A 56133-nucleotide genomic window follows, 5' to 3' on the forward strand; every position below is an offset into this window, starting at 1 on the left:
TGATCGTGCACGCCGAGGATCCGCACCACCTCGACGCCGCCCCCGTCGTCCCCGGCCCGAAGTACGCCGACTTCCTCGCCTCCCGTCCGCGCGACGCCGAGAACACCGCGATCGGCAATCTGATCGCCCAGGCCAAGCGCCTCGACGCCCGCGTGCACGTCCTGCACCTGTCCTCCTCCGACGCGCTGCCGCTGATCGCCGAGGCCAAGGCCGCCGGCGTCCGGATCACCGTCGAGTCCTGCCCGCACTACCTCACCCTCACCGCCGAGGAAGTGCCGGACGGCGCCAGCGAGTTCAAGTGCTGCCCGCCCATCCGCGAGGCCGCCAACCAGGACCTGCTGTGGGACGCCCTGGCCGACGGCACCATCGACTGCATCGTCTCGGACCACTCGCCCTCCACGGCGGACCTGAAGACGGACGACTTCTCCACCGCCTGGGGCGGCATCTCCTCCCTCCAGCTGGGCCTCCCCGCGATCTGGACCGAGGCGCGCCGCCGCGGCCGGTCGCTGGAGGACGTCGTGCGCTGGATGTCGAGCGCCCCCGCCGCCCTCGCCGGACTGGACCGCAAGGGCGCCATCGAGGTCGGCCGCGACGCCGACTTCGCCGTCCTGGCCCCCGAAGAGACCTTCACCGTGGACCCGGCCGAACTGCACCACCGCAACAGGGTCACGGCGTACGCGGGCAAGACCCTGCACGGCGTCGTGAAGTCCACCTGGCTGCGCGGCCGCCAGATCGCCGACCACGGCACCCCGACCGAGCCCACGGGCCTCCTCCTTGAAAGGCAGAACTGACAGTGGCACAGCGTTCGACCGAACTGGCTTCCTTCACCGGTAACGCGAACCCGTACGGAGGCGGCGACCCGTACGCGGACTACCGCACCGCGGACTTCCCCTTCACCCAGTACGCGAACCTCGCCGCCCGTGAGCTGGGCGCCGGTGTCATCGCCGCCAACGACGAGTTCTTCGCCGAGCGCGAGAACCTCCTCATCGCCGAGGCCCCGCACTTCGACCCCGAGCACTTCGGCCACAAGGGCAAGGTCATGGACGGCTGGGAGACCCGCCGCCGCCGCGGCGTGTCCGCCGAGCAGCCCTGGCCGACCGCCGAGGACCACGACTACGCCCTGATCCGCCTCGGCGCCCCCGGCGTCATCCGCGGCATCGTCGTCGACACCGCCCACTTCCGCGGCAACATGCCGCAGGCCGTCTCGGTCCAGGCCGCCTCGGTGGCGGGCTCCCCGACCGCCGAGGAACTGCTGTCCGACGACGTCAAGTGGACGACCCTCGTCGAGCGCACCACGGTCGGCGGCCACGCGGCCAACGGCTTCGCGGTCGACGTGGAGCAGCGCTTCACCCACCTGCGCCTCAACCAGCACCCGGACGGCGGCGTCGCCCGCATCCGCGTCTACGGCGAGGTCCGCCCCGACCCGGCGTGGCTCGCGGTGCTCGGCACCTTCGACGTGGTCGCCCTGGAGAACGGCGGCTCGGTCGAGGACGCGTCCAACCGCTTCTACTCGCCGCCGACCAACACCATCAACCCGGGTCGCTCCCGCAAGATGGACGACGGCTGGGAGACCGCCCGTCGCCGCGACAACGGCAACGACTGGATCCGCTACCAGCTCGTCGCCGAGTCCGAGATCCGCGCCGTCGAGATCGACACCGCCTACCTCAAGGGCAACTCGGCCGGCTGGGCCTCGCTGTCCGTCAAGACCGGCGAGGAGGGCGAGTGGACGGAGTTCCTGCCGCGCACCCGCCTGCAGCCCGACACCAACCACCGGTTCGTCCTGGACGCCCCGGCCGTCGGCACCCACGTGCGCATCGACATCTTCCCGGACGGCGGCTTCTCCCGCCTGCGCCTGTTCGGCTCGCTGACGGAGGCCGGCGCGTCCGCGCACGCCGCCCGTCACCAGGAGCTGGGCGGCTGAGGCAGCCCCCGACCGCCCCGGGGGCCGACACCCCCGGGGCACGGACACACCCCCGCGGGGCGCACCACGCGCGGTGCGCCCCGCAGGCGTTCCTCCCGCTACACGGCGTGCCCGCCGTCGACCGAGAGCTCCGCGCCCGTGACGAAGCCGGCCTCCGGCCCGGCGAGGAAGGACACCAGCGCGGCCACCTCCGCGGGGGTGCCGAAGCGGCCGAGCGCCGTCAGGGCCCGCTGCGCGTCCGCGTGCGGCCCGTCGGCCGGGTTCATGTCGGTGTCGACCGGACCGGGGAGGACCAGGTTCGCCGTGATCCCGCGCCCGCCCAGCTCCCGGGCCAGGGCCCGGGTCAGACCGGCCAGCGCCGCCTTGCTCATCGTGTAGAGGGTCCCGCCGGGCCCCGCGACGCGCAGCGCCATGCAGCTGCCGATGGTGACGATCCGTCCGCCGGGGCCCAGGTGCGCGGCCGCCGCCCGGGTGGTCAGGAACACCCCCCGCACGTTGACGTCGAGCACCCGGTCCACGTCGCGCGGGTCGAGTTCCTCCAGCGGGCCGAGCACGCCGATCCCCGCGTTGTTGACCAGGACGTCGAGCCGGCCCAGGGTCCGTACGGTCTCCTCGACGCAGGCCGCGGCCCGCGCGGGGTCGCCCGCGTCGGCGCGTACGGCCAGGCCCCTGCGGCCGAGGGCCTCGATCCTCCCGACGACCTCGGTCGCCGCCTCCTCGCCGTGCGTGTAGGTGAGGGCGACGTCGAGGCCGTCCTCGGCCAGGCGCAGGGCCGTCGCCGCCCCGATGCCCCGGCTCCCTCCGGTCACCAGGGCCACTGTCCGGTCGTTCATGTTTCCTCCCCGAATCCACCAACAAGTCGTTGCGTCTTCAATGAAACGGGGGCGGGGAGGGCCGCGCCGGCGGGAATCGGACGGGGCGTTCACGCGCGCCGCGCCGATGAGTACCGGGCGGCCCGGGAGTCTGAACCGGTGCACGGGGTAATCGGAACGCAACGATCCAAGGAGCGCTGAGCCATGGGAAAGCTGACCCTGACCACCTTCCTGACCCTCGACGGCGTCGTACAGGCCCCCGGCGGGCCGCAGGAGGACACCGACGGCGGGTTCGCGTACGGAGGCTGGTTGACCCCCTTCGCCGACGAGGGCATGGGGGAGTTCATGACCGAGGTCTTCGACCGGGCCGGGGCCTTCCTCCTGGGCCGCCGGACCTACGAGATCTTCGCCGGGTACTGGCCGGCGCAGACCGACCCCGCCGACCCGATCGCGAGCCGGCTGAACGCGCTGCCGAAGTACGTGGCCTCCACCACCCTCAAGGAACCCGCCTGGGCCGGCACCACCGTCATCGACGGGGAACAGCTCCAGGCGGAGGTGGTCCGGGCCAAGGACGCCACCGACGGCGAGCTCCAGGTGCACGGCAGCGCGTCGCTCGCGCAGTGGCTGCTGGCGCGGGACCTGGTCGAGGAACTGAACCTGCTGACCTTCCCCGTCTTCCTCGGCGCGGGCCGCCGGCTGTTCCCCGTCGGCGGTCTGCCGACGGCCTGCGAGCTGACGCACTCCCGCACCACGGGGCGCGGCGCGGCCATCCACACCTACCGGCCCGCGGGCCGCGCCACCTTCGGCACGATCGGCGCGTAGCCGACCGGGCCGAAGGCGGCGGGCGGGAAGCCGACGGGGCGGCCGGAAAGCCGGTGGGGGCGGCCGGAAAGGGGTCGACCGGGAAGATCGACTCGGCTACGGTGGGCCCGCACCCGTGCGAGCCACCGTCGTCTCCACCCCCTTCTCGTGGCCGGAGCCGCCCCGGTGTCCACCCTCGCCGTCACCGCCCCCGCGCACGCCCCCCGCCGAGCCTGGCTCGCGGACCTGCCCGTCCTGCTCGTCGCCGTCGTCTGGGGCGCCAGCTACCTCGCCGCCAAGGGCATCACCACCACCCACACGGTGATCGCCGTCCTCGTCCTGCGCTTCGCCCTGGTCCTGCCCGTCCTCGTCGTCGTCGGCCGCCGCCGCCTGCGCGCGCTCACCCCCGCCCAGGTGCGCGGCGCGGGCGCGCTGGGCCTCGTACTCGGCGGGATCTTCCTGCTGGAGACCTACGGGGTCGTGCACACCTCGGCCACCAACGCCGGGCTGATCATCAGCCTGACCATGATCTTCACCCCGCTCGCCGAGTCCGCCGTCCGGCGCACCGCGCCCCGCCCCGCCTTCCTCGGCGCCGCCGCCCTCTCCGTCGCGGGGGTGGTGCTGCTCACCCAGGGCGCCGGCTTCACCGCGCCCGGCACGGGCGACCTGCTGATCCTCGGCGCGGCCCTCGCCCGCACCCTGCACGTGCTCCTGATGGCCCGGATCAAGGCCGTCCAGGACGCCGACGCGCTCTCCTTGACCACCGTCCAGTTCGGCGGCGCCGTGCTGGTCTTCGCGCTCCTCGCGGCCCTGCCCGGCACCGGGGCCACCCCCTGGCGGGCGGCGGCGGACTTCGGCCCCGCCGAGTGGGCCGGGCTCGCCTTCCTCACCCTCTTCTGCACCCTGTTCGCCTTCTTCGTGCAGATGTGGGCCGTACGCCGCACCTCGCCCTCCCGCGTCAGCCTGCTGCTGGGCACCGAACCCCTGTGGGCGGCCGCCGCCGCCATCGCCATCGGCGGGGAGCGCCTGGGCGCCCTCGGCCTCGCGGGGGCCGCGCTCGTCCTCGTCGGCACGGCCTGGGGCCGCCGCGCCGCGGCCTGACCACAGGCCCCGGGTCGCGGGCATCCGGCGCCGCGCCGCCGCCCGGTCGTCCGATTGGCCGACAATCGGCTGCTGCCCGCCCGAGCGCCGGGCCTACGGTGACCCCCATGGCCCGCACCGCCCCCTCAGAGGTCCGGCAGCTCCGCCGGGCGCACGGGGCGCCGCTCCCGCCGCGAGAGCTCGCACGCCTCCGCCACCCGGAACGCGGCCAGCGCCTCCCGGCCGTCGCAGGGGTTGGGCCCCTCGCCGCGCACCAGCCGGACGAAGGCCGCCAGCTCGGCCTCGTAGGCGGGCCCGAACCGCTCCAGGAAACCGGACCACGGCTTGCTCGCCGGGGGAGGGCCGTGCGGTTCGGTGGAGGCGATCGGCGTACGGTCGTCGAGCCCGGAGGAGACCTGGTCGAGCTCCCCGGACAGCTCCATGCGCACGTCGTACCCCGCGCCGTTGCACCGGGTCGCGGTGCTGGAGACCAGCGTCCCGTCGTCCAGCGTGAGCAGGGCCGCCGCCGTGTGCACGTCCCCGCTGTCCCGGAACGCAGCGAGGCCCCCGTCCGCGCCGGTCGCGTACACCTCGTCCACCTCCCGCCCGGTAACCCATCGGACCATGTCGAAGTCGTGCACCAGACAGTCGCGGTACAGGCCGCCCGAGGTCGCCAGGTACGCGGCGGGCGGCGGCGTCGGATCGGACGTCGTGGTCCGTACGGTGTGCAGCCGGCCCAGCGCCCCGGAGCGGACCAGCTCCCGCGCGGTGGCGTACCCGGCGTCGAACCGCCGCATGAAGCCGAGCTGGAGCGTCCCCCCGACGGCGGCCACCTCGCGCAGCACCGCCAGGGTGCGGGCCAGGTCGGGGGCCACGGGCTTCTCGCAGAACACCGGCAACCCGCCGCGCACCGCCCGGACGACCAGCTCCGCGTGCGCCGCGGTCGCGGTGGCGATGACCACCGCGTCCACGCCCCAGGTGAACACCTGGTCGACGGAGGGCGCGGCGGTGGCACCGAGCCGGTCCGCGAGCCGTGCGGCCCGCCCCGGGTCGGCGTCGGCCAGCAGCAGGGAACCGGCGTCGGGGTGGCGGGCCAGGGCGGCCGCGTGGAACGAGCCGATCCGGCCGGTTCCCACGATCCCGATGCGCATGCACTCAACGTGACCCCGTACGGGGGACCTGTCAATCCGCCCGCGCCCGCCCCGATGGCCCCTCATGGTCCACTGTGGCGGATACTGGGCGGCTGGAACCGGAATGACCGATTGATGACGCAGTGATGACGCACGAGGGAAGGGCACGGGGACGTGGCTAGGGTTCGGACAGGGGTACGCGTCGTGGGCGCGGTGCTCGCGGCGGTACTGGGAGCCTCCCTCGCGGGTTGCAGCAGCACGGGCGGCAAGCGCGCCGAGGAGCGGGCGCGGACCGCCGAGGCGGGCCGACCCGCGGTGTCCACGCCGCGCTGGACCTTCGCGATGGTCACCCACGCGGGCGATGGCGACACCTTCTGGGACATCGTGCAGAAGGGCGCCAAGGAGGCCGCGGCGAAGGACAACATCAACTTCGTCTACTCCCACGACGACCAGGCGCAGCAGCAGGCGCAATTCGTGCAGAACGCGATCGACCAGAAGGTCGACGGGCTCATCGTCAGCCTCGCCAAGCCCGACGCCCTCAAGGACGTCATCGGCAAGGCCGTGAAGGCCGGCATCCCGGTGGTCACCGTCAACTCCGGATCGGCCCAGTCGGCCGAGTACGGCGCCCTGACCCACATCGGCCAGGACGAGGAGATCGCCGGCGAGGCCGTCGGCACCGAGCTCAACAAGCGCGGCCGCAAGAAGGCCGTGTGCGTCCTGCACGAGCAGGGCAACGTGGGCCACGAGCAGCGGTGCGCCGGGGCGAAGAAGACCTTCGCCGGCTCGATGGAGAACCTCTACGTCGAGGGCACCAACATGCCCTCCGTACAGGCGTCCATCCAGGCCAAGCTCCAGGCCGACCCCTCCGTCGACGCGATCGTCACCCTCGGCGCCCCCTTCGCCCCCACCGCCGTCAAGGCGAAGGGCGCGGCCGGCAGCTCCGCGGAGGTGGACACCTTCGACCTGAACGAGTCCGTCGCCCGCGACCTGAAGTCCGGGGCGCTGGGCTTCGCCGTGGACCAGCAGCCCTACCTCCAGGGGTACGAGGCCGTGGACCTGCTGTGGCTCAACCGCTACAACGCGGACGTCCTCGGCGGCGGCCGGCCGGTGCTGACCGGCCCGCAGATCGTCACCGGGACCGAGGCGGGCAAGCTGGAGGAGTACATCAAGCGGGGCACCCGATGAGCGCCGCCTCCGCCCCCGCCGACGAACGCCTCGCCCCGGCCTCGCTCGTCCGCAGACTGCTGGGCCGCCCCGAGCTGGGCGCGGTCGTCGGGGCCGTCGCCGTCTTCGTCTTCTTCTCCTTCGCCGCCGACAGCTTCCTGCGGGCCTCCAGCCTGAGCACGATCCTCTACTCCGCCTCCACGATCGGGATCATGGCGGCCCCCGTCGCGATGCTCATGATCGGCGGCGAGTTCGACCTCTCCGCCGGCGTCATGGTCACCACGTCGGCGCTGGTCAGCTCGATGTTCAGCTACCAGATGACCGCGAACGTCTGGGTGGGCGTCGGGGTGTCGCTGCTGGTCACCCTGGCCATCGGCTTCTTCAACGGCTTCATGCTGACCCGCACCCGACTGCCCAGCTTCATCATCACGCTCGGCACCTTCCTGATGCTGACCGGACTGAACCTCGGCTTCACCAAGCTGATCAGCGGATCGGTCTCCACCAAGAGCATCGCCGACATGGAGGGCTTCGCCTCCGCCCGCGCCCTGTTCGCCTCGCAGTGGAACGTCGGCTCGGTCACCCTCAAGGTCACCATCCTGTGGTGGTTGGCCCTGGTCGCCGTCGCCACCTGGATCCTGCTCCGCACCCGCGCCGGAAACTGGATCTTCGCGGTGGGCGGCGGCGCCGACGCGGCCCGCGCCACCGGCGTCCCGGTCGTCAAGACCCGCATCGGCCTCTACATGGGCGTCGCCCTGTGCGCCTGGATCTCCGGGCAGCACATCCTCTTCTCCTTCGACGTCGTCCAGTCCGGGGAGGGCGTCGGCAACGAGTTCCTCTACATCATCGCCGCCGTGATCGGCGGCTGTCTGATGACCGGCGGCTACGGCTCCGCGATCGGCTCGGCCGTCGGCGCCTTCATCTTCGGCATGACCAGCAACGGCATCGTCTACGCCCAGTGGAACCCGGACTGGTTCAAGTTCTTCCTCGGCGGGATGCTGCTGCTGGCCACCCTGCTGAACGCGTGGGTGCGCAAGCGGGCGGAGGCCAAGTGATGACCGAGACCGACACCGGGAAGGGCGCCGGCGCCGCGCCCGGCACCACCCTCGTGAAGCTGACCGACGTCAGCAAGCACTACGGCAACATCCGCGCCCTCCAGGGGGTCTCCCTGGAGGTCTCCGCGGGCGAGATCACCTGCGTGCTCGGCGACAACGGCGCCGGCAAGTCCACCCTCATCAAGATCATCGCCGGGCTGCACCAGCACGACGCGGGCACCTTCGAGATCGAGGGCGAGGAGACCGTGCTCGCCAACCCGCGCGCCGCCCTCGACCGCGGCATCGCCACCGTCTACCAGGACCTCGCCGTCGTCCCCCTCATGCCCGTCTGGCGCAACTTCTTCCTCGGCTCCGAGCCGACGAAGGGTCGCGGCCCCTTCCGCCGCCTCGACGTGGACCTCATGCGCGAGACCACCCGCGCCGAGCTGCTGCGCATGGGCATCGACCTGCGCGACGTCGACCAGCCCATCGGCACCCTGTCCGGCGGCGAGCGCCAGTGCGTGGCCATCGCCCGCGCCGTGTACTTCGGCGCCAAGGTCCTCGTCCTGGACGAGCCCACCGCCGCCCTCGGCGTCAAACAGTCCGGCGTGGTCCTCAAATACGTGGCCGCCGCACGCGACGCCGGTCTGGGCGTGGTCCTCATCACGCACAACCCGCACCACGCGCACCTGGTCGGGGACCGTTTCGTCCTCCTCAAGCGCGGCACCATGGCGGGCAGCCACACCCGGGACTCGATCACCCTCGACGAACTCACCCGGCAGATGGCGGGCGGCTCGGAACTGGACGAGCTGAGCCACGAGCTGGAGCGGGTGGCAGAATCGGGAACGGACACCCCCACCGGCGCGGCCGCGGCCGCACCCACCTCCGACAGGGACGACACGACTCGATGAGCACGTACCGGGACTTCACGCTCGCCCACCGGGGGGCGGCGCGAGGCACCGTCCTGCGGACCGTCGGGACCCGCGAACGCCGCTCGCTGCTGACCGCCCCACGCGTCCCCACGGTCGGCATCGACATCGGCGGCACCAAGGTCATGGCCGGGGTCGTCGACGCCGACGGGGTCATCCTGGAGAAGATCCGCACCGAGACCCCCGACAAGTCCAAGAGCCCCAAGGTCGTCGAGGACACCATCGTCGAGCTGGTCCTCGACCTCTCCGACCGGCACGACGTCCACGCCGTGGGCATCGGCGCCGCCGGCTGGGTCGACGCCGACCGCTCCCGGGTGCTGTTCGCCCCGCACCTCGCCTGGCGCGACGAGCCGCTGCGCGACGCCCTCCAGTCCCGCCTCGCCGTCCCCGTCATGGTCGACAACGACGCCAACACCGCCGCCTGGGCGGAGTGGCGCTTCGGCGCCGGCCGCGGCGAGGACCACCTCGTCATGATCACCCTGGGCACCGGCATCGGCGGGGCCATCCTGGAGGGCGGCCAGGTCAAGCGCGGCCGCTACGGGGTCGCCGGCGAGTTCGGGCACATGCAGGTCGTACCCGGCGGGCACCGCTGTCCCTGCGGCAACCGCGGCTGCTGGGAGCAGTACAGCTCCGGCAACGCCCTGGTCCGCGAGGCCCGCGAGCTCGCCGCCGCCGACTCCCCGGTCGCGTACAACATCATCGCCCGGGTCGGCGGCAACGTCCACGAGATCACCGGCCCGCTCATCACCGAGCTGGCCCGCGAGGGCGACGCCATGTGCGTCGAGCTCCTCCAGGACATCGGCCAGTGGCTCGGCGTCGGCATCGCCAACCTCGCCGCCGCCCTCGACCCCTCCTGCTTCGTCATCGGCGGTGGCGTCAGCGCCGCCGACGACCTCTTGATCGGCCCCGCCCGGGACGCCTTCCGCCGCCACCTCACCGGCCGCGGCTACCGCCCCGAGGCCCGCATCGCCAAGGCCCAGCTCGGCCCCGAGGCCGGCATGGTCGGCGCCGCCGACCTCGCCCGCCTCGTCGCCCGCCGCTTCCGCCGCGCCACGCGCCGACGCGTCGAGCGGTACGAGCGCTACGCGCAGCTCGGCCGGCGCGGCACCACCGCCCCCGAGGACCAGGAACAGCAGTGACCCCGCCCTCCCTGCCCCACCAGGCCTCCGCCCCTGAGGCGGACGGCCCGCCGTCGACCCCCGCCGAGGACCGCCGGCACGTCGTCCGCCGCCGCTGGATCACCGCGATCATCATCCTGCTCCTCGTCGGGGTCCCGGCCGGCTACCTGGCCGTCTCCGCGCAGCAGAGCCGCGAGAGCGGCCGTGACAAGGCCGCCAAGATCGGCGCCGTCAAGGTGCGCGGCGGATGGCCGTCCAAGGTGCAGCGCAGCGTCTACGAGGTCCCGATCCCGATGATGGCCTCGCTGGTCGGGTACCTGGAGACCAACAACTGGCACACCAGCCGGCTGTACGTGCAGTTCGGCGTGACCCCGACCGAGCTCGACACCTTCCTCGCCGACATCGGCACCAGCCGGGAGGCGCTGACCCCCGGCGTGTCCGTGTCCGCCCACGACGCCAAGGTCGCCGGCTGGAGCTGGAGCCCCAAGCACCAGTGGGTCGGCACCACCCTGGAACAGAAGGAACCCCGTCCCACCCGGGACGTCACCGTCGACCTCACCAACCCGGCCAACCCCCGCGTCTACGTCGTGTCCACCGCCATTCCCTAGACGGCTCCGGGCCCCGCCTACCCTGGGCCCATGAAGCTCACCAAACGGCTGCACTCCTGCGTCCAGTTGGAGAAGGACGGGCACACGCTCGTCATCGACCCGGGCGCCTTCAGCGAAGCGGACGCGGGTCTCGGCGCGGACGTCCTGCTCGTCACGCACGAACACCCGGACCACTTCGAGGAGGGCCGGCTGCGCGCCGCCCTCGACGCCAACCCGGCGGCCGGGCTGTGGACCCTGCGCAGCGTCGCCGAACGCCTCGCCGGCGCCTACCCGGGCCGCGTCCACACCGTGGGACACGGCGACGCCTTCACCGCCGCGGGCTTCGAGGTCCGGGTGTACGGCGAACTGCACGCGGTGATCCACCCGGACATCCCCCGCGTCACCAACGTCGGCTACCTCGTCGAGGGCTCCCTCTTCCACCCGGGAGACGCCCTGACCGTGCCGGACGCCCCGGTGGACACGCTGATGCTGCCCGTGCACGCCCCCTGGAACAAGATCGCCGAAGTGATCGACTACGTCCGCGAGGTCAAGCCCCGACAGGCGATCGACATCCACGACGCCTACCTGGCGGACCTCGCCCGACCCATCTACGACAACGCCCTCGGCGGCCTCGGCGGTGCCCCGCACCACCGCCTCGGGGCGGGCGAGAGCGCCGCGGTCTGACTGTCGGTGCCGGGCGGTAGGTTGGTGGACATGCGTATCGCCACGTTCAACGTCAACTCGATCACCGCCCGGCTGCCGCGCCTGCTCGCCTGGCTGGAGAGCTCCGGCACGGACGTCCTGTGCGTCCAGGAGACCAAGTGCTCGGCGGAGCAGTTCCCGACCGAGCAGCTGCGCGAGCTGGGCTACGAGTCGGCCGTCAACGCCACCGGCCGGTGGAACGGCGTCGCCCTGCTCTCCCGCGTCGGCCTGGAGGACGTGGTCCTCGGCCTGCCCGACGGCCCGGACTACGAGGGCGTGCAGGAACCCCGCGCGATCTCCGCCACCTGCGGCGGGGTGCGCGTCTGGTCGGTGTACGTGCCCAACGGCCGGGAGGTGGAGCACGACCACTACGGCTACAAGCTCCAGTGGTTCGGCGCGCTGACCACCGCCATCGCCCAGGACGCGGCGGGCTCCCGCCCCTTCGCGGTCCTCGGCGACTTCAACGTGGCCCCGACCGACGAGGACGTGTACGACCCGGCGGTCTTCGAGGGCCTCACGCACGTCACCCCCGCCGAGCGCACCGCCCTGGAGGCGCTGCGCGGCGCCGGCCTGTCGGACGTCATGCCGAGGGCCCTCAAGTACGACCGCCCGTACACCTTCTGGGACTACCGGATGCTCGCCTTCCCGAAGAACAAGGGCATGCGCATCGACCTCGTCTACGGCAACGAGCCCTTCACCAAGGCCGTCAAGGACGCCTACGTCGACCGCGAGGAGCGCAAGGGCAAGGGCGCGTCCGACCACGCCCCCGTCGTCGTCGACCTGGACCTCTAGGCCTGTCGTCAAGCTCCTGTCGTCGCCCGCGGGGCAGGCGGGAGTTCGATGACGGGCCCTGGACCCCCGCCCCCGGATCCCCCTCGAAGCAGGCGCGCCCTGTGGCCGGCGGGGGATCCTGGTGCCAGGCTGGTCGGTATGAACATCCCCTTCCTGGCCCACTGGCTGAACCGGCACGAGACGGAACGGGGTGCGGGGCTCGCCGGCGCCCTCGCGAACGACCCCGAGGGTGTCGCCGAGCTGTTCTCCGAGTGCGAGATGCTACGGGCCCAGGCGAGGGCGGCCGGGCTCGAACTCGACCAGACCCCGGCCTCGTTGGAGGCCCTCGACCAGCTGATGCCGCGCTGGCGACGGGATCCGGAGGCCGTGCCCTGGCTCGGCAACGACGCCGGTTTCTACCTCGGGACCGTGATCGTGCGCACCATCCCGGGAGCGGTCTGGCAGGTGTGGCCCAACGGCCAACCGGTGATCCGGCTGGAGTCGGGGCGGGAACTGAACGTGGTCGAGTCGGGGGTGTCCTGGGCGATGACCGGTTCCCCCGAACTCAGCCAGGCCTACGCGGAGGCCTCCGAGGGCTGAGCCGTAAATCGGCTTTATGTCCCGATCGGGCGTGTCGGGACGAAGCCCTCCCGGCGGCTGGATAGTTTGCGCTGACCTCGACACACCGACAAGTGGGCAGGGCAGCGTATGGCCGTCGATCCGTTGATCGAGCTGCGGGACGTCAACAAGCACTACGGGACCTTGCACGTCCTCCAGGACATCAACCTCACCGTCGGCCGCGGGGAGGTGGTGGTGATCATCGGCCCCTCCGGCTCCGGGAAGTCGACCCTGTGCCGGACGATCAACCGCCTGGAGACCATCGAGTCGGGGACGATCCTCCTCGACGGCCGCCCCCTGCCCGCCGAGGGCAAGGAACTGGCCCGGCTGCGCGCCGAGGTCGGCATGGTCTTCCAGTCCTTCAACCTCTTCGCCCACAAGACCGTCCTGGCGAACGTCTCCCTCGCCCAGGTCAAGGTCAGGAAGCGCGGGAAGGACGAGGCGGACAAGCGCTCCCGCGAACTCCTGGAACGCGTCGGCCTCGCGAACCAGGCCGAGAAGTACCCCGCCCAACTCTCCGGCGGCCAGCAACAGCGCGTGGCCATCGCCCGCGCCCTCGCCATGAGCCCCAAGGCCCTGCTCTTCGACGAGCCCACCTCCGCCCTCGACCCCGAGATGATCAACGAGGTGCTGGAGGTCATGCAGCAGCTCGCGGCCGAGGGCATGACCATGGTCGTGGTCACCCACGAGATGGGCTTCGCCCGCTCCGCCGCCAACCGCGTCGTCTTCATGGCGGACGGCCGGATCGTCGAGGACCGCGCCCCGGAGGCCTTCTTCACCGCTCCGGAGAGCGAACGCGCCCGGGACTTCCTCTCCAAGATCCTCAAGCACTGAGGGGCGGCCCGAGATGAAGCGCACCCGCGTCCTGACGACCGTCCTGCTGCCGCTGCTGACCGCCGTCCTCCTGGTGGGCTGCGGCCGGCCCGGCAGCCCGCCCGTCAAGGGTCCGCAGCCCGAGGACCTGCCCGTCTACCAGGTGGCCACCGACTTCCGGCTGCCCGACTCCCGCACCTGGGAGCGGGCCAGGAAGCGCGGCCGGCTCGTCGTCGGCGTCAAGGAGGACCAGCCGTACCTGGGCGAGAAGGACCCGGCCGCCGGCCGCTACTCCGGCTTCGATGTCGAGATCGCCAAGATGATGGCCGCCTCGCTCGGCTTCGCGCCCGAGCAGATCGAGTTCAAGACGATCGCCTCCGCCAACCGCGAGACGGCCCTCCAGAACGGCCAGATCGACTACTACGTCGGCACCTACACGATCAACGACAACCGCAAGAAGCAGGTCGGCTTCGCCGGCCCCTACTTCATGGCCGGCCAGTCCCTCCTGGTGCGCCGCGACGAGAAGGACATCAAGGGCCCCGACGACCTCGCGGGCAAGAAGGTCTGCTCCGCCGCCGGATCCACGCCCTACCAGCGACTCCAGCGCGAGTACCCCAAGGCCGTCCTCGTCGCCTACGACACCTACTCGATCTGCGTCGACAACCTGCTGACCTACCAGGTCGACGCCGTCTCCACCGACGACTCCATCCTCCTCGGCTACGCGGCCAAGGTCCCCGAGGAACTCAAGGTCGTCGGCACCCCCTTCTCCAAGGAGCCCTACGGCATCGGAGTCCCCCGCGGCGACGACGCCCTGCGCTTCGCCCTCGACGACGCGCTGGAGGCACACGAGAAGAACGGGGACTGGAAGAAGGCCTACGAGGCCACGCTCGGCCTCTCCGGCGTGCCCGCCCCGACCCCACCGCCCATCGACCGCTACCCGACGAGCTGAGGGGAGAACGCACCGCCATGGACGTACTCACCGAGAACTTCTCCCTCTACGGCAAGGGCTTCCTCGGCACCGTCGAGCTGACCGTCTACGCCTCCCTGCTGGCCCTGGCCCTCGGCTTCCTGATGGCCTCCTTCCGGGTCGCGCCCGTCGGCTCCTTCCGGGTGTTCGGCACGGTGTGGGTGACCGTGCTGCGCAACACCCCGCTGACCCTGCTCTTCTTCGCCGTCCTGCTGGGCCTGCCGCGCTTCGGCCTGGTCCTGCCGTTCGAGGTCTTCGCCGTCCTCGCGCTCGGCTGCTACACCTCGGCCTTCATCTGCGAGGCCCTGCGCTCGGGCATCAACACGGTGCCCAAGGGACAGGGCGAGGCGGCCCGCAGCCTCGGCATGTCCTTCGGGCAGACGCTGGGCACGGTGGTGCTGCCGCAGGCCTTCCGCTCCGTCATCCCGCCCATCGGGTCCACCCTGATCGCCCTCGCCAAGAACTCGGCGATCGCGGGCGCCTTCAGCGTCAACGAGCTGCTCGGCACCTACAAGACCCTCAACGAGCTGGGCTACAGCATCATCTGGACCTTCGTCTGGATCGCGGTGGGCTACCTGATCATCACCCTGTCCATCAGCGCGCTCTTCAACGTGCTGGAGAAGCGCTACGGAGTCGCCCGATGACCGCGCACGCGCTCCACGGGGACGTCGAGTCCACCGCCCTCTACGACATCCCCGGCCCTCAGGCCCGGCGCCGCCACCTGCTCTACGGGATCCTCTCCACGGTCGTGATCCTCGCGCTGCTGGCGTGGATCCTCTACCTGCTGTTCGACACGAACCAGTTCACCGCGGCCAAGTGGTCGCCCTTCACCTACGAGGGCATCCAGGAGCTGATCCTGCGGGGGCTCGGCAACACCCTCAAGGCCTTCGCGTACGCCTCGGTGTTCTCGCTGGCGCTGGGCGCGGTCCTCGCGACGGGACGGCTGTCGGTGCACCGGCCGGTGCGCTGGGTCGCGACCCTGTTCGTGGAGTTCTTCCGGGCCATGCCGGTGCTGGTCATGATCTTCTTCATCTTCGTGGCGCTGAAGGTCCAGCCGCTGCCCGCCCTGGTGGCGGGGCTGACGCTCTACAACGGCTCGGTGCTGGCGGAGGTCTTCCGCACGGGGATCAACTCCGTGGAGAAGGGGCAGCGGGAGGCGGCGTACGCCCTCGGGATGCGCAAGACGCAGGTGATGACCTTCGTGCTGGCCCCGCAGGCGGTCCGGGCGATGCTGCCCACGATCATCAGCCAGCTGGTGGTGGCGTTGAAGGACACCTCGCTGGGCTACCTGATCACCTACGAGGAGTTCCTGCACGCGGGCAAGCTGATCGCCTCGAACCTGGACTACGACCTCCCCTTCATCCCCGTGGTGATGATCATCTCCCCGATCTACATCGGCATGTGCATGCTGCTGTCCTGGTTCGCGACCTGGGTGGCCCGCCGCGAGCGCCGCAGCCTGAAGACGCGGGCCGTGGACGTGGCGGACGCCGAGCCGGGAACGGTGTTGCCGGGCCGGTGAGGGCGCCGGGGCGCCGCCCCCGCCCCGGCGGGGGCGGGGGCGGAGCGGGTCACCGCTCGCGCAGCGGTACCGAGACGTAGGAGGGATCGGTGTTCGGCGAGGAGAAGGTCAGCCGGGCGCCGAGGGGGTTGTGCTCGATGTAGAGCGGGTCGACGGTGTCGACGACCAGGGCGAGGCGGTGGCCGGCGGGGACGTCGTAGGCGGTGGAGAAGAGGTCGAGGTCCACGCCGAAGGCCCGGCCGGGGGTCTTGCCGTGGAAGGTGAGGGGGGCGTGGGTGACCAGCTTGCCGATGCCGAGCGGGCCGACGTCGTAGAGGTAGGCGACGAAGGTGCCGTCGCCCCGGGTCGGCGTGACGGTGGTGTGCAGGCGGACGGTGCCGCGCACGCGGCGCTCGCGCTCGGCGCGGTCGGACTGCCAGACGGCGGCGAAGGTGCGGGGCAGCAGCGGGACGGAGGCGACCGGGGGCGCCTTGACGAACTGGTCGAGGACGCTGGAGAGGAAGACGATCCCGCCGTTCGCGCCGGAGTCGACCCCGGTCAGGACGTGCTCGCTGTCGGAGAGCGGGACGCGTTCCTCGCCGCCGGACCCGACGTCCTTCCAGGAGGCGTAGCCCTCGTACCCGCCGGTGCTGCGGGACTTGATCTGGACCGGGGCCTCGTCGTCGATGCCGTTGCGCTCGCCCTTGAGGTGGCGGTCGAACCAGCGGTGGGCGTTGGTCCAGGTGTCGTTGGGCAGGCCGAACAGGCCGCCGGCCTCGGCGGTGGCGTGGTCGCCGGGGCGGAACTCCAGCCGCTTGGGGCCGGTCAGCTTCTCGAAGAACGTCGCGTACTGGTTGGGCGGGAAGATGGTGTCCCCCCAGGCGTTGCCCAGCATGATCGCGGCGCCGTTGGCGTTGATCCGGTCCACCTGCCGGTCGGGGGAGCGCTTGGCGCCCCACGCGAGCATCGCCTCCTCCTTCTCCAGCCGGGAGCCGAGGAAGTCGCCGAGGACCTCGCGCAGTTCGGGCCCCGGGCGGCCGGTGAGGTATCCGGCGACGCCGAGGACCCCGGCGGCCTGGAGGTGTTGGGTGCGGCCGGAGTAGATGGACTCGATCAGGTCGGCCCAGCCGCTCAGCGCGACGACGGCCTTGACGCGCGGGTCGTGCGCGGAGGCCTGGAGGCTGATGCCCGCGCCGTACGAGACGCCGCCGAGCCCGATCCGGTCCGCGTCGGCCGGGGTGTGCGCCAGGGCCCAGTCGATGACGGCGGAGACGTCGGCGACGTCGGCCGGACCGGCCGTCTCGATCTCGCCGCCGGAGAGCCAGAACCCCCGGGAGGTGTAACCGACCACCACGTAGCCGGAGTCGGCGAGCTTCCTGGCCTGGGCGACGTACTCGATCTGGGGCATGCCCCAGCTGGTGGGGAGCACGATCAGCGGGTAGCGGCCGCCGGAGACCGCGTTCGCCGGGGTGAAGACGTTCCCCTTGAGGGTGATGCCGCCGGATCCGGGGATGTCGTGGAAGCGCAGCTGCGGCGCGGCCGCGGGGGCGGACGCGCCGTCGGCGGGGGCCGCCTGGGCCTGGTGGGGGGCCAGGCCCAGGGCGGCCGCCGCGAACAGTGCCGTCACGGCTGCTGCGGTGGGGGTGCGGAGTGCCATCGATCGCTCCTCGCGTGCGCCGTCGTCGAAGTGACCCGACGGTAACGGGAGCGACTTACCCGGGGTAACCCGCTAGTAAGTTACGTGGTGGTAACAATTGAACGATAGTCAGTTCGGCGCGGTCGAACGGTTCGGCGGCCCGGGACCCCGAGTCGCCGACCCGTTCGACCGGGCGCGCGGCTCAGCCGTTCTGCGCGCCGCCGCCGGCCAGCGCGCTCTTGGCCTTCCACTGGTCGAAGGTCATGTTCCACTCGCCGTAACCGTTGCCGACGTCGGCGTTGCCCTTGGAGCCGTTGCCGACCACCTCGAAGGGGTCACCGACCTGGACGGACTCGTAGAAGGACTTCGCGTTGGCGTCGCTCATGCCCACGCAGCCGGAGCTGCTGTTGGTGTTGCCGAAGGCCGCGTTGTTCCACGGGGCCGCGTGCGCGTACATGCCCGACCAGGTCAGCCGCATCGAGTAGTCGACCATCTTGTCGTAGGCGTCGCCCAGGCCCACCGTCTGGGAATCCATCCGGATGGTGCCCTCCTTGGACATGAGCACCATCTTCCCGGACCAGGAGGCCTTCTTGCCGCCCGGCGTGCCGGCCGAGATCGGGATCGTCCGCACCACCTGGCCGTCCTCGGAGACCGACATCTTCTTCGTGTCGAGGCTGACCTCCATCCGGCGGTCCTTGCCGATCTTGAACTCGGTGTTGTAGTCCCGGGCGAACATGCCGCCGCCCGGACCGGAGTCCACGCCGTTCAGCTTCATGTCGACCTTCACGTCGGTACCGGACTTCCAGTACTCCTTCGGCCGCCAGTCGACCCGGTCCTTGCCGGAGTAGTCCTTGATCCAACCCCAGGAGCCCTCGGTGTTGTTCGAGGTGGTGACCTTCAGCTGCTTCTCGACCTCGGCCTTGTTCTTCACCGGGTTGTCGAAGACGAGCGACACGGGCATCGCCACGCCGACCGTGCTGCCCTTGGCGACGTTGATGGAGACCTTGTTGACCTTGTCCGCCGCCGAGGTCTTGAACTGCGCGTTCGCACTCTGGCTGTCGGTGCTCTGCGCCTCCACCTTGTATTCGGTGGCGGGCGAGGCGTTGCGCTCGGAGGTCCAGGTCTTTCCGTCGGCGGATATCAGGCCCGGCAGTTCCCCGCCCTTGCCGTCCGTCACCTTCACCTGGGCGAACTTTCCGTCCGCGATGGTCACCTTCACGGGCTCGCCGGCCTTCACCGACTCGCCCGTCAGGTTCACCGATATCGCCATCGGCTGCTTCTGCTTCGCGTCCGCCTTGCCGTCACCGGAGGCGGCGCCGCCGGAGCCGCCGCCACAGGCGGTCAGCGCGGCGGCGAGCAGGGCGGTGCCCACCACCACGGTGTGGCGGCCCCGCCCCGGGAGTACCTGACGGCGCGACGGTGCGGTACGGCGTGTGCGGCTCAACGAAAACCCCTCCGAAGTAAAGATCGTCCGTAAGCAAGGAGTGGACCGGTCGGCTTTCGGTTGCGCATTCCCTGAAAAATGTCGGCCATGTCGTTGTGACGTGGACCGCAGACGGGGCAATCGGGCCCGGATAAAGGACCTTCGACCCTGGTGACGTACCGGAATGGGACGGCTTCGGGACCGAATCGTCAATTCCGCTACGGGACCCGCCGGCGCTGCGGCGGCAAATTCAGGCCGACCGGGTGGATTTGGCCGGCGCCGTGCCCGCCACCGGTGCGGGGTACCCTCCACAACCGGCCCCGACCCGCGGGCCCCGCACGGCTCGAAACCCCTGGAGAGACAGATGGACGCCGCCACCACCACGGTCGACGGGCGGCCCCCGGGCCCGGCCCCGACCGACACGGCCCCGCGCGCGGGCGGATCCGTCCTGCGCAGCGGCGCCCTGATGGCGGCCGGCTCCATCGTCTCCCGCGTCACCGGGTTCGTCCGCTCCGCCGTCGTCCTCGCGGCCCTCGGCATCGGCGTCCTCGGCGACGGCTACGCCGTCGCCAACACCGTCCCGAACATCATCTACATGCTCCTGGTCGGCGGCGCCCTCAACGCCGTCTTCGTCCCCGAGCTGGTCCGCGCCGCCAGGGAACACCGCGACGGCGGCGCCGCGTACACCGACCGGCTCCTCACCGCCTGCCTCGTGGCCCTCCTCGCGCTCACCACCCTCGCGGTCCTCGCCGCGCCGCTGCTCATCGAGACGTACACCCCCTCGTACACGGGCGAACACAAGAGCACCACCATCGCCCTCGCCCGCTACTGCCTGCCGCAGATCCTCTTCTACGGACTGTTCACCGTCCTCGGTCAGGTCCTCGGCGCCCGCGGCCGCTTCGGCGCGATGATGTGGACCCCGGTCCTGAACAACCTCGTCGTCATCGGGGTCTTCGCCCTCTTCCTCGCCCTCGCCCACGAGGCCCCGGACGGCCTCACCGCCGCACAGACCCGCCTCCTCGGCCTCGGCACCACCGCCGGCATCGTCGTCCAGGCACTCGCCCTCCTCCCCTCACTGCGCGCCGCCCGCTTCCGCTGGCGCCCCCGCTTCGACTGGCGCGGCAGCGGCCTGGCCCGCCCCCTGCGCAACGCCGGCTGGCTGATCCTGCTCGTCCTCACCAACCAGATCGCCTACTGGGTCGTCACCCGCCTGTCCACCACCGTCGGCGAGGCCGCCGGCTCCTACGGCTACGCGGCCTACAGCAGCGCCTACCAACTGTGGATCGTCCCCCAGGGCATCATCACCGTCTCCCTGGTGACCGCCCTCATGCCCCGGATGAGCGCAGCGGCCGCGGACGGCGACCTCGCCGCCGTCCGCGAGGACACCTCCTACGCGCTGCGCTCCAGCGCCGCCGTCGTGCTCCCCGCCGCGACCGTCTTCGCCGCCCTCGCCCCCTGGGTCATGGACTGCGTCGCCGGATACGGGCGCAACGGCCCCGCCGAGATCGCCGGCATGGCGGGCATGCTGCTCGCCTTCGCCCCCGGCCTCGTCGGCTTCTCCGCCCAGTACGTGCTCTCGCGCGGCTTCTACGCCCTGTCCGACACCCGGACCCCCTTCTTCCTCAACCTCGTCATCGTCGCCGTCAACGCCGGACTCTCCTACGCCGCCTACCTGCTGCTGCCGGCCCGCTGGGCCGTCACCGGCATGGCCGCCGCCACCGCCGTCGCCTTCACGGCGGGCGCCGCCGTCACCGCGTACGCCCTCTCCCGCCGCCTCGGCCCGCGCCCGCCGGCCCGCCGCGCACCGCGCGCCACCGCCCTCGGCACCCACCTGCGCCTGCTGGTGGCCTGCCTGCCCGCGGGCGCCGCCGGACACTTCGCCGCACGGGCCGCCGAGGGGCTCGGCGCGTTCGCGGCCGCCGGAACGGGAACCGCGGTGATCGCCCTCGTCGTCCTCCTCCTCGCCGGGCCGCTGCGCCTGACCGAGATCACCGCCCTGCGGGACTCGCTGCGCCGCAAGATCGGCCGCAAGCGGGAGGAAACCGTATGAAACACCTGGGGATACTGACCGGATGCCACGCGTACTGCTGATCGAGGACGACCCCTCCGTCCGGGAGGGGGTGGGCCTCGGCCTGCGTCGACGCGGTCACGAGGTGTGCGCCGCCGAGACCGGCGAGGAAGGGCTCGCCCTCATCGGCGGCTTCCACCCCGAGCTGGTCCTGCTCGACCTCATGCTGCCCGGGATCAACGGGGTCCAGGTCTGCCGCCGGATACGCGAGACCAGCGAGGTGCCGATCATCATGCTCACCGCCCGCGGCGACGACGTGGACATCGTCGTCGGCCTGGAGGCCGGCGCCGACGACTACATCGTCAAACCCGCCCGCACCGAGGTCATCGAAGCCCGCGTCAGGGCCGTGCTGCGCCGCCTCGGCGACCCGGCGGGCCGACCCGAACCCGAACACCACGGCGCGCTCGTCGTCGACCGGGCCGCCCTGACCGTCGCCAAGAACGGCGAACGCGTCCCCCTCGCCCCCAGCGAGATCAAACTCCTGCTGCACCTGTGCGCCTCGCCCGCGCAGGTCTTCTCCCGGCAACAACTCCTCGAATACGTGTGGGAGCACAGCTACCACGCCGACGCCCGCCTGGTGGACGCCTGCGTGCGCCGGCTCCGCAACAAGATCGAGGACCCCGACGGCGGCCCCCGCTACATCCAGACCGTACGGGGCTTCGGCTACCGCTTCGGACCGCTGTAGGGACGGGCGTGCGAAACCTCGCCCCGCTCGGCCTGCGCACCCGACTGATCGCGGCCTTCCTGCTGGTCGCCGCGATCAGCGCGGTCGGCACGGCCGCCCTCACCTACCAGCAGGCCCGCACCGCCATCCTCAAACAGAGCCAGGACACCGCCGTCAGCACCCTGCGCGACCAGCTGGAGAACCAGGCCCTCGCCCTCCCGCCGGACCGACAGCAGCTGCAACGGATGGTCAACGAGATCGGCAAGCGGGGCAAACCCCACCCCTGGACCGTGTACGCCGAGTACGGGACCCTGCGCGTCTCCACCGCCGCCGTCCCCGACCTGCCGGACGCCGTCACCGACACCCTCCGCCGGCAGATCACCGCCCACCCCCACGGCGCCTTCCAACGCGTCGAGGACTCCCGGGGCGAGCCCCACCTCGCCATCGGCATGCCCGCCGTCCTCGGCCGCGACCAACTGCGCGAACCGACCGGCCTGGTCCTGTACGCCGTCATGCCGCTGCACCCCGAACAGCAGACCGTCGACGCGATGGTCCAGGCCGCCCGGCAGGGTGCCGTGCCCGGCCTCGCCATCGCCGTGGTCCCCGCCCTGCTCGCCGCCCGCAGCGTCCTGCGGCCCGTACGGGACATGCGCCGCGCCGCCGAACGCCTCGGCCGGGGCCGCCTCGACACCCGCATCGAGGTCAGGGGCTCCGACGAACTCGCCGGACTGGCCCGCACCTTCAACGAGACCGCCGGAGCCCTGGAGGAATCGGTGGCCGAACTGCGCGAGGCCGAGGCGCGGGCCCGCCGTTTCGCCTCGGACGTCTCCCACGAACTGCGCACCCCGCTCGCCGGGATGCTCGCCGTCACCGAGGTCCTCGACGAGGACGCCGACGAACTCGGCCCCGACACGGCCAAGGCCCTGCGGCTGATCAGCTCCGAGACCGGGAAGCTGGCCGTGCTCGTCGAGGACCTCATGGAGATCTCCCGCTTCGACGCCCGCGCCGCCGAACTCCACCCCGACGACGTGGACCTCGCCGAAGCCGTCGGCAAGACCCTCGAACGCCGCCACTGGGACGACGGCCGGGTGAGCACCGAACTGCCGCCGGGCCTGCGGGCCCGACTCGACCCCCGCCGCTTCGACGTGGTCCTCGCCAACCTCGTCGGCAACGCCCTGCGACACGGTGGCGCCCCCGTGCGGATCTCGGTGTCCACCGCCTCCCGCCCCGAGGGGCGGCGCCTGCTCCTGGAGGTCGCCGACAGCGGCCCCGGCATCGCCGAGGCCGTGCTCCCGCACGTCTTCGAGCGGTTCTTCAAGGCCGACGCCGCCCGCACCCGCTCCGCCGGAAGCGGCCTCGGCCTCGCCATCACCCTGGAGAACGTCCGGCTGCACGGCGGCACCCTGAGCGCCGCCAACGCTCCCGCCGGGGGAGCGGTGTTCACCGTGGACCTGCCCCTGGAGGTCACGACATGACCCGCACCCCGCACCCGCACCCGCACCCGCGCCGGTGCCCGCTCGCGAGCCCGGCCCGCGCCCTGCCGGCCGCTGTGGCGGTGACCGCGTCCGCGCTGCTGCTCACCGGCTGCGGGATCAAGCCCACCGGCGTGGTCGAGAGCGGGGCCGCGGCACGGGTGGCCGTCACCGCGCCCCGTTCCGTCCCGATCGCCTACTTCGTCGACCCCGACGGGCGGCTCGTCCCCGTACCCGTCCTGTCCGCCACCCCCTCGGCCCCGCCGGCGCCCTCCGTCCCGCCGGTCTCCTCGGCCACGCCCACCCCCTTCCCTTCCCCCACCCCCGCTCCCGCCACCCCGGCCACCCGGGGCGTCGTCCACCTCCTCCAGGGCCCCGGCCCGACCCGGCGACAGGCCGGACTGGGCACCCGCCTGCCCGACCTCGACCCCCCGCGGATCCCCGAGGTCGTCGTCGTCCCCGTCGGGCCGGAGCGGATCGAGGTCCGGGTCCCCTTCGCCGTGGACGCGCTGGAGCCCCTCGCCCGCGACCAGTTGCTGTGCACCGCCCTGTCCTCCTACGCCTCCGGCTACGAGGCCGTGCTGCGCGGCACCGACACGGACCTGGACCCGGCCGGCTGCGACGTCCGCTACTGAGGCCCCCACGCCGACGCCGACGACCCGCCCGGCACACGGCCCTTGCGCGGACGCCGGCCCGCCGCCACCGTGTGGACCATGGAACGCGCAGCCGAAGCACCCGCGCCCGACGTCTTCGACCCCCGCCTCTACGCCCGGGGCGTCCCGCACGAGCGCTACCGGCTGCTGCGCGCCCACCACCCGGTGGCCCGGCAGGCCGAGCCGGAGATCGACGGCTGGCCCGCCGGCCCCGGCTTCTGGGCCGTCACCCGCCACGCCGACGTCGTACGCGTCCTGCGCGACCACGCCGCGTACTCCTCCCTGCTCGGCGCCACCCAGATCCGCGACCCCGACCCGGCCGACCTGCCCTTCCTGCGGCGCACCATGCTCAACCAGGATCCCCCCGGGCACGGCCGGCTGCGCCGGCTCGTCTCGCGGGCCTTCACCCCCGCCCGCGTCGAGGCCTTCGAGTCCCGGGTCCGCGCCCGGGCCCGCAGGCTCCTGACCGCAGCCCGCGAGGGAGCCGTGGACGGGACCGCCGACGTGGTCACCGCCGTCACCGACGAGTACGCCCTGTTGAACCTCACCGACCTGCTGGGCATCCCGCCCGCCGACCGCGGCCTGCTGCTGGAGTGGACCGTACGGATCATCGGCTACCAGGACCCCGAGGACGCGCCCGCGCCGCTCCTCGGCCCCGACGGCAAGCCGCTCAACCCCCGCTCCCCGGCCCTGCTCGGCGAGATGTTCGCGTACGCCCGCGAACTGGCCGCCCACAAGCGGGAGCGGCCCGGCGAGGACGTCATGACCTCCCTGGCGCACGCCGGACTCGACGACGCCGAACTGGAGATGTTCTTCTTCCTGCTCACCGTCGCGGGCAACGACACCGTCCGCGGCGCCGCCCCCGGCGGACTCCTCGCCCTCGCCGGCGCCCCGGACGCCTACCGGCGCCTGGCCGCCGGGGAGGTGGCGGTGGAGCGGGCGGTCGAGGAACTGCTGCGCGTCCACCCGCCGGTGCTCAGCTTCCGCCGCACGGCCGCGGTCGACACCGTGCTGGCCGGCCGGTCGATCCGGGCGGGCGACAAGGTGGTCGTCTTCCACGCCTCCGCCAACCACGACGAGCGCGTGTTCGCGGACCCGGGCCGGCTCGACCTCGACCGGACGCCCAACCCGCACGTCTCCTTCGGCGACGGCCCGCACGTCTGCCTCGGCGCGCACTTCGCCCGCCTCCAGCTGCGGGTCCTCCACGAGGAGTGGCGGGCGGCCATGCCGGCGCCCGAACTCGCGGGAGAGCCGCGCCGGTTGGTGTCCAACTTCATCAACGGGATCACCCGGCTTCCGCTGCGGGTGTCCGGGCGTCCCGGGTGACGTCGGCCACCAGTTCCGTCACGTCGGGGCCGTAGGCGTCGGAGTTGACCACCTTCAACACCACGCAGAACGGCTCGTCGCGGTACCTGCGGGCCAGCCGCACGTGGTGCCTGGCCAGGTACCGGGTCGCGGCCTGGTTGCTGATCGCGGTCTGACCCGAGATCAGGAACACCGGCCGCGAGCCCCGTTCGGCCGTCAGCCGCGCCAGCAGGACGTGGTCGACCTGCCCCTTCTCCCATCGGTACGCCTGCCCGCCGATCCGGATGGCCCCGCGGTCCGGATGCCCCGACGCGAGCCCGACGTCGGTCCGCACGCCCGGCAGCATGGAGGCCAGGTGGGCGGCCGTACGGGAGTTGGCGGCCGGGCCGCCCACGCAGAACTCGGCGCGTTCGCCAAAGCCCTGGCGGACCTCGTCCTGGGTGACGATCTGCACGTTCGCCCCGCAGTCCCTGATCAGGGACGAGACCTCCAGCAGGGCGAAGGCGTCGTTGCGGTGCACGGAGGACTCGGTGCCGCCCATCTGCCGCCCGACCACGAACAGGCAGTCGGAGCCCGTCGGCAGTCCGAAGAACGCCTGCTTGCGACGCAGGGCCCGGCGCCACAGGTAGGTCCGGGCGAACCAGCCGATGCCGCCGCTCAGTCCGGTGGCTATCAGCCCGAGCACGATGTTGCGCACGTCGTCGTCCATGCGGCGGATGGTAGCCGCCCCCGCGCGCCCATGACGGGGGGCGTCCGGTGAAGTTACAGTGCGGGGCCTGGCTCTGACCGGCCGTCGACTGGGAGGTTCGGGATGCGTCGTCCCGCCGCACGTCCATTAGCGCTCGTCGCCCTCGCCGGGGCGCTCGTCTCCACGGGGGCCGCGGCCCCGCCCACCACGACCCCACCGCCCAAGGTCCCGGTCGCCACCGGTTACGGCGGGGCCGTCGCGAGCGTCGACGCCGACGCCTCCGCGGTCGGGATCGAGGTCCTGCGTTCGGGTGGCAACGCCGTGGACGCCGCCGTCGCCACCGCCGCCGCGCTCGGGGTGACCGAGCCCTACTCGGCGGGCATCGGCGGAGGCGGCTACCTCGTCTACTACGACGCCAGGACCCGCCGCGTCCACACCGTCGACGGCCGCGAGACCGCCCCCGCCTCGGCCGACGCCGGGCTGTTCCAGGAGAACGGCGTCCCCATCCCCTTCGCCGAGGGCCAGACCAGCGGTCGCGGTGTCGGCGTCCCCGGCACCCCCGCCACCTGGCGCACCGCCCTCGACGCCTGGGGCACCCGACCGCTGGCCCGGCTCCTGCGGCCCGCCGAGAAACTGGCCCGCGACGGGTTCACCGTGGACGGCACGTTCCGGGCGCAGACCGAGGCCAACCAGGACCGCTTCAAGGACTTCCCGGACACCCGGAAGCTGTTCCTGCCGGGCGGACGACTGCCCGTCGTCGGCTCCACCTTCAAGAACCCGGACCTGGCCGACACCTACGCCGAACTGGCCCGCAAGGGGGCCGGCGCCCTCTACCGGGGCCCGATCGCCGAGGACATCGTCAACGCCGTCCGCAAGCCCCCCGTCGACCCCGCCGCCACCCGCGTCGTCCGCTCCGGCGACCTCACCACCGCGGACCTGCGCTCCTACGCGACCAAGCGGCAGGACCCGACCCGCGTCACCTACCGGGGCCTGGACGTCTACAGCATGGCGCCCTCCTCCTCCGGCGGCACCACCGTCGGCGAGGCCCTCAACATCCTGGAGCGCACCGACGTCTCGAAGCTCTCCGAGACCCAGTACCTGCACCGCTTCATCGAGGCCTCCCGGATCTCCTTCGCCGACCGGGGCCGCTGGGTCGGCGACCCGGCCGCCGAGTCCGTGCCGACCCGCGAACTGCTCTCGCAGCACTACGCCGACACGCGCGGCTGCCTGATCCGGCCCGACCGGGCCCTGACCAGCCCGCTCGCCCCCGGCGACCCCCGCCGCCCCGTGCCCTGCGGGAGCACCGGCGAGGCGGCCCCGACCACCTACGAGGGGGAGAACACCACCCACCTGACGGTCGCCGACCGCTGGGGCAACGTCGTCTCCTACACCCTGACGATCGAGTCCACGGGCGGCAGCGCCATCACCGTCCCGGGACGCGGCTTCCTGCTCAACAACGAGCTGACCGACTTCTCCTTCGCCCCGGCCGCCCCCGGCGTCCCGGACCCGAACCTGCCCGGCCCGGGCAAGCGCCCGCGCTCCTCCATGTCCCCGACCATCGTCCTGGAGCACGGCCGCCCGGTCCTGGCCGTCGGCTCCCCGGGCGGAGCCACCATCATCACCACCGTGCTCCAGACCCTCCTGGGCCACCTGGACCGGGGGCTGCCCCTGGTCGACGCCATCGCGGCGCCGCGCGCCAGCCAGCGCAACCAGACCACCACCGAGCTGGAGCCGGGGCTGTGGAACAGCCCGCTGCGCGCCGAACTGGAGGCCCTGGGACAGGGCTTCCGGCAGAATCCGGAGATCGGCGCCGCGACCGGGGTGCAGCGGCTTCCGGACGGTCGCTGGCTGGCCGCCGCCGAGACCAGCCGCCGGGGCGGGGGCTCGGCGATGGTGGTCCACCCGCACGGCCGGCCCTGAGCGCGGCCCTCACAGGGCGGTGAGGATCCTCGGGCCGTCGGCGGTGATCGCCACCGTGTGCTCCGCGTGCGCGGCGCGGGAGCCGTCGACGGTGCGCAGGGTCCAGCCGTCCGCGTCGCAGGTGTAGTCGTCCGTACCGCCCGCGGTCAGCATCGGCTCGATCGCCAGGACCATGCCGGGGCGCAGCCGCATGCCGCGCCCCGGCGGGCCCTCGTTGGGCACGCCCGGATCCTCGTGCATGCGGCGGCCGATGCCGTGGCCGCCGAAGCCCTCCGGGATGCCGTAGCCGGCGGCGCGGCCCACGGTGCCGATGGCGTGGGCGATGTCGCCGATCCGGTTGCCGGGGACGGCGGCGGCGATCCCGGCCGCGAGGGCCGCCTCGGTGGTCGCGATCAGCCGCAGGTCGGCGGGGCGGGCCCGGCCGACGGTGAAGCTGACGGCGGCGTCCCCGACCCAGCCGCCGAGTTCGGCCCCGCAGTCGATGCTGACCAGGTCGCCGTCGCGCAGCCGGTGGGGGCCGGGGACGCCGTGCACGATCGCGTCGTTGACCGAGGCGCAGATCACGGCGGGGAAGGGCACCGGGGCGAAGCGGGGCCGGTACCCGAGGAAGGGCGAGCCCGCTCCGGCCTCGCGCAGCACGCCGCGGGCCACCTCGTCCAGCTCCCGCAGGGAGGTTCCGGGGCGCGCGTGGTCGCGTACGGAGGCCAGGGCATGGGCCACCACCCGGCCCGCCGCCCGCATCGCGTCGATCGATTCGTCCGTCTTGAGTTCCACCATGCCAATAACTATACCGGTATAACTTTACCGGGATAGTTATTGGCCGCCGGGGTAGGATGGCGGCATGGTCCGAACCCCCCTTACCCCCGAAGAACGCGAGCGCGGCGAGCGGCTCGGCGCCCTGCTGCGCGAGGCGCGCGCGGGCCGCAGCATGGTCGAGGTCGCCGCCGGCGCGGGGCTGTCCGCCGAGACCCTCCGCAAGATCGAGACCGGCCGGGCGCCCACGCCCGCCTTCTTCACCGTCGCCGCCCTCGCCGAGGTCCTCGGCCTGTCCCTCGACGACGTGATGCGCCGCTGCGCCCTCGTGCCCGTCTGAGGCCTCTTCGAGGTCGGGCTCGCGCGGGCCGAGGTCGCCGGGCGCGCCGGCGTCAGCCCCCGCAGCCGATGGGCCCCGGGGGCTCCCGGGGCGGGGCGGCGAAGGAACGGCACCCGCAGGGCGTGGCCGCCGTCACCCTCGACCGGGCCGGCCCGTCCGGGTCGGACCCGGGACCCCGGCACGCACCCCCGTCGTGCCGGTCCCTGACGTGCCCGCAGGTGTGGCAGGCGCGCCTGCCCTCGGCCATCGGGTCCAGGGCGAGCAGCAGCGCGAAGAGCACGAGCGGCCCGAGCGCGAAAGCGGCGAGGAACCAGTCGCCGCCCGACACGGCCTCAGCCCCCGCGGGTGACGTCGAACGGGCCCGATCGCCGCTCCCACCGGGACCCGGTCCCGCGCCGGCGCCGCCCCAGGGGTGCCCCGCGGTCCCCGCACGGCGGCGCGGGGGCGTCCTCGCCGTGCCCGTCCTCGCCGTCCCCGTCCGAGCCGTGCGCCGTCGCTCCGGCCATGTGCCCCGCCTCCGATGAGGCCCCCGGCCATCCGGCGGGGGCCGCGCCTCGACCATCGAACACCGCGTACTCCGAACGCTTCGAACACCGGTCACGGTACCGGTCCCGGACGCGGCCCGGCAGGCCCGTCCCCCGGGGTGTGTCGGGCGGCCGATCGGCCCAACCGGCGTTGTGGACGGCCCCGGTTGGGGCAGGGGTGAGGCGTGTCGGACATCCACGCAGTGAAACGGATCGGTCTCCTCGCGCTCGGCGCCCTCCTCGCGGGCGGCCTCCTCGCCGCGGCCTGTGCCGTCCCCGACGACCGCCCCCGATCCGGCGCCGGCGGCTGCGCCGCCGCCCCGCCGGAGGGGGCCGCGCCGGGCTGTCGACCCGTCGGCGCGGGCGTGTGAGGAGGCCGCGCCCGCCGGTGGCGCGCTCAGGGGCGGGGCAGCGCCTCGGCCACGAGGATCTGGGAGGGGTCGATCGCGCTCCGTCCGTCCTCGACGTCCCACAGCGTGTTCTGCAACAGCCGGCCCAGGGTCCAGCCGGTCGCCCGCCGGCGGTCCAGGCCGAGGGCCTCCGTCATCAGATCGAAACGACGGCGCACCGTCCGGCGGGCGTCCCCGCCGGAGCGGAGCGCCCCCAGGCCGCTGTCCAGCGCCGGCCACAGGTCGAAGCCCGGGTCTCCGAGGAGGGGTTCGGGGTCGATCGCCAACCACGGTTCGCGCGCGGCGGCCAGCACGTTGTCGTGGTGCAGGTCCCAGTGCAGCATCCGGTCGCCGGGCTCGTCTACCAGCTCGCCGACCGCCGACGCCCAGTCGCGCAGCCGCCGCCGCTCCGCGGGGTCCGCCAGCGCGGAGGCCGCCGCCGGCGCCGACGCCACCATGGCGCGGGCGATGTCACCGAGGCCGCGCAGGCCCTCGGGCGCGGGCGCGCGGTGCAACCGGCCCAGGATCGCCGTCACCGTGCCCGTGGCGGCGTCGTCGTCCTCGACGGACGCCAGGGTGCGCGAGCCGTCCAGGCGTTCCAGCAGCACGGCGTCGCTCGCCGGGTCGTGGTCCAGCAGCCGCACGATGCCCGCGCCGTCCCACGCCCGCAGCCCCAGCAGCGCGGCGGTCGTCTCCTCGCGGGGCATCTGGAGCTTCAGGACGGCGCGGGTGTCGTCCGCGCGGCGCACCGGAACCACCAGGGCGGCCTCGCCGTGCGCGGTGTCCCCGTCGCGCGTCAGGCCCCACCGGTCGAGGAGTTCCGCCGCCAGCGCCGGCAACCCGGCGATCCAGGCCCGCTGCGCCCCACCACCGTTCCCCGCGTACGACGCGACCAGGGCGTCCGGTACCTCGATGCCCTGCGACGGACGCGACGGACTCATGGGGGTGCCCTTCGGTGGGTGGCCTTCCCGGCGCGACCATCGTAGGGCGACTTCGACGCGCCTTCGCCGTCAAGCTTTGAGACTCCCGTAGCCCGCCCGTAACACGGATGGGATGCAATGCGGGGATGGAGACGCCGACTGCACGGGTGATCGGGCAACTCACGGAGTACCTGCGGGAGTTGACGCGCAGGCTGGATCCGGGGGCGGGTTGGTACGGGGAGTTCCTGCGGCGGGACCCGGACGGGATGCGGGCCTGTCTGGAGGGGGCCGCGATACCACCCTGGGACGTCTTGGAGTCACTGCTCGGGGACCTGGTGGGGGAGCCGGACGCGATCGCCCGGGAGGCCGCGTACGCCGCCGGGCTGCGGGCCGCCGCCGTCGCCGCCTGGGACGCCACGCCCGGCGGCGCCGCGGAACTGCGCACCCTGCTGCACGCCGCCGCCGCGCAGCGGGCCGCCTGCGCGGCGGCGCTGCGCGGGCTGACCGACCGACCGGCCGACCCGGGCGACCCCGCGCGGGCCGCCGCCCTGGCCTCGGAACTGGCCTGGACCCGCGACGACGCGGCCCGCGCCACCGCCCGCCACGAGGACCTCGCGGCCCGGCTCCGGGCGCTGGCCGAGCCGTTGGCCGGCGTGCCGAGGCAGCGGGAGGGGGCCGTCGGACGGGCCGAGGGGCGGTGGCTGCGCGCGGGGCGCCGGGCCGGAGGCGCCCGGTACGCGGGCGCGGCGCCGCCCGAGGCCGCGACCCCCACGCCGCAGCAACCCCCCGCCGCGCCCCTGCCCGCCCCGAGGGGCGCCCGCTTCGCACCCCCGCCCCACGCCCCCGCCCCGCAGGACCCCGACGCCCACGCCTCCGGCCCGGTGCCACAGGCCCCCACCCCGCAGGACCCCGACGCCCACGCCTCCGGCCCGGTGCCACAGGCCCCCGCCCCGCAGGACCGGGCCCCGTACGCCGCCGCCGTACCGGGCCCCGACGCCCACGCCGACGCCCGGTACGGCGCGGCCCCGCGAGACCACGCCCCGTACGGTCCCGCCCCGCGGGGTCCCGTCTCCCGCGCCGACGCGCCGTACGGTCCCGGCTCCGGTCCCGGCGGCGCGCCGTACGGTCCTGACGCGCACGGGCCCGCCCCCCACGTGCCCCGGCCCTACGCCCCCGCACCGCAGGGCCCCGCGCCCGCCGGGGCCGTGTCCGTTCCCGTACGGGCCCGGCGGGACTTCGTCGCCGAACTCCTCGCGCTGCGGGCGCGGGGGAGGACCGGGGAGGCGCACGCGCTGCTCTGCGAGGGCGCGGCCTGGCCCGCCGACCGGCTGCCCGGCCTCGCGGACGACCTCGCCCGCGCCGGGCTCGCCGCCGACTGGGGCACCCTCCTGTGGGAGGCGGCCTCGCTGCCGCCCGTGCGGCTCGCCGAGGCCGCCGCCGCCCTGGGCCGGGCCGGCCGGACCGCCGACGGCGACCGGCTGCTGCGCCAAGGCGTGGCCCGCCCCGGCGCGGAGGTCGCCGAAGCGGCGCTCGCCCTCGGGGCCGCCGGGCACGAGCGGGAGGCCCACGCCCTGCTCGCCGCCTTCGTGCGGCTGCGCACCGCCGAGGAGGCAGCCGCGCTGGCCCGCCACGACCCGCGCTGGTTCGCGCCCCGGCTGCTGCGCGCCGCCCGCGAGCTGTCGGGGACCCGGCACCGCGATCTGACGCACGCGCTGCGGGTGGCGGGCGTCGCCGGAGCCTGAAGCGCCCGTCTGCTGATCGCAAACGACCGCGTGGCGACGTAACTTGATCGACTACTCCAACCGCGCAACGTGGTCTTGCCCCGCGCTGTGACGAGGCCTACCTTCGACTCCCTACGGACACCGTCTACGTGCGTAGAAGTCGGCGTTCCCGTCGCGAGGAGCAGCTCATGGCCCAAGTCGTCCGCGCCGCACTCGTCCAGGCCACCTGGACCGGAGACACCGAGTCGATGATCGCCAAGCACGAGGAGCACGCCCGCCGCGCGGCGGCGCAGGGTGCGAAGGTCATCGGCTTCCAGGAGGTGTTCAACGCCCCCTACTTCTGCCAGGTCCAGGAGCCCGAGCACTACCGCTGGGCCGAACCCGTCCCCGACGGCCCCACCGTCCGCCGGATGCAGGAGCTGGCCCGCGAGACCGGCATGGTCATCGTCGTCCCCGTCTTCGAGGTCGAGGACGAGGGGTTCTACTACAACACCGCAGCCGTCATCGACGCCGACGGAAGCTACCTCGGCAAGTACCGCAAGCACCACATCCCGCAGGTCAAGGGCTTCTGGGAGAAGTTCTACTTCCGCCCCGGCAACCTCGGCTGGCCCGTCTTCGACACCGCCGTCGGCCGCGTCGGCGTCTACATCTGCTACGACCGGCACTTCCCCGAGGGCTGGCGCCAACTCGGCCTCGCCGGGGCCCAGCTGGTCTACAACCCGTCCGCGACCTCCCGGGGCCTGTCCGCCTACCTGTGGCAGCTGGAACAGCCCGCCTCCGCCGTCGCCAACGAGTACTTCATCGCCGCCATCAACCGCGTCGGCCGCGAGGAGTACGGCGACAACGACTTCTACGGCACCAGCTACTTCGTCGACCCCCGAGGCCGCTTCGTCGGAGACGTCGCCAGCGACAAGGAGGAGGAACTCCTCGTCAGGGACCTCGACTTCGACCTGATCAAGGAGGTCCGCGACCAGTGGGCCTTCTACCGCGACCGCCGCCCCGACGCCTACGGAGGGCTCGTACAGCCGTGACCAACCCCATCCCCCTGCACAGTCGCCACCGCTCCGTGCTCCCCGACTGGCTCGCGCTCTACTACGACCGCCCCATCGAGCTCACCCACGGCGAGGGACGCCACGTCTGGGACGCCGACGGCAACCGCTACCTCGACTTCTTCGGCGGCATCCTCACCACGATGACCGCCCACGCCCTGCCGGAGGTCACCAAGGCTGTCTCCGAACAGGCCGGCCGGATCATCCACTCCTCCACCCTCTACCTCAACCGGCCGATGATCGAGCTGGCCGAACGGGTCGCCGCGCTCTCCGGCATCCCCGACGCCCGAGTCTTCTTCACCACCTCCGGCACCGAGGCCAACGACACCGCCCTGTTGCTCGCGACGACGTACCGCCGGTCCAACCAGATCCTCGCGATGCGCAACAGCTACCACGGCCGGTCCTTCTCCACCGTCTCCATCACCGGCAACCGGGGCTGGTCCCCGACCAGCCTCTCCCCGCTCCAGACGTACTACGTCCACGGAGCCGTCCGCTCCCGGGGCCCCTTCGCCCACCTGACGGACGAGGAGTTCACCGCCGCGGCCGTCGCCGACCTCGAAGACGTGCTCGGCCAGGCCCGCGGCGGCGTCGCCGCCCTGATCGCCGAGCCGATCCAGGGCGTCGGCGGCTTCACCTCACCGCCCGACGGGCTCTACGGGGCCTTCCGCGAGGTCCTCGACCGGCACGGCATTCTCTGGATCAGCGACGAGGTGCAGACCGGCTGGGGCCGCACCGGAGACCACTTCTGGGGCTGGCAGGCCCACGCCCAGAACGGCCCGCCGGACATCCTCACCTTCGCCAAGGGCATCGGCAACGGCATGTCCATCGGCGGGGTCGTGGCCCGCGCCGAGATCATGAACAGCGTCGACGCCAACTCCATCTCCACCTTCGGCGGCTCCCCGATCACCATGGCCGCCGGCGTCGCGAACCTCGCCTACCTCCAGGAACACGACCTCCAGGGCAACGCCCGTCGCGTCGGCGGCCTCCTCCTGGAGCGACTGCGCGCCATCGCCGCCCACGTGCCCGCCGTACGGGAGGTCCGCGGCCGGGGCCTCATGGCCGGCCTCGAACTCACCCGCCCCGGCACCGACCGGGCCGACCCGGAGGCCGCCGCCGCCGTCCTGGAGGCCGCCCGCGAAGGCGGCCTGCTGCTCGGCAAGGGCGGCGGCCACAACACGAGCGTGCTGCGCGTCGCGCCGCCGCTCTCCCTGACCGTCGCCGAGGCGGAAGAGGGCGCCGAGATCCTCGAACAGGCGCTCCGCAGCCTTACGTAGCCCGTCCCGTAGGGGGATCCCATGAGCACCCGCACCCTGATCCGCGGCGGACTGGTCGTCACCGCCGCCGACGAGCTGCACGCGGACGTCCTGATCGAGGACGGCCGCGTGGCGGCGCTCGCCACCCACGGCTCGGCGCCCGCCGAGGCCTGGACCGCAGACCGCACCATCGACGCCACGGGCAAGTACGTCATCCCGGGCGGGGTCGACGCGCACACCCACATGGAACTCCCCTTCGGCGGCACCTCCGCGTCGGACACCTTCGAGACGGGCACCCGGGCCGCCGCCTGGGGAGGCACCACCACCATCGTGGACTTCGCCGTGCAGAGCGTGGGCCACTCGCTGCGCGAGGGCCTCGACACCTGGTACGCCAAGGCGGACGGCAACTGCGCGATCGACTACGCCTTCCACATGATCCTGTCGGACGTCAACGACCACACCCTCAAGGAGATGGACCTCCTGGTGGGCGAGGGCGTCTCCTCCTTCAAGCTCTTCATGGCCTATCCCGGGGTCTTCTACAGCGACGACGGCCAGATCCTGCGCGCCATGCAGCGGGCCGCCGGCAACGGCGGGCTGATCATGATGCACGCCGAGAACGGCATCGCCATCGACGTCCTCGTCGAACAGGCCCTGGCGCGCGGCGAGACCGACCCCCGACACCACGGCGAGGTCCGCAAGGTCCTCCTCGAAGCGGAGGCCACCCACCGGGCCGTCCAGCTCGCCCGGGTCGCCGGCTCCCCGCTGTACGTGGTCCACGTCTCGGCCGAGGAGGCGGTCGCCGAACTGGCGGCGGCCCGGGACAAGGGGCTGCCCGTCTTCGGGGAGACCTGCCCGCAGTACCTGTTCCTGTCCACCGACAACCTGGCCGAATCCGACTTCCAGGGGGCCAAGTACGTCTGCTCCACCCCGCTCAGGCCCCGCGAGCACCAGGCGGCGCTGTGGCGGGGCCTGCGCACGAACGACCTCCAGGTGGTCTCCACCGACCACTGCCCGTTCTGCTTCCGGGGCCAGAAGGAACTGGGCCGCGGGGACTTCTCGAAGATCCCCAACGGGCTGCCGGGGGTGGAGAACCGCATGGACCTCCTCCACCAGGCCGTCCTGGACGGGCACATCAGCCGCCGACGCTGGATCGAGATCGCCTGCGCGAGCCCGGCCCGGATGTTCGGCCTCTATCCGCGCAAGGGCACCATCGCGCCGGGCTCCGACGCCGACATCGTCCTCTACGATCCGCACGCCGAGCAGGTCATCTCCGCCGAGACGCACCACATGAACGTGGACTACTCGGCGTACGAGGGCAGGCGGATCACCGGACGCGTCGACACGGTCCTCTCGCGCGGCGAACTCGTCCTCGACCAGCGCCGGTACACCGGCCGTGCCGGACACGGAGCCTTCGTCCACCGGTCCACCTGCCAGTACCTGTAAGCACCGCACGCGGCAAGCGCAAGGAGCAGCCCGCCATGGACTTCGGCCTCGTCCTGCAAACCGACCCTCCCGCCTCGGCGGTGATCAGCCTGATGAAGCGCGCCGAGCGCAACGGCTTCCGCTACGGCTGGACCTTCGACTCGGCCGTGCTGTGGCAGGAGCCGTTCGTCATCTACAGCCAGATCCTCGCCAACACCCGCAAGCTCCACGTCGGACCGATGGTCACCAACCCGGGCACCCGCACCTGGGAGGTGACCGCCTCCACCTTCGCCACCCTCAACGACATGTACGGCAACCGCACCGTCTGCGGCATCGGCCGCGGCGACTCGGCGATGCGGGTCGCCGGACGGGCCCCCAACACCCTGGCCCGCCTGGGCGAGGCCATGGACGTCATCCGCGACCTCGCGGAGGGCCGCGAGGCGCTCGTCGACGGCAACCCGATCAAGATCCCCTGGGTCCGCGAGGGCAGACTGCCCGTCTGGATGGCCGCGTACGGGCCGAAGGCCCTCGCCCTCGCCGGGCGCAAGGCCGACGGCTTCATCCTCCAGCTCGCCGACCCCTACCTCACCGAATGGATGGTCAAGGCCGTACGCCAGGCCGCGACGGAGGCGGGCCGCGACCCCGACGCGATCACCATCTGCGTGGCCGCCCCCGCCTACGTCACGGCCGACGACTCGCCCGCCGCCCTGGCCCACGCCCGCGACCAGTGCCGCTGGTTCGGCGGCATGGTCGGCAACCACGTCGCCGACCTCGTCTCCCGCTACGGCGAGCACTCCGGCATGGTGCCCGAGGAGCTCACCGAGTACGTCAAGTCCCGCCAGGGCTACGACTACAGCCACCACGGCCGCGCCGGAAACCCCTCCACCGACTTCGTCCCCGACGAGATCGTCGACCGCTTCTGCCTCCTGGGCCCCGTCGACGCCCACGTCGACAAGCTCCGCCGGCTCCGCGACCTCGGGGTCCACCAATTCGCCCTCTACGACATGCACGACGCGCGCGAGGCCACCATCGACACCTATGGCGAACACATCATCCCGGCCGTCAACGCCTGACGCGCCGAACCCGGTCCTCGGCGGGTCCTCGGCGGGTCCTCGGCGGGTCCTCGGCGGGTCCTCGGCGAGACGGGCGGTGGGACGGGTGGCGGGACGGGCGGTGGGAATCGGCGGGCGGGCGTGCTTTGCTGGGGGCATGATCGATGAATTCCTGGCCCGCGACCTGTCCGCCGTGGAAGACGCCGTGCGCGCGGCGGCGGCCGCCGAGATCATGCCGAGGTTCCGGCAGCTCGCCGCGCACGAGGTCGACCACAAGAGCGGTCCCCACGACCTCGTGACCGCCGCCGACCGGCTGGCCGAGGAACACCTGACCGCCTCCCTCACCAAGATCCTGCCCGGCTCCGCGGTCGTCGGCGAGGAAGCGGTCCACGCCGACCCCGACAGCTACGCCGCGCTGCGCGCCGACGCCCCCGTGTGGATCGTCGACCCCGTGGACGGGACACGGCAGTTCGTGGAGGGCGACCCCGCCTTCTGCACCCTCGTGGCACTGGCCGTGCGCGGCGAGATCCTCGCCTCCTGGACCTTCGCCCCCGCCCGGGAGGAACTGGCCACCGCCGTGCGCGGACAGGGCGCGTACGTCAACGGCGAGCGGATCCACAGCGGTTCGCCGCGACCGGGCGCCGAACTGCGGGTCGCCACCGCCCACCCCCTCTACACCTCCGAGCACGACCGGCGCGCCCTGGCCCGCCTCGACGTACCCGGCGTCGCCGCCCGCCCCTGCGGCTCGGCGGGCCTGGAGTACCTGCGCGTGGCCCGCGGCGAGATGGACGCCCTCGCCTTCACCTGGCCCTCCGCCTGGGACCACGCCGCCGGACTGCTGCTCGTCGAGGAGGCGGGCGGCGCGCACAGCACCGTCGACGGGGTCCCCTTCAGGGTGGACCGCGACAACGCCCTGCCGTTCGCCGTCGGACGCGACGAGGCCACCGCCTTCCGCGTCCGCGACCTGCTGCGCGGAGCCTGAACGCACCCGTGCCCGCCGGCCCCGGGACGGCGGCCCCCGGACGGCGGGCACGGAGCCGGGCGACCGGGCGCCATATCCTGGAACCAGTGCCGCCACCGGACGAAGGAGCTGTCAGTGCCGTCGATTCTCGACGCAGTCGTGGTGGGGGCGGGGCCCAACGGTCTGACCGCCGCGGTCGAACTGGCCCGACGGGGCTGCTCCGTGGCGGTCTTCGAGGCCGCCGGCACCGTCGGGGGAGGAGCCCGCACCGAGGAGTCGACCCTCCCCGGCTTCCGCCACGACCCCTGCTCGGCGGTGCATCCGCTCGGCGTCGGCTCGCCCGTCTTCGCGACGATGCCGCTGGAGCGCTACGGACTGCGGTGGCTGCACGCCCCCCTGCCCATGGCGCACCCCTTCGACGACGGGAGCGCCGCCGTGCTCTCCCGCTCCGTCGCCGAGACGGCCTCCTCCTTCGGCCCGCGCGACGCCGGCGCCTACCGGCGCCTCGTGGCCCCCTTCCTCGGCAAGTGGGACACCCTTGCCCGGGACTTCATGTCCCTGCCGAACACCGCCCTGCCCCGCGACCCCCTCACCCTGGCCCGCTTCGGACTGGCCGGGCTGCCCCCCTCCACCTGGTTGCTGCGCCGCTTCCGCGACGACCGGGCGCGGGCGCTGTTCGCCGGACTGGTGGCGCACGTCATCGCCCCGCTCGGCGGGATCGCGACCGGCGCCGTCGGCCTCGTCTTCGCCCTCGCCGCCCACGCGGGCGGCTGGCCGATGCCGCGCGGCGGCTCGCAGTCCGTCTCCGACGCCCTCGCCGGCTACCTCACCGACCTCGGCGGCTCCGTCCACACCGACTTCGAGGTCAAACGCCTCGACGACCTGCCGCCCGCCCGCGCGTACGTCTTCGACACCTCCCCGACCGCCCTCGCCCGCATCGCCCGCCTCGGCAACGCCTACGACGGCTACCGCTACGGCGCCTCCGTCTTCAAGCTCGACTACGCCCTCGACGGCCCCGTCCCCTGGACCGCCGAGGCCCCCCGCCGGGCCGGCACCGTCCAGATCGGACCCGGCAGCCGCGACATCGACGCCGCCCTCCAGCTCGCCTCGGGCGGCCGGGCCCCCCGCAACCCGTTCCTCATCACCGCCCAGCCCAGCCTCGCCGACCCCGGCCGCGCGCCCGAGGGCAAGCACGTCTTCTGGGCCTACGGACACGTCCCCGCCGGCTGGGACGGGGACCTCACCGAGGCCGTCGAGCGGCAGCTGGAGCGGTTCGCCCCGGGCTTTCGCGACCTGGTCCTCGCCCGCGCCACCGCCGGCCCGCCCCAGCTCGCCGCCCGCAACCCGAACTACGTCGGCGGGGACATCGCCTGCGGCTCCGCCGCCGGACTGCGGCTCCTGCTGCGCCCGCGGCTCACCCTGTCCCCGTACACCACGGCCCACCCGGCGGTGTTCCTGTGCTCCTCCGCGACCCCGCCCGGCCCCGGGGTGCACGGCATGTCCGGCCACAACGCCGCCAAGTCGGTCTGGCGCCACCTGCGAAAGGCCACGTCATGACGGTCCGCGTCACCCTGGTCCGCGGCGACATCACCACGGAGGCGGTCGACGCCATCGTCAACGCCGCGAACTCCTCGCTGCTCGGCGGCGGGGGAGTGGACGGGGCCGTCCACCGGCGCGGCGGCCCCGAGATCCTCGCCGCCTGCCGGGAACTGCGCCGCTCCCACTACGGCAAGGGCCTCGCGACGGGCCGGGCCGTCGCCACCACGGCCGGCCGACTGCCCGCGGAACACGTCATCCACACCGTCGGCCCGGTCTGGTCCCGCGAGGAGGACCGCTCGGCCCTCCTCGCCTCCTGCTACCGCGAGTCCCTGCGCGTCGCCGACGAGCTCGGGGCCCGCACCGTCGCCTTCCCCGCGATCTCCACCGGCATCTACGGCTGGCCCATGGACGACGGCGCCCGGATCGCCGTGGAGACCGTACGGGCCGCCCGCACCGCGGTCGAGGAGGTCCGCTTCGTCCTGTTCGACGCGACCGCGCACGCCGCGTTCGAGGCGGCGGTGCGGGCCGCGGGCTGATCCGGAAGGACGCGGCCTACCGGACGCGGGCGGAACCTCCCGGCCGGGGCCGCGGGTAGGTCCGCGACTGCTTGACGCTGCCGAAGGCGAAGCTCGACTCGATGGCCGCGATCCCGGGGATGGCGTGGATCCGGTCGCGCACCAGGGACTCGTACGCCTCCAGGTCCTCGATCACGACGCGCAGCAGGTAGTCGCTGCTCCCAGCCATCAGGTAGCAGTCCTGGATGTGCTCGATCACCGCGACGTGCTGCTCGAACAGCCGGACCGCCTCGGCCGTGTGCCGCTCCAGCCGGATGCGGACGAAGACGGTCACCGGGAGCCCGAACGCCACCTGGTCGACCATGGCCGTGTACCCGCGGATCAGGCCCGCCTCCTCCAGGCGCCGGACGCGGCGCAGGCAGGGCGAGGGGGAGAGGCGCACGCGGTCGGCGAGGTCCTGGTTGGACAGGCGCCCGTCGGCCTGCAATTCCCGGATGATCTGCAGATCGACTGCGTCCATGGCCACTCCTTGGCAGATTCTGCCCCAAACGTATGTCCGAGCGGCAGAACTGGCAATCGGCTGCCCCGCCCCAGGCCCTAGCGTTGCCCGTGAGCGGACCGGACCGGTGCGCACCCCTGAGGCTGGAGCAATTCCCTTGGTCGCTACGCACACCACCGAGGCGGCCGAAGTTCCCGACGCGGCGGGCCCGCGGGCCGGACACCCCGGCCCACGCGGGCTCTCCCCGCAGGCCCGCGGCATGGCCGCGCTGATCGTGACCGTGGCGATCTGGGCGGGCTTCGCGCTCAGCGCCCGCGCCCTCGGCGCCTCCACCCTGCGGCCCGCCGACGCGGCCCTGCTGCGCTTCGGCGTCCCCCTCCTCGTCCTGCTGCCGGCCCTGTGGCGCCGACGGCACCGGATCGCCGCCGTCCGCCCCGGACCCGCCCTCAAGATCGTCTGCGGTGCCGGGGTGCCCTTCTTCCTCGCCGCCATGCACGGGGGCGCCCTGACCTCCGCCGCCTTCGTCGGCTCGATCGTCCCCGGCATGGTCCCGCTCTTCGTGGCCGCGATCATGGCCGCCCGCGGCAAGGGCGTGCCCCGCGGGACCCAGACCGTCGGACTCGCCCTGATCGCCGCCGGCGTCGCCGCGCTCGTGTGGCGCTACGTCGTCCCCGTCGACGCCGACGTCCTCCAGGGCGCCGGCACCCTGCTCGTGGCCAGCGGCCTGTGGGCCCTGTACACCGTGGGCCTGCGGGACGTCGACCTCGACCCGATCGGCTCCATCGGCCTGCTGTGCCTGCCCTCCTTCGCCGTCATCGCCCTCCTCGTCCTGACCGGCGTCCTGCCCACGGGCCTCGCCCGGGCCGCCGGGTCCGACATCGCCCTGTTCCTCGTCGTGCAGGGGCTCGGGGTGGGTCTGTGCGCCGGCCTGCTCTACGCCTTCGCCATCCGTTCCCTCGGCGCCGAGCGCAGCTCCGTCGTCGGCAGCCTCAGCCCGGTCGCCGTCGTCCTGCTCGCCGTGCCGGTGCTGGGCGAGAGGCCGACCGTCGCCGTCCTCGTCGGGGTCCCGCTGATCACCGTCGGCGTGGTCCTGGCCAACCGCCGCCCGCGCGCCCGGACCACCGCGACCGCGGCCCCCGGCGCCACCGCACCTCCCGTCCCCGCCGTGTCCGCACCCCGTACCGAGGTTCCGTAGATGCTCGAGCTGCTCCCCCCGCCGCCCACCGACCCGCTGTGGGACCTGACGTACGAGTTCGGCGCCGACGAGCGGAGCGAACGCCTGGACCTCGTCCTCGGCGTCTACCGCGACCACACCGGACGCACGCCCGTCATGGCCGCCGTCCGCGAGGCCGAGATCAGGCTCGCCGAACGCTCCGCCTCCAAGGAGTACCGCGGCCTGTCCGGCAACGCCGCCTTCAACCGCGCCCTGCTGGGCCTCGTCCTCGGAGCCGAGGAGGCCGGCGGCTCCGCCGGTCGCGCCGCCGCCGTCCAGACCGTCGCCGGCTCCGGCGCGCTGCGCCTGCTGGCCGACCTGATCTGCCGGACCCGACCCGGCACCACCGTGTGGATCAGCGATCCCGCCTACGTCAACCACCGCCCCATCCTGGAGGCCGCCGGACTGCGCGTCCGCACCTTCGGCTGGTGCGCCCCCGACGGCGGCTTCGACTCCGACGGGGTCCTCGCCGCGTTGGGCGAGGCCCGCCGCGACGACGTCGTCCTGCTCCAGGGCTGCTGCCACAACCCGACCGGCGTCGACCCCTCGCGCGAGGACTGGGAGGCGCTGGCCGCCCTCGCGGTGCGCGACGGCTGGGTGCCCTTCGTCGACCTCGCCTACCACGGGCTCGGCGACGGCCTGGAGGCCGACCTGGAACCCACGCGCCTGCTGGCCGCGCGGGTCCCGGAGATGCTCGTCGCCGTGAGCTGCTCGAAGAATTTCGGCCTCTACAGCGACCGGACGGGCTGCGCCATCGTCCTCGGCTCCTCGCGGCAGGCCGTGCGGCACGCCGAGACCGCCCTGCAGAACGCGGCCCGCACCCTGTACTCCATGCCGCCCGAGCACGGCGCCGCCGTGGTGACGACCATCCTGGAGGACGCGAGCCTCACCGCCGCGTGGCGGGCGGAACTCGACGTCATGCGCGGCCGGATCACCGCCCACCGCACCGAACTGGTCCGGCTGCTGACCGACCTGGGGCACGCCGCCCCGGCGCGCGTCCTCGCCGGCCAGCGCGGGATGTTCTCCATGCTGCCGCTGACCGGCGAGGAGATGCTCCGCCTGCGCCGCCGGCACGCGATCTACGGGACCACCGCCGGACGCGTCAACATCGCGGGCATCCCCGCCGACCGCATCCCTTGCCTGGCCCGGGGCATGGCGGAGGTCCTGGCCACGCGCTGACCTCGGGACGGCTCACCGAGGCGGGTGCGGCTCTTTCCGGTGCTCCGGTGTATTCACGATTCCCCTCCGTATTCCGCCGCGGTCGAGAGCCGGCCGGTCGATCGTCGGCCGGAATGCGAGGGGAATGGCCGAATAGAACTGACGCCGTCCGGTGGCGAGTTGGCCGTGTGGCATCATGGCCGCGTTGTCCGACCGCTGGGTTCGCCGGAGGACTGAGGATGAAGTTACCTGGCTCCGCGTTACCGGCGTCCGAGGAGAGGCGGCTCAGGCGTCGCCTGAGGAAGGTCCGCCAGAGCTGCGAGGCCCTGCTCGACGAGTGGGGCATGGAACGCGGCTGCGGTATCGACGAACTCCACCGTTATCTGAGCGAACAGCGGCGTCGACCGATCCATTTGATATCCACGCCGTTCCCCGAACGGCATCTCTTCGGCATATGGCTCAAACTCGACGACTTCGACGTGATCGCGTTCGAGGAGGCGGCGTCCGCCTCCCACAAGGAACACATCATCGCCCACGAGCTCGCGCACATCGCTTTGGAACACAGCGGATCCGTACGGCTGGACCAGACCGATCCGAGCCGCATCTTCTCCGACGTCGACCCGGAGGCCGTCCGCGGCGTCCTGGCCCGCTCCCGCTACAGCGACGACGAGGAGCAGGAGGCCGAGACCATGGCCTCGTTGATCCTCGCCCGCGCCGCGAAGCGCTGGACCGAACGGGCCTGGGGCGTCCCGGCGGACGCCGCCGAGATCGTGGCCCGCATCGAGAGCGGGCTGGGCCGCCCCGACCGACCCGAACAGGGGCCCGCGTGATCTACACGATCCTCGCCTGGGTCTGCGCCGGCGTGGGCCTCGCCGCCTTCGCCTACCGCCTCCCCGACCTCCTGCGCCGCCGCCAGGACATCGCCCTGTGGGCCCTGTGCACGTACTTCCTGTGCTCCGGCGTCAGCTTCCTCGTCGACCTGGACCTGCTGCGCCTGCACATCTCCGCCTTCTTCGGCCTCCCCAACATCACCTCGCTGATCACCCAGGTCGCCGTCGTCGTGCTCACCGCCGCCCAACAGGTGGTCCTCGTGTACTGGTCGGCCCCGCCCGACCGGGCCCCGGGCATGGCCCGCCGCCGCGTCGCGTTCTTCGGCGCGGCCCTCGCCGTCCTGATCGTCGCCTCCTTCGTCGTGGGACCCGTCGCCCGCTCGGAGACGGCCACCTCGACGATCCTGCTCAGCATCCAGCACCGCGGCTACGCCCTCTACATGACCTTCTACCTGCTGATCTGCGCCGTCGGACAATTCGAGACGGTCCGGCTCTCACTGCGCTTCACCACGATGGCCAACCGCCAGTGGCTCAAGGTCGGGATGCGCACGGTGACCGTGGGGGCCACCCTCATCCTCGTGTACTGCGTCACCCGCGGCATCCAGATCGCCGGCACCCGACTCGACTACGACGCCGCCGTCCTCGACCCCATCCAGTGGACCTGCGGCAGCGTCGGGGCCCTGCTCCAGATCGCCGGCTGGACCATCCCCTCCTGGGGCATCCACATCACCCGCACCCGGGGCTGGCTGCGCAGCTACCGCTCCTACCGGCGCCTGCGCCCCCTGTGGTGGGCGCTCTACCAGGCCACCCCGGACATCGCCCTCGACCCGCCGCGCTCCTGGGCCCGCGACCTGGTCCCGCCCCGGGACCCGCACTACAGCCTCTACCGGCGCGTCATCGAGATCCGCGACGGGCAGCTGATCCTGCGCACCTCCCTGTCCCTGGCCGAGTTCTCCCGCGTGGCCCGCTCCCTGGACCTCCCGGACGACCCCACCTCCCCCCTGGGCGAGGCCCTCCAGGTCCGGGCGGTCCTCGGACGTCCGCCCGAGGAACGGGTGGCCCGCGCCGAACGGGCCGAGACCTCCGACATCCCCGAACGCCCGCCCTACGAGGACTTCCGCGACGAGGTGGAGTGGCTGACCGAGGTGGCCTCCTCCTTCGACGCCCTCGGCGCGCGGGGCCGCGCGGGGCGGATCGACGCCGGGCTCCTGGCCACCCGGAGCGGGTCCTGACCGGCCCGGCCGGCCCCCCGCCGGCGGCGTACGAGGGCGACGAGGACGCGGCGGCGCTGTGGGCCCGCTCCGCGGCCATGGCCCTCGTCGGCGCCGACGTCGCCCACGGCGCCACGGCGGCCGTCCCGGCCGTACGCGAGGCCCTGCGCGGCGCGCGCGCCGTGCCCGGCGCCGGCGCCGACCTGCTCGCGGCGCTCGCCGAGCTGTACGAGGTCGCGGGCTGGATCCTCTTCGACGCCGGCCACTACCAGGGCGCCCGCCGGATGAACGCGCGCGCCCTGCGCCTCGCCGCCCGCTGCGGCGACGACTGGACCGCACGCCTCGTCCTGCTCAACCACAGCATGCTCGCCGCGCACACCGGCCGCCCGCGCGCCGCCCTGGAGGCCGCCTCCCGGGTACGGGGGCGACGGCCGCTGCCGGCCAGGGTCGCCGGGCTCGTACAGATCCGGCAGGCGCACGCGCTGGCCCTGCTGGGCGGCCACGCACGCCCCCTGGAGCTGATCTCCCGTGCCCGGAACCGCTTCCTGGACGGCGTATCGCGCCACGACCCGCCCTGGGCCTGGTGGATCGACGAGGTCGAACTGCTCGGGCACCGGGGCTGGGTCGAGGCCCGGCTGCGCCGCTGGGACCGGGCCGTCCCCCTGCTGTACGAGGCGGCCGGCGCGCCCGGCCCCGCCTACCGACACCTGTTCACCGCCGAGTTGCTGTCGGCGTTGGCCCGGGCCGGGGCCTGGCGGGAGGCGGAGGCACTGATCGGGCGGATCGCGCCCACGGCCGCCGCCATCGGCTCCGCGCGGACGACCGAGACCCTGGCCCGGACGGCGGCGGAACTGCGCGGGCGGCCGGACGCGCCCCCGGCGCTGCGGGACGCGGCGGTGTTCCTGCGCCGGTCCCTGCCACCGGGGCCCCGACCCCGCTAGCCGGCCCGCCGGTACCGGGGCGCCCCGCCCCGCCCGCCCCGCCCCGACCCGTGCCGCCGCGATCGACGGCGCGGCGGCACGAAGCCCCACGCCCCCCCCACGACCCCTTCGACCGATCCCCCGCTCCACCGTCCCCACCGCCCCACCGACCCCAGACGGGAACCCATGCCCCAGATCCGCATCACGACCCCCGCGGCCGTCCTCCTCGCGGCAGCCGCCCTCCTGCTCACCTTCGGCGGACCCGCCCCGCAGGTCCCCCTCGACACCCGCGCCGTCACGGCGACGGCGGCCCAGGACGAGGCGTCCGCGCGGGGCACCGCCTACGTCTCCACCCATCTCTACTTCGGCACCGGGCGCCACAACGGCCACCCGCCCATCACCGAGGAGGAGTTCATGAAGTTCGTCGCGGACGTGGTCACGCCCCGCTTCCCCTCGGGACTGACGCTCCAGGAGGCGCGCGGCCAGTGGCGCGACAAGGAGGGCGACATCAACAAGGAGAGATCGTACGAGCTGACGGTGATGTACCCGGTGCGCGAGGCCCACGCCCGTAACGCCGACATCGAGTACATCCGCCGCCTGTACTGCTCGACCTGGCAGCTGGAGTCCGTGGGCCGGGCCGACGTACGGGCCCAGGTCGACTTCTGACGCGGAGCGGGGGCGCCCGGCGACGCCGGGGCGGACGAAACGGTCCGGTTCACCCACCGGGACCCTGCCCCGGCCGCCGCGCGCCCCCGCGCCCGACGCCCGCGCCCGACGCCCGCCCCCGCGCCCGCGCCCGACGCCCGCCCCGGCTCCTGTCGCCCGCCTCCCCTGCCTGTACCCTGCGGCAGCGCCCGCACCCGAGCCCTCGGATAGGGTGAATCGGTAGGAATCGGACCCCCCGGGGTGAGGTCGGTGCATTGGACACGTACCAGTCGACGAGCGAGGCGCCCGATCCGCCACCGATGGCGGCCGTCGGGTACGCGGGCGTTCTGCGCGAGCTGCTGCCGATCGCCCTGTGGCGCGAGGACGCCGACGGGCGCGTCGTCGAGTGGTCCCTGGCCGCCCAGGACCTGCTGGGTCACCGCCCCGAGGACATCCTCGGACGCCCCGGCACGGCCGTGCTCGTCCCCGAGGCCAACCAGGAACTCGCCGAGGACCTGACGCGCCGCGTCCAGGCGGGGGAGACCGTCGTCGGCACCCTCCCGGTGCGCCACCGCGACGGCCACCGGGTGCCGATGGAGATGTGGATCGTGCCCGCCGCCGACCCGCAGGGCCGTACGGGGGCCATGCTCATCGCCGTCGAGACCTCCGAGGTCCTGCACATGCGGGACTCCCTCGCCGCCCTCCAGAGCCTGTTCACCCAGTCCCCGATAGGCCTCGCCACCCTCGGCACCGACCTGCGGTTCCTGCGGGTCAACGACGCCCTGGCCCGGATGAACGGCGTCCCCGCCGCCGACCACCTGGGCAGACGCCTGAGCGAGGTCGTGCCCGGGGTCAACGCCGTCGCCCTGGAGGCGACCATGCGCCAGGTACTGGAACGCGGCACCGCCGTCGTCGACGTCCGCCGCACCGGCCGCACCCCCGCCGACCCCGACCACGACCGCACCTGGTCCTGTTCCTACGCCCCCCTCCTCGACGTCGGCGGCCGACCGCTCGGTCTGATCGCCTCCCTCATCGACATCACCGAGAGCCAGCGGGCCCACCGCGAGGTCGAACGGGCCCGGACCCGCTTCGCCCTCCTCGCCGAAGCCGGCACCCGCATCGGCACCACCCTCGACCTGCGCCGCACGGCCGAGGAGATCGTGGAGCTGCTGGTGCCGCAGCTCGCGGACTCGGCCGACGTACAGCTCCTGGAGGCCGTCCTCGAACCCGACGAGGCCGCCGCCTCCACCCACGGCGTCCTGCGCCGGCTCGCCGCGACCTTCCCCGACCCCGAGGCCCCCACCGCCCGACTGGCCCCCGGACAGACCTTCCAGATCCCCGCCGACACGGTCTACGAGCGGGTCATCGCCGACGGCGTCCCGATGAACCTCTACGTCTCCGACATCCCGGCCCTCATCACCGACCCCCGCGCCGGGGCCCTGCGGGACTACCTCGCCACCCTCGGCTCGGCCCGCATGGTCCCGCTCGTGGCGCGCGGCAAGGTGATCGGGGCCGTCGCCGTGACCAGGCTGCGCGCGCGCGAACCCTTCGACGCCCAGGACTGCGTCCTCATCGACGAACTCGTCGCCCGCGCCGCCCTCAACATCGACAACGCCCGGATGTACACCACCCAACGGCAGGCCGCCCTCACCCTCCAGCGCAGCCTGACCAACAGCGCCCTGCCCCGGGTGGCGGGACTGGAACTGACCGGCCGCTACCTGCCCGCCAGCGAGCACGACGTCGGCGGCGACTGGTTCGACGTGATCCAGCTGCCGCGCGGACGCACCGGCCTGGTCATCGGGGACGTGATGGGACACGGCATCCACGCCGCCGCCGTCATGGGCCAGCTCCGCACGGCCGTGCGCACCCTGGCCCGGCTCGACGTACCGCCCGCCGAGATGCTGCGCTCGCTCGACGCGGTGGTCGCCGACCTGGGCGAGGACGAGATGGCGACCTGCGTGTACGCCGTCCACGACCCGGCCGCCGGCGGCTGCGTCGTCGCCCGCGCCGGCCACCCGCCCCCCGCCGTGGCGGCCCCCGACGGAACGGTCCGCTTCCTTAAGGGGCCTCCCGGCACCCCGCTGGGCACCGGCGGCGGCCACGACTTCCGCACCGAGGAGGTGCCGCTCCCGCCCGGCAGCCTCCTCGCCCTGTACACCGACGGCCTCATCGAGAGCCGCGACCGGGACCTCGACGAGGGCATGGACCGGCTCGCGCACGCCCTGCGGCAGCCCGCCCGGCCGCTGGAGGAGCTCTGCGAGGGGATCCTGACCCGGCTGCTGCCGGGGGCCGCCCAGGACGACGTGGCCGTCCTCCTGGCCCGTACGGCCGCCCCCTGACCCCCGCGCCGGCCCGGCGCGGGGGTCGGCGGGCGGCGGTCACCAGGCCAGGTCCTCCAACGCGTCCAGGTCCGGCTCCGGCAGCACCGGCTCCCCGCCGGAAGGGGACAGCTCCGCCCAGATGACCTTGCCGCGCTCCGTGTACCGCGTGCCCCACCGCTCGGCGTACTGCGCCACCAGGAACAGCCCGCGCCCGCCCTCGTCCGTGGTGGCGGCGTACCGCAGGTGCGGGGAGGTGCTGCTGCCGTCCGACACCTCGCAGATCAGGTTCCGGTCGCGCAGCAGCCGCACCCGCACCGGCGCCGAGCCGTACCGGATCGCGTTCGTGATCAGCTCGCTGAGGACCAGCTCCGCCGTGAAGGAGACCTCCTCCAGCCCCCAGGCCGCCAACTGCCCGGCCGCCAGCCGCCGCACCCGCGAGACGGCCTCCGGGTTCCCGGGCACCTCCCACTCGGCGATCCGGTCCGCCTCCAACCGGCGCGTGTCCGCGACCAACAGGGCGATGTCGTCGCTCGGCGCCGGGAACAGCAGCGCCGCCAGCACGTCCGCGCACGCCTGCTCGGGGCTGCGCCCCGGCCGGGCCAGGGCCTCGCCCAGCAGCGCCAGACCGGTGTCGAAGTCCCGGTCGCGGTCCTCCAGCAGCCCGTCGGTGAAGAGCACCAGCCGGCTCCCCTCGGGCAGCCGCAGCGTCGTCGCCTCGAACGGCATGCCGCCCACGCCCAGGGGCAGCCCCGTCGGCAGCTCCGGGAACTCCACGCGCCCGTCCGCGTGCACCAGGGCTGGCCCCGGATGACCGGCGCTGGCCATCGCGCACACGCCCGACACCGGGTCGTAGACGGCGTACAGGCAGGTGGCGCCCGTGATGCCGGCGGCCCCCTCGCCCTCCTCGCCCTCCTCGGCCCCCGCGGTTCCCGTCAGGGCGCTCGCGGCCTGCGGGTCGGGCGGGCCCGGGCGCCCGCCCCCGGCGGCGGCGCCGCTCTCCAGCTGGTCGATCCGGTCGATCAGCTCGTCCAGGTGGCCCAGCAGCTCGTCCGGCGGCATGTCCAGCGTCGAGAAGTTGTGCACGGCCGTCCGCAGCCGGCCCATCGTCGCCGCCGCGTGCACCCCGTGACCCACGACGTCGCCCACCACCAGCGCCACCCGGGCCCCCGGCAGCGGGATCACGTCGAACCAGTCGCCGCCCACCCCCGCCTTCGCCGGCAGGTACCGGAAGGCGACGTCCACCGCCGTCAGGTCCGGCAGCACCCGCGGCAGCAGACTGCGCTGGAGCGTCACGGCGGTGGCGTGCTCCCGGGTGTAGCGGCGCGCGTTGTCGATGGAGACGGCCGCGCGGGCGCCCAGTTCCTCCGCGAAGGACAGGTCCTCCTCGTCGAACGCGTCGGGCGTGTCGACCCGCCAGAAGTTCGCCATGCCCAGCACCACACCGCGCGCCTGGAGCGGTACGGAGATCAGCGAGTGCAGCCCGTAGTCCAGGGCCACCCGGGTGCCGGCCGGGTCCTGCGCCCGCCAGCCCATCGCGGCGTGCAGATCGGCGGCGAGCACCGCCCGCCCGGCCTCCAGCGCGGCGGCCATCGGAGCCGTCGCCACCTCGAAGCGGATGGTGTCCCCGACCGGCTGGAGCGGCTGGTCCGTACGGATCCCCGACATGGCCGCGCGGCGCATCCGGGTGTGCGCCCCGCCCGTCGCCGAGGGCTCGTCCCCGCGCAGCACCGGCTCCAGCAGCTCGACGGTCACGAAGTCCGCGAACCGCGGCACGGCCACCTCCGACAGCTCCTCGGCGGTGCGCACCACGTCCAGGGTGGTACCGATGCGCACGCCGGCGTCGTAGAGCAGCTGGAGCCGTTCGCGGGCCACCTCCGCCCGCCCGGAGAGCGCCGCCAGCTCGGTGGTGTCGCGCAGCGTCATCACGCTGCCCGACGGCTCCCCGGCGAAGGGCTCGGTGGGACGTACGTTGACGGCGAGGAACCGGTCGCCCGCCAGGTGGACCTCGTCGGTCGCGACCCGGCCCGAGACCAGCAGCGCCACCGTGCGCGGATCGAGGCCCAGGTCCGTCACGTGGCGGGCCTCGGCGTCGGCCGGCAGGTCCAGCAGCCGTCGGGCCTCGTCGTTGGCGAGCAGCAGCCGGTGGTCGGCGTCGACGATGAGGACGCCCTCGCGCACCGCGTGCAGGACGGCCTCGTGGTGCTCGTTCATCCGGGCCATCTCGGCCGCTCCCAGGCCCCGGGTCTGGCGTCGCAGCCGGCCGCTCACCAGGGCGGCGCCGCCCGTGCCGAGCAACAGGGCGACGACGGTCGCGCCCACCAGCAGCGGCAGCTGCTTCTCGACGGCGTCGCCCACGTTGTTGACCTCGATGCCGGTGGAGACCAGCCCGACGACCGCGCCGCTCCCGTCGCGTACGGGGACCACGGCCCGGACGGCGTCGCTGGGGGCGCCCTCGAAGGTCTCCGTGAAGGACTCCCCGGCCACCGCGCGGGCCAGGTCCCCGGTGGCGCGCCGGCCGATCAGCTCGGGGCGGGAATCGGTGTAGCGGACGCCGTCGCGGCTCAGGACGGCCACGAAGTCCAGCCCCGACGCCTTGCGGGCGCCGTCGGCCAGGGGCTGGAGCACGGCCGTCGGGTCGGAGGCCTTCAGCGCGGCGGGCAGCCCCGGGGCGCGGGCGAAGGCCTCGGCGGCGGCGAGCGAGCGGTTGCGGGCGTCGTTCTGGCTGTCGTACCGCGCCTGGAAGAACAGGGCGAAGGCGGCGGCGGTGATCAGCACCAGCACGATCACCGCCTGGAGCGCGAAGACCTGACCGGCGACACTGCCCGGGATCACGGAGAGCCGCGCGAGCAGGCCAGGCGGCCGCGCCTCCCGATGCCGACCCGAACGTCCGCTCATGAGCCATTTCTAACACTGTCGCCGGTTATGGGAGCGTTGGCCGCCGCCGTGCGGTACGCGCGGGGGCTCATGCCGACCTGGGCGCCGAAGTGCTGGCGGAAGGTGACCTCGCTGGCGAACCCGGCCCGCCGCGCCACCTCCGGCACGGGATGGTCGGTGCGCTCCAGCAGTTTCCGGGCCTCGTCGAGGCGCCGGGAGAGCAGCCACCTGTGCGGGGTGGTGCCGGTGGACGCGGCGAAGTGCCGGGCGAACGAGCGCGGCGACATGCCCGCCCAAGCGGCCAGGGTGGCCACGTCCAGCGGCTCGTGGAGCCGCCGCAGGGCCTGCCGGCGTACGGCGGCCAGTGCCTCGGCGGTCCGGTCGGCGGCCGGGGTGGGCCGGTCCAGGTACTGCGCGTGGTCCCCGGCGCGGAAGGGGCCGGTGACCATCGAGCGGGCGACGGCCGCGGCGGCCTCCGCCCCGTGCGCCTCGCGGACCAGGTGCAGGCACAGGTCGATCCCGGAGGCCACCCCGGCGGAGGTCCACAGCCCGTCGTCCTCGACGAACAGCGGCGCCTCCTCGACCACGATCCCGGGGTGGCGGGCCGCGAGCTGCGCCGCCAGCCACCAGTGCGTCACCGCCCGGCGCCCCTCCAGCAGCCCCGCTTCCGCCAGCACGAACGCACCCGCGCACAGGGCGGCCACCGGGATGCCCCGCGCGTGCGCCTCCCGCAGGGCGGCGAGGACGGGCTCGGGCGTCGGGTCGGTCGGCTCGGCCAGGGCCGGCACGACCACCAGATCGGCCCGCACCAACCAGTCGAGACCCCGGTCGGGGGTCAGGGTGAGGCCGCCCGGCAGGGTGATCGGCCCCGGCTCCAGGGCGCAGCGGCGCAGCTCGAAGACGGGGACCCCGAGGTGACTGCGGTCCGGGCCCCAGACCTCGGTGACGACGGCGAGGTCGAAGGCCCGGATCCCGGGCTGGGCGACGATGGCGACGCGGCGCATGCGGCCACTGTGCCAGAGGTCGCCGGGAAACTCCTGCCACCCTGGCAGGATCCCATCGTTTCGCGTCCCCGCAGCCGCCGGCCGCGGCCCCGCGCGCCGCCCAGGATGGGGGGCATGACACAGACCGCGATCGAGATCGCCGACAACAGCGCCCTGCTCGTCATCGACGTCCAGAAGGGCTTCGACGACGCCGCCTACTGGGGCCCGCGCGACAACCCGGACGCCGAGACCAACATCGCGGCCCTCATGGACGCCTGGCGGGAGTCCGGCCGCCCGATCGTGCTCGTCCGGCACGCCTCCGTGCAGCCCGGCTCCGTCCTCGCCCCCGAGCACCCGGGGCACGCCTTCAAGGACCTGGTGCGGGAGCGCCGCCACGAGGACGACCTGCTGGTCACCAAGACCGTCAACTCGTCCTTCTACGGAACCCCCGACCTGGCCGCCTGGCTCACCGACCGCGGCATCGGCCAGCTGGTCCTCACCGGGATCCAGACCAACATGTGCGTGGAGACCACCGCCCGCATGGCCGGCAACCTCGGCTACGAGGTCCTGGTGCCCCTCGACGCCACCCACACCTTCGACCTCGCCGACGGCACCGGCCCCGGCGGCCTCTCGCTGACCGCGGCGCAGCTCGCCACCGCCACCGCCGTGAACCTCCAGGGCGGCGGCTTCGCCCGGATCGTGACCACCGCCGAGGTGCTCGCGGCCGCGGGCGACCGCGTCACGGCGTAACGGCCGCGCGCGGGCGAGCCGGGGCGGGATCCGGCCCGGAGGATCAGGGGCGGGCGACGGCGAAGGCCCGCACCCCCGTCGTCTCGGGGGTACGGGCCTTCGGCCGGCGTGTCGCGACCGCGTCAGAGCACGTCGGCGGCGATGTTCTCCGCGACCCGCTCCAGCAGGGGACCGGCGTTCGGGATGGACTTGGCCGGGTCGGGCTCCAGGTCGGTCAGCGGGTAGGCGCGGCGGATGCCGGCCGCCTCCAGGGCCGCCTGGTCCAGCAGCAGCCGACCGCAGACCGCCACGACCGGCTTGCCCGCCGCGCGCGCCGCCGCCGCCACGCCCGCCGGGGCCTTGCCGTGCAGGGTCTGCTCGTCGAGGGAACCCTCACCGGTGATGACCAGCGTGGCCCGCTCCAGCGCCGGGGCGAAGCCGAGCACCTCCAGCATCAGCTCGATGCCGGGCCGGAAGCTCGCGCCGACCAGCAGGGCGCCGTAGCCGATGCCGCCCGCGCCGCCCGCGCCCGGGGAGGCCGCGAGGGTGGCGGCCTCGGCGCCGATGGACTTCTCCAGCACCCGCGCGTAGTGCGCCAGCGCCGCGTCCAGGGTCGCCACGTCCTCGGGGGAGGCGCCCTTCTGCGGGCCGTACACCGCCGCGCAGCCCTTCGGACCGGTCAGCGGGTTGTCCACGTCGCTGGCCAGGACGAAGTCCACCTCGGCGAAGCGGGGGTCGATCCCGGACAGGTCGGCCGAGGCCAGATCCGCCAGGGCGCCGCCGCCCGGACCGACCGGTTCGCCGTTCGCGTCCAGGAACACCGCGCCCAGCGCCGCCAGCATGCCGGCGCCGCCGTCGGTGGTGGCGCTGCCGCCCACGCCGAAGACGAGGGAGGTCGCGCCCGCGTCCAGCGCGGCCTTCAGGACCTCGCCGGAGCCGTACGTGGTGGCCGTCAGCGGGGCGAAGGTGCCCGCGGGCAGCAGCTGGAGCCCGGAGGCCTCCGCCATCTCCACCACGGCCGTGCCGTCGCGCAGCGCGAAAGCGGCCGTGACCTGCTCGCCGAGGGGTCCGGTGACCCGTACCTCCCGGCGTTCGAACCCGGCCGCCACGGCGGCCGCGACGGTCCCGTCGCCGCCGTCCGCGACGGGGAGGGTCTCGACCTCCACGTCCGGAACGGCCCTGCGAAGGCCCGCCGTCACCCGCTCCGCGACCTGAACGGCCGTGAGCGAGCCCTTGAATTTGTCCGCGGCGATGAGCACGCGCGCGGTCTCAGTTACTGCTCCGTCCGTCACCTTGCTAATCCCTTGCTATCGAACAGTGCAGTCGCGCCACCATGAGCCTATCCGGAGGATCCTCCTATGCCCATGGGTGGCCTGGCTCACATCCGGCGCGCCATGCGCCTAAATACGGATATACGTCTGCATAGTGTGGCCGCATGAGCGCGGATTCACTGGAACAGGCACATCCGGATACTCCGGGTGGAGGCTCCGACGACCGGGACGACGGCACGCCCGACCTCAGCGTCGTCGGCATCGGGGTGATCGCCGTGCTGGCCGTCGTCGCCTGGGCCGCGCTGGGCAAGGACTCCTTCGACAGCGCGTCGAGCAGCGCCCTCGGCTGGGTGCTGGAGAACTTCGCCTGGCTCTTCGTGATCGCCGCCGACGTGTTCCTCGTCATGTGCGTCGTCCTCGCCATCAGCCGCTTCGGCCGGATCCGCCTCGGCGCCGACGACTCCGAACCCGAGTTCACGAACCTCTCGTGGATCGCGATGATGTTCAGCGCCGGCATGGGCATCGGCCTGATGTTCTACGGCGTGGGCGAACCCCTCACCCACTACCTGAACCCGCCCCCGGCGGCCGGCGCCGCCGCGGGCACGGGAGCCGCCGCCCGCGCCGCCCTCGACTACTCCTTCTTCCACTGGACCCTCACTCCCTGGGCGATCTACGGCATCGCCGGCCTCGCCCTCGCCTACGCCACCTTCCGCAAGGGCCGCGGCAACCGCCTCAGCTCCGCCTTCGTCCCCCTCATGGGCGAGGAACGAGCCCGGGGATGGCAGGGCAAGACCATCGACCTGCTCGCCGTCTTCGCCACCGTCTTCGGCACCGCCACCAGCCTCGGCCTCGGCGCCCTCCAGGTCGCCGAGGGCCTGGACATCACCACCGGCCTGAAGGCCTCCACCGGCGTCGAGCTGGTCATCATCACCGCCCTGTCCGCCGCCTTCGTCCTGTCCGCCTTCTCCGGACTGCACAAGGGCGTCAAATGGCTCAGCACCGCCAACATCGTGCTCGCCGCCGCCCTGATGCTCTTCGTCTTCGTCCTCGGCCCGACCGTCTACGTCCTCGACGTCATCCCCGCGAGCGTCGGCAGCTACCTCCACGAACTGCTGCCCATGGCCACCCGCACCGGAGCCTTCACCGACAGCGCCTGGCTCGGCGCCTGGACGATCTTCTACTGGGCGTGGTGGCTCTCCTGGGCCCCCTTCGTCGGCACCTTCATCGCCCGCATCTCGCGCGGCCGCACCATCCGGGAATTCCTCGTCGG

General features: G+C 73.5%; 53 protein-coding genes (2 of these 53 only partly in view). 41 read left to right on the forward strand and 12 right to left on the reverse strand.

Translation table 11 applies throughout. From position 1 onward, the window contains the following. Positions 1 to 791: the 3' portion of an allantoinase AllB gene (allB, locus tag ACZ6ZI_RS13075; RefSeq protein ID WP_469519440.1), read on the forward strand. It extends 553 nt beyond the left edge of the window; only the last 791 of its 1344 coding nucleotides appear in the window; the start codon falls outside the window, past its left edge; it ends in the stop codon at positions 789 to 791. 2 nt (positions 792 to 793) lie between these two features. Continuing rightward, a complete protein-coding gene (alc, locus tag ACZ6ZI_RS13080; protein ID WP_469519442.1) occupies positions 794 to 1921 on the forward strand; it encodes an allantoicase in 1128 nt (375 codons plus the stop codon). A gap of 98 nt (positions 1922 to 2019) precedes the next feature. Here the strand turns inward: alc and ACZ6ZI_RS13085 are convergent, their stop codons facing one another. After that, positions 2020 to 2754, reverse strand: a complete 735-nt coding sequence (locus ACZ6ZI_RS13085) for a 3-oxoacyl-ACP reductase family protein (protein WP_469519445.1) — start codon at positions 2752 to 2754, stop codon at positions 2020 to 2022. A 183-nt stretch (positions 2755 to 2937) separates the two neighbouring features. On the opposite strand from ACZ6ZI_RS13085, the gene ACZ6ZI_RS13090 reads away from it, so the two are divergent. Both ACZ6ZI_RS13090 and ACZ6ZI_RS13095 read left to right on the forward strand, forming a co-directional pair. Beyond that, complete coding sequence (locus ACZ6ZI_RS13090; protein WP_469519448.1) at positions 2938 to 3555, forward strand: dihydrofolate reductase family protein; 618 nt, start codon at positions 2938 to 2940, stop codon at positions 3553 to 3555. Positions 3556 to 3720: 165 nt separating this feature from the next. After that, positions 3721 to 4635: a DMT family transporter gene (locus ACZ6ZI_RS13095; RefSeq protein ID WP_469519609.1), complete on the forward strand. Its 915-nt coding sequence runs from the start codon at positions 3721 to 3723 to the stop codon at positions 4633 to 4635. A gap of 125 nt (positions 4636 to 4760) precedes the next feature. On the opposite strand, the gene ACZ6ZI_RS13100 is transcribed toward ACZ6ZI_RS13095, so the two are convergent. After that, positions 4761 to 5765 carry a Gfo/Idh/MocA family protein gene (locus ACZ6ZI_RS13100; RefSeq protein ID WP_363063154.1) on the reverse strand — a complete coding sequence of 335 codons (1005 nt, stop codon included), beginning with the start codon at positions 5763 to 5765 and terminating at the stop codon, positions 4761 to 4763. 153 nt (positions 5766 to 5918) lie between these two features. Between ACZ6ZI_RS13100 and ACZ6ZI_RS13105 the strand changes: the two genes are divergently transcribed. The 12 genes from ACZ6ZI_RS13105 (at position 5919) to ACZ6ZI_RS13160 (ending at position 15963) form a co-directional block, all read left to right on the forward strand. Further along, entirely contained in the window at positions 5919 to 6929 is a 1011-nt protein-coding gene (locus ACZ6ZI_RS13105; RefSeq protein ID WP_469519453.1) for a sugar ABC transporter substrate-binding protein, read from the forward strand. Beyond that, positions 6926 to 7960, forward strand: a complete 1035-nt coding sequence (locus tag ACZ6ZI_RS13110; protein ID WP_469519456.1) for an ABC transporter permease — start codon at positions 6926 to 6928, stop codon at positions 7958 to 7960. The genes ACZ6ZI_RS13105 and ACZ6ZI_RS13110 overlap by 4 nt, the downstream gene beginning before the upstream one ends. After that, positions 7960 to 8850, forward strand: coding sequence for an ATP-binding cassette domain-containing protein (locus tag ACZ6ZI_RS13115; RefSeq protein ID WP_469519458.1), 891 nt, complete (start codon positions 7960 to 7962; stop codon positions 8848 to 8850). Before ACZ6ZI_RS13110 ends, ACZ6ZI_RS13115 begins: the two co-directional genes overlap by 1 nt. After that, positions 8847 to 10007, forward strand: coding sequence for an ROK family glucokinase (locus ACZ6ZI_RS13120; RefSeq protein WP_363063146.1), 1161 nt, complete (start codon positions 8847 to 8849; stop codon positions 10005 to 10007). The genes ACZ6ZI_RS13115 and ACZ6ZI_RS13120 overlap by 4 nt, the downstream gene beginning before the upstream one ends. Next, positions 10004 to 10594 carry a hypothetical protein gene (locus ACZ6ZI_RS13125; RefSeq protein WP_363063144.1) on the forward strand — a complete coding sequence of 197 codons (591 nt, stop codon included), beginning with the start codon at positions 10004 to 10006 and terminating at the stop codon, positions 10592 to 10594. Before ACZ6ZI_RS13120 ends, ACZ6ZI_RS13125 begins: the two co-directional genes overlap by 4 nt. A 30-nt stretch (positions 10595 to 10624) precedes the next feature. Next, positions 10625 to 11257, forward strand: a complete 633-nt coding sequence (locus tag ACZ6ZI_RS13130) for an MBL fold metallo-hydrolase (RefSeq protein ID WP_469519462.1) — start codon at positions 10625 to 10627, stop codon at positions 11255 to 11257. A gap of 30 nt (positions 11258 to 11287) precedes the next feature. Next, a complete protein-coding gene (locus tag ACZ6ZI_RS13135; RefSeq protein WP_363063140.1) occupies positions 11288 to 12067 on the forward strand; it encodes an exodeoxyribonuclease III in 780 nt (259 codons plus the stop codon). A gap of 138 nt (positions 12068 to 12205) precedes the next feature. Further along, positions 12206 to 12646 carry a DUF6278 family protein gene (locus tag ACZ6ZI_RS13140; protein ID WP_363063138.1) on the forward strand — a complete coding sequence of 147 codons (441 nt, stop codon included), beginning with the start codon at positions 12206 to 12208 and terminating at the stop codon, positions 12644 to 12646. Positions 12647 to 12754: 108 nt separating this feature from the next. Beyond that, entirely contained in the window at positions 12755 to 13498 is a 744-nt protein-coding gene (locus ACZ6ZI_RS13145; RefSeq protein WP_363063136.1) for an amino acid ABC transporter ATP-binding protein, read from the forward strand. 13 nt (positions 13499 to 13511) lie between these two features. Continuing rightward, on the forward strand, positions 13512 to 14426 hold the full coding sequence (locus ACZ6ZI_RS13150) for a glutamate ABC transporter substrate-binding protein (protein WP_469519465.1): 915 nt from the start codon (positions 13512 to 13514) through the stop codon (positions 14424 to 14426). A gap of 17 nt (positions 14427 to 14443) precedes the next feature. Continuing rightward, complete coding sequence (locus ACZ6ZI_RS13155) at positions 14444 to 15088, forward strand: amino acid ABC transporter permease (protein WP_469519468.1); 645 nt, start codon at positions 14444 to 14446, stop codon at positions 15086 to 15088. After that, entirely contained in the window at positions 15085 to 15963 is an 879-nt protein-coding gene (locus ACZ6ZI_RS13160) for an amino acid ABC transporter permease (RefSeq protein WP_469519470.1), read from the forward strand. Before ACZ6ZI_RS13155 ends, ACZ6ZI_RS13160 begins: the two co-directional genes overlap by 4 nt. A gap of 49 nt (positions 15964 to 16012) precedes the next feature. Here ACZ6ZI_RS13160 and ACZ6ZI_RS13165 read toward each other — a convergent pair whose 3' ends face one another. Both ACZ6ZI_RS13165 and ACZ6ZI_RS13170 read right to left on the reverse strand, forming a co-directional pair. Next, complete coding sequence (locus ACZ6ZI_RS13165; RefSeq protein WP_469519473.1) at positions 16013 to 17599, reverse strand: alpha/beta fold hydrolase; 1587 nt, start codon at positions 17597 to 17599, stop codon at positions 16013 to 16015. 181 nt (positions 17600 to 17780) lie between these two features. Next, positions 17781 to 19022, reverse strand: a complete 1242-nt coding sequence (locus tag ACZ6ZI_RS13170; protein ID WP_469519475.1) for a L,D-transpeptidase — start codon at positions 19020 to 19022, stop codon at positions 17781 to 17783. A gap of 343 nt (positions 19023 to 19365) precedes the next feature. Between ACZ6ZI_RS13170 and murJ the strand changes: the two genes are divergently transcribed. The 5 genes from murJ (at position 19366) to ACZ6ZI_RS13195 (ending at position 25184) form a co-directional block, all read left to right on the forward strand. Continuing rightward, on the forward strand, positions 19366 to 21051 hold the full coding sequence (gene murJ / locus ACZ6ZI_RS13175; RefSeq protein ID WP_469519477.1) for a murein biosynthesis integral membrane protein MurJ: 1686 nt from the start codon (positions 19366 to 19368) through the stop codon (positions 21049 to 21051). A gap of 22 nt (positions 21052 to 21073) precedes the next feature. Further along, complete coding sequence (locus tag ACZ6ZI_RS13180) at positions 21074 to 21754, forward strand: response regulator (protein ID WP_469519480.1); 681 nt, start codon at positions 21074 to 21076, stop codon at positions 21752 to 21754. 8 nt (positions 21755 to 21762) lie between these two features. After that, positions 21763 to 23208 (forward strand): ATP-binding protein, encoded by a 1446-nt coding sequence (locus tag ACZ6ZI_RS13185; protein WP_469519482.1) that lies wholly within the window; start codon positions 21763 to 21765, stop codon positions 23206 to 23208. Further along, entirely contained in the window at positions 23205 to 23840 is a 636-nt protein-coding gene (locus ACZ6ZI_RS13190) for a hypothetical protein (protein ID WP_469519486.1), read from the forward strand. Before ACZ6ZI_RS13185 ends, ACZ6ZI_RS13190 begins: the two co-directional genes overlap by 4 nt. A 78-nt stretch (positions 23841 to 23918) precedes the next feature. Further along, a complete protein-coding gene (locus ACZ6ZI_RS13195; protein WP_469519488.1) occupies positions 23919 to 25184 on the forward strand; it encodes a cytochrome P450 in 1266 nt (421 codons plus the stop codon). Here ACZ6ZI_RS13195 and ACZ6ZI_RS13200 read toward each other — a convergent pair. Continuing rightward, positions 25144 to 25872: a hypothetical protein gene (locus ACZ6ZI_RS13200; protein WP_469519491.1), complete on the reverse strand. Its 729-nt coding sequence runs from the start codon at positions 25870 to 25872 to the stop codon at positions 25144 to 25146. The two genes, ACZ6ZI_RS13195 and ACZ6ZI_RS13200, sit on opposite strands and share 41 nt — an antisense overlap. 102 nt (positions 25873 to 25974) lie before the next feature. On the opposite strand from ACZ6ZI_RS13200, the gene ggt reads away from it, so the two are divergent. After that, on the forward strand, positions 25975 to 27771 hold the full coding sequence (ggt, locus tag ACZ6ZI_RS13205) for a gamma-glutamyltransferase (protein ID WP_469519494.1): 1797 nt from the start codon (positions 25975 to 25977) through the stop codon (positions 27769 to 27771). Between the two features lie 9 nt (positions 27772 to 27780). Here ggt and map read toward each other — a convergent pair whose 3' ends face one another. After that, a complete protein-coding gene (gene map, locus ACZ6ZI_RS13210; RefSeq protein WP_469519497.1) occupies positions 27781 to 28548 on the reverse strand; it encodes a type I methionyl aminopeptidase in 768 nt (255 codons plus the stop codon). Between the two features lie 64 nt (positions 28549 to 28612). Between map and ACZ6ZI_RS13215 the strand changes: the two genes are divergently transcribed. Then, positions 28613 to 28864, forward strand: a complete 252-nt coding sequence (locus ACZ6ZI_RS13215; RefSeq protein ID WP_363063114.1) for a helix-turn-helix domain-containing protein — start codon at positions 28613 to 28615, stop codon at positions 28862 to 28864. Positions 28865 to 28916: 52 nt separating this feature from the next. On the opposite strand, the gene ACZ6ZI_RS13220 is transcribed toward ACZ6ZI_RS13215, so the two are convergent. Then, positions 28917 to 29192, reverse strand: a complete 276-nt coding sequence (locus ACZ6ZI_RS13220) for a hypothetical protein (protein WP_469519500.1) — start codon at positions 29190 to 29192, stop codon at positions 28917 to 28919. A gap of 381 nt (positions 29193 to 29573) precedes the next feature. Between ACZ6ZI_RS13220 and ACZ6ZI_RS13225 the strand changes: the two genes are divergently transcribed. Continuing rightward, the gene (locus ACZ6ZI_RS13225) at positions 29574 to 29759 is read left to right on the forward strand and encodes a hypothetical protein (RefSeq protein ID WP_363063110.1); all 186 of its coding nucleotides are present in this window, start codon (positions 29574 to 29576) and stop codon (positions 29757 to 29759) included. Between the two features lie 26 nt (positions 29760 to 29785). On the opposite strand, the gene ACZ6ZI_RS13230 is transcribed toward ACZ6ZI_RS13225, so the two are convergent. Continuing rightward, positions 29786 to 30718 carry an aminoglycoside phosphotransferase family protein gene (locus tag ACZ6ZI_RS13230; protein ID WP_469519503.1) on the reverse strand — a complete coding sequence of 311 codons (933 nt, stop codon included), beginning with the start codon at positions 30716 to 30718 and terminating at the stop codon, positions 29786 to 29788. A gap of 125 nt (positions 30719 to 30843) precedes the next feature. On the opposite strand from ACZ6ZI_RS13230, the gene ACZ6ZI_RS13235 reads away from it, so the two are divergent. The 8 genes from ACZ6ZI_RS13235 (at position 30844) to ACZ6ZI_RS13270 (ending at position 40230) form a co-directional block, all read left to right on the forward strand. Continuing rightward, complete coding sequence (locus tag ACZ6ZI_RS13235) at positions 30844 to 32439, forward strand: hypothetical protein (RefSeq protein WP_469519506.1); 1596 nt, start codon at positions 30844 to 30846, stop codon at positions 32437 to 32439. Between the two features lie 167 nt (positions 32440 to 32606). Continuing rightward, positions 32607 to 33449, forward strand: coding sequence for a nitrilase-related carbon-nitrogen hydrolase (locus ACZ6ZI_RS13240; protein WP_469519509.1), 843 nt, complete (start codon positions 32607 to 32609; stop codon positions 33447 to 33449). After that, the gene (locus ACZ6ZI_RS13245) at positions 33446 to 34741 is read left to right on the forward strand and encodes an aspartate aminotransferase family protein (protein ID WP_363063102.1); all 1296 of its coding nucleotides are present in this window, start codon (positions 33446 to 33448) and stop codon (positions 34739 to 34741) included. Before ACZ6ZI_RS13240 ends, ACZ6ZI_RS13245 begins: the two co-directional genes overlap by 4 nt. Positions 34742 to 34762: 21 nt before the next feature. Beyond that, positions 34763 to 36163 (forward strand): dihydropyrimidinase, encoded by a 1401-nt coding sequence (gene hydA, locus ACZ6ZI_RS13250; RefSeq protein ID WP_469519511.1) that lies wholly within the window; start codon positions 34763 to 34765, stop codon positions 36161 to 36163. Positions 36164 to 36198: 35 nt separating this feature from the next. Then, positions 36199 to 37215 (forward strand): TIGR03842 family LLM class F420-dependent oxidoreductase, encoded by a 1017-nt coding sequence (locus tag ACZ6ZI_RS13255; RefSeq protein WP_469519513.1) that lies wholly within the window; start codon positions 36199 to 36201, stop codon positions 37213 to 37215. A 136-nt stretch (positions 37216 to 37351) separates the two neighbouring features. Continuing rightward, positions 37352 to 38176 (forward strand): inositol monophosphatase family protein, encoded by an 825-nt coding sequence (locus ACZ6ZI_RS13260; protein WP_469519516.1) that lies wholly within the window; start codon positions 37352 to 37354, stop codon positions 38174 to 38176. Positions 38177 to 38290: 114 nt separating this feature from the next. Continuing rightward, complete coding sequence (locus ACZ6ZI_RS13265; protein WP_469519519.1) at positions 38291 to 39712, forward strand: phytoene desaturase family protein; 1422 nt, start codon at positions 38291 to 38293, stop codon at positions 39710 to 39712. Then, positions 39709 to 40230 carry an O-acetyl-ADP-ribose deacetylase gene (locus ACZ6ZI_RS13270; RefSeq protein ID WP_469519522.1) on the forward strand — a complete coding sequence of 174 codons (522 nt, stop codon included), beginning with the start codon at positions 39709 to 39711 and terminating at the stop codon, positions 40228 to 40230. The genes ACZ6ZI_RS13265 and ACZ6ZI_RS13270 overlap by 4 nt, the downstream gene beginning before the upstream one ends. A gap of 16 nt (positions 40231 to 40246) precedes the next feature. On the opposite strand, the gene ACZ6ZI_RS13275 is transcribed toward ACZ6ZI_RS13270, so the two are convergent. Then, positions 40247 to 40729 (reverse strand): Lrp/AsnC family transcriptional regulator, encoded by a 483-nt coding sequence (locus tag ACZ6ZI_RS13275; protein ID WP_363063836.1) that lies wholly within the window; start codon positions 40727 to 40729, stop codon positions 40247 to 40249. 136 nt (positions 40730 to 40865) lie between these two features. Here ACZ6ZI_RS13275 and ACZ6ZI_RS13280 point away from each other — a divergent pair, with 136 nt between their 5' ends. From ACZ6ZI_RS13280 to ACZ6ZI_RS13310, 7 genes are all read left to right on the forward strand, one after another. Further along, complete coding sequence (locus ACZ6ZI_RS13280) at positions 40866 to 41903, forward strand: DMT family transporter (protein ID WP_469519525.1); 1038 nt, start codon at positions 40866 to 40868, stop codon at positions 41901 to 41903. Continuing rightward, complete coding sequence (locus ACZ6ZI_RS13285) at positions 41904 to 43100, forward strand: aromatic amino acid transaminase (protein WP_469519527.1); 1197 nt, start codon at positions 41904 to 41906, stop codon at positions 43098 to 43100. 218 nt (positions 43101 to 43318) lie between these two features. Further along, on the forward strand, positions 43319 to 43909 hold the full coding sequence (locus ACZ6ZI_RS13290; protein WP_363063830.1) for a M48 family metalloprotease: 591 nt from the start codon (positions 43319 to 43321) through the stop codon (positions 43907 to 43909). Next, the gene (locus ACZ6ZI_RS13295; protein WP_363063828.1) at positions 43906 to 45141 is read left to right on the forward strand and encodes an MAB_1171c family putative transporter; all 1236 of its coding nucleotides are present in this window, start codon (positions 43906 to 43908) and stop codon (positions 45139 to 45141) included. Before ACZ6ZI_RS13290 ends, ACZ6ZI_RS13295 begins: the two co-directional genes overlap by 4 nt. A 77-nt stretch (positions 45142 to 45218) precedes the next feature. Further along, positions 45219 to 46061 (forward strand): DNA-binding protein, encoded by an 843-nt coding sequence (locus tag ACZ6ZI_RS13300; protein WP_469519531.1) that lies wholly within the window; start codon positions 45219 to 45221, stop codon positions 46059 to 46061. Positions 46062 to 46226: 165 nt separating this feature from the next. Beyond that, the gene (locus ACZ6ZI_RS13305) at positions 46227 to 46706 is read left to right on the forward strand and encodes a DUF3574 domain-containing protein (protein ID WP_469519533.1); all 480 of its coding nucleotides are present in this window, start codon (positions 46227 to 46229) and stop codon (positions 46704 to 46706) included. 254 nt (positions 46707 to 46960) lie between these two features. Continuing rightward, a complete protein-coding gene (locus ACZ6ZI_RS13310; protein WP_469519536.1) occupies positions 46961 to 49024 on the forward strand; it encodes a SpoIIE family protein phosphatase in 2064 nt (687 codons plus the stop codon). A 39-nt stretch (positions 49025 to 49063) separates the two neighbouring features. Here ACZ6ZI_RS13310 and ACZ6ZI_RS13315 read toward each other — a convergent pair whose 3' ends face one another. Together ACZ6ZI_RS13315 and ACZ6ZI_RS13320 are read right to left on the reverse strand one after the other, a co-directional pair. Continuing rightward, entirely contained in the window at positions 49064 to 51901 is a 2838-nt protein-coding gene (locus ACZ6ZI_RS13315; RefSeq protein WP_469519539.1) for a SpoIIE family protein phosphatase, read from the reverse strand. Then, positions 51898 to 52884, reverse strand: coding sequence for a GlxA family transcriptional regulator (locus ACZ6ZI_RS13320; RefSeq protein WP_469519541.1), 987 nt, complete (start codon positions 52882 to 52884; stop codon positions 51898 to 51900). The genes ACZ6ZI_RS13315 and ACZ6ZI_RS13320 overlap by 4 nt, the downstream gene beginning before the upstream one ends. Before the next feature lie 114 nt (positions 52885 to 52998). On the opposite strand from ACZ6ZI_RS13320, the gene ACZ6ZI_RS13325 reads away from it, so the two are divergent. Beyond that, positions 52999 to 53613: a cysteine hydrolase family protein gene (locus ACZ6ZI_RS13325; RefSeq protein WP_469519543.1), complete on the forward strand. Its 615-nt coding sequence runs from the start codon at positions 52999 to 53001 to the stop codon at positions 53611 to 53613. A gap of 122 nt (positions 53614 to 53735) precedes the next feature. On the opposite strand, the gene ACZ6ZI_RS13330 is transcribed toward ACZ6ZI_RS13325, so the two are convergent. Further along, a complete protein-coding gene (locus tag ACZ6ZI_RS13330) occupies positions 53736 to 54884 on the reverse strand; it encodes a glycerate kinase (protein ID WP_363063814.1) in 1149 nt (382 codons plus the stop codon). Positions 54885 to 55027: 143 nt separating this feature from the next. Between ACZ6ZI_RS13330 and ACZ6ZI_RS13335 the strand changes: the two genes are divergently transcribed. Continuing rightward, positions 55028 to 56133, forward strand: partial view of a BCCT family transporter gene (locus ACZ6ZI_RS13335; protein ID WP_469519546.1) — the 5' portion only. The gene runs 613 nt beyond the window's last position; 1106 of the gene's 1719 nt are visible here — the first part of the coding sequence; its start codon is at positions 55028 to 55030; its stop codon lies off the right edge, out of view.

Source organism: Streptomyces sp. NPDC103540, from assembly GCF_055584445.1.

Excerpts from the sequence above, each read along its gene's own strand:
- ACZ6ZI_RS13085 (WP_469519445.1), bottom strand. The coding sequence starts at position 2,754 with ATGAACGACCGGACAGTGGCCCTGGTGACCGGAGGGAGCCGGGGCATC.
- ACZ6ZI_RS13090 (WP_469519448.1), top strand. The coding sequence starts at position 2,938 with ATGGGAAAGCTGACCCTGACCACCTTCCTGACCCTCGACGGCGTCGTA.
- ACZ6ZI_RS13100 (WP_363063154.1), bottom strand. The coding sequence starts at position 5,765 with ATGCGCATCGGGATCGTGGGAACCGGCCGGATCGGCTCGTTCCACGCG.
- ACZ6ZI_RS13110 (WP_469519456.1), top strand. The coding sequence starts at position 6,926 with ATGAGCGCCGCCTCCGCCCCCGCCGACGAACGCCTCGCCCCGGCCTCG.
- ACZ6ZI_RS13115 (WP_469519458.1), top strand. The coding sequence starts at position 7,960 with ATGACCGAGACCGACACCGGGAAGGGCGCCGGCGCCGCGCCCGGCACC.
- ACZ6ZI_RS13120 (WP_363063146.1), top strand. The coding sequence starts at position 8,847 with ATGAGCACGTACCGGGACTTCACGCTCGCCCACCGGGGGGCGGCGCGA.
- ACZ6ZI_RS13130 (WP_469519462.1), top strand. The coding sequence starts at position 10,625 with ATGAAGCTCACCAAACGGCTGCACTCCTGCGTCCAGTTGGAGAAGGAC.
- ACZ6ZI_RS13135 (WP_363063140.1), top strand. The coding sequence starts at position 11,288 with ATGCGTATCGCCACGTTCAACGTCAACTCGATCACCGCCCGGCTGCCG.
- ACZ6ZI_RS13140 (WP_363063138.1), top strand. The coding sequence starts at position 12,206 with ATGAACATCCCCTTCCTGGCCCACTGGCTGAACCGGCACGAGACGGAA.
- ACZ6ZI_RS13145 (WP_363063136.1), top strand. The coding sequence starts at position 12,755 with ATGGCCGTCGATCCGTTGATCGAGCTGCGGGACGTCAACAAGCACTAC.
- ACZ6ZI_RS13150 (WP_469519465.1), top strand. The coding sequence starts at position 13,512 with ATGAAGCGCACCCGCGTCCTGACGACCGTCCTGCTGCCGCTGCTGACC.
- ACZ6ZI_RS13155 (WP_469519468.1), top strand. The coding sequence starts at position 14,444 with ATGGACGTACTCACCGAGAACTTCTCCCTCTACGGCAAGGGCTTCCTC.
- ACZ6ZI_RS13160 (WP_469519470.1), top strand. The coding sequence starts at position 15,085 with ATGACCGCGCACGCGCTCCACGGGGACGTCGAGTCCACCGCCCTCTAC.
- ACZ6ZI_RS13165 (WP_469519473.1), bottom strand. The coding sequence starts at position 17,599 with ATGGCACTCCGCACCCCCACCGCAGCAGCCGTGACGGCACTGTTCGCG.
- murJ (WP_469519477.1), top strand. The coding sequence starts at position 19,366 with ATGGACGCCGCCACCACCACGGTCGACGGGCGGCCCCCGGGCCCGGCC.
- ACZ6ZI_RS13180 (WP_469519480.1), top strand. The coding sequence starts at position 21,074 with ATGCCACGCGTACTGCTGATCGAGGACGACCCCTCCGTCCGGGAGGGG.
- ACZ6ZI_RS13190 (WP_469519486.1), top strand. The coding sequence starts at position 23,205 with ATGACCCGCACCCCGCACCCGCACCCGCACCCGCGCCGGTGCCCGCTC.
- ACZ6ZI_RS13195 (WP_469519488.1), top strand. The coding sequence starts at position 23,919 with ATGGAACGCGCAGCCGAAGCACCCGCGCCCGACGTCTTCGACCCCCGC.
- ACZ6ZI_RS13200 (WP_469519491.1), bottom strand. The coding sequence starts at position 25,872 with ATGGACGACGACGTGCGCAACATCGTGCTCGGGCTGATAGCCACCGGA.
- ggt (WP_469519494.1), top strand. The coding sequence starts at position 25,975 with ATGCGTCGTCCCGCCGCACGTCCATTAGCGCTCGTCGCCCTCGCCGGG.
- map (WP_469519497.1), bottom strand. The coding sequence starts at position 28,548 with ATGGTGGAACTCAAGACGGACGAATCGATCGACGCGATGCGGGCGGCG.
- ACZ6ZI_RS13215 (WP_363063114.1), top strand. The coding sequence starts at position 28,613 with ATGGTCCGAACCCCCCTTACCCCCGAAGAACGCGAGCGCGGCGAGCGG.
- ACZ6ZI_RS13230 (WP_469519503.1), bottom strand. The coding sequence starts at position 30,718 with ATGAGTCCGTCGCGTCCGTCGCAGGGCATCGAGGTACCGGACGCCCTG.
- ACZ6ZI_RS13235 (WP_469519506.1), top strand. The coding sequence starts at position 30,844 with ATGGAGACGCCGACTGCACGGGTGATCGGGCAACTCACGGAGTACCTG.
- ACZ6ZI_RS13240 (WP_469519509.1), top strand. The coding sequence starts at position 32,607 with ATGGCCCAAGTCGTCCGCGCCGCACTCGTCCAGGCCACCTGGACCGGA.
- hydA (WP_469519511.1), top strand. The coding sequence starts at position 34,763 with ATGAGCACCCGCACCCTGATCCGCGGCGGACTGGTCGTCACCGCCGCC.
- ACZ6ZI_RS13255 (WP_469519513.1), top strand. The coding sequence starts at position 36,199 with ATGGACTTCGGCCTCGTCCTGCAAACCGACCCTCCCGCCTCGGCGGTG.
- ACZ6ZI_RS13260 (WP_469519516.1), top strand. The coding sequence starts at position 37,352 with ATGATCGATGAATTCCTGGCCCGCGACCTGTCCGCCGTGGAAGACGCC.
- ACZ6ZI_RS13270 (WP_469519522.1), top strand. The coding sequence starts at position 39,709 with ATGACGGTCCGCGTCACCCTGGTCCGCGGCGACATCACCACGGAGGCG.
- ACZ6ZI_RS13275 (WP_363063836.1), bottom strand. The coding sequence starts at position 40,729 with ATGGACGCAGTCGATCTGCAGATCATCCGGGAATTGCAGGCCGACGGG.
- ACZ6ZI_RS13285 (WP_469519527.1), top strand. The coding sequence starts at position 41,904 with ATGCTCGAGCTGCTCCCCCCGCCGCCCACCGACCCGCTGTGGGACCTG.
- ACZ6ZI_RS13290 (WP_363063830.1), top strand. The coding sequence starts at position 43,319 with ATGAAGTTACCTGGCTCCGCGTTACCGGCGTCCGAGGAGAGGCGGCTC.
- ACZ6ZI_RS13300 (WP_469519531.1), top strand. The coding sequence starts at position 45,219 with ATGGCCCTCGTCGGCGCCGACGTCGCCCACGGCGCCACGGCGGCCGTC.
- ACZ6ZI_RS13305 (WP_469519533.1), top strand. The coding sequence starts at position 46,227 with ATGCCCCAGATCCGCATCACGACCCCCGCGGCCGTCCTCCTCGCGGCA.
- ACZ6ZI_RS13315 (WP_469519539.1), bottom strand. The coding sequence starts at position 51,901 with ATGAGCGGACGTTCGGGTCGGCATCGGGAGGCGCGGCCGCCTGGCCTG.
- ACZ6ZI_RS13320 (WP_469519541.1), bottom strand. The coding sequence starts at position 52,884 with ATGCGCCGCGTCGCCATCGTCGCCCAGCCCGGGATCCGGGCCTTCGAC.
- ACZ6ZI_RS13325 (WP_469519543.1), top strand. The coding sequence starts at position 52,999 with ATGACACAGACCGCGATCGAGATCGCCGACAACAGCGCCCTGCTCGTC.